Annotated in this window: 48 protein-coding genes (1 of these 48 cut by a window edge); 31 read left to right on the top strand and 17 right to left on the bottom strand. The window is 72.2% G+C overall.

Annotated elements, in window-relative coordinates; genetic code table 11:
• Nucleotides 1–49: 49 nt before the first annotated feature.
• Complete coding sequence (locus QEZ54_RS21715) at nt 50–1,456, bottom strand: aminopeptidase P family protein (protein ID WP_281306521.1); 1,407 nt, start codon at nt 1,454–1,456, stop codon at nt 50–52.
• 203 nt (nt 1,457–1,659) lie between these two features.
• On the opposite strand from QEZ54_RS21715, the gene QEZ54_RS21710 reads away from it, so the two are divergent.
• From QEZ54_RS21710 to QEZ54_RS21685, 6 genes are all read left to right on the top strand, one after another.
• Nucleotides 1,660–1,905: a hypothetical protein gene (locus tag QEZ54_RS21710; RefSeq protein WP_281306520.1), complete on the top strand. Its 246-nt coding sequence runs from the start codon at nt 1,660–1,662 to the stop codon at nt 1,903–1,905.
• A gap of 98 nt (nt 1,906–2,003) precedes the next feature.
• Nucleotides 2,004–2,330: a hypothetical protein gene (locus tag QEZ54_RS21705; protein WP_281306519.1), complete on the top strand. Its 327-nt coding sequence runs from the start codon at nt 2,004–2,006 to the stop codon at nt 2,328–2,330.
• Nucleotides 2,327–4,651: an Hsp70 family protein gene (locus tag QEZ54_RS21700; protein ID WP_281306518.1), complete on the top strand. Its 2,325-nt coding sequence runs from the start codon at nt 2,327–2,329 to the stop codon at nt 4,649–4,651. Before QEZ54_RS21705 ends, QEZ54_RS21700 begins: the two co-directional genes overlap by 4 nt.
• A 179-nt stretch (nt 4,652–4,830) precedes the next feature.
• On the top strand, nt 4,831–6,021 hold the full coding sequence (locus QEZ54_RS21695; RefSeq protein ID WP_281306517.1) for an acyl-CoA dehydrogenase family protein: 1,191 nt from the start codon (nt 4,831–4,833) through the stop codon (nt 6,019–6,021).
• A gap of 97 nt (nt 6,022–6,118) precedes the next feature.
• Nucleotides 6,119–7,702 carry a GMC family oxidoreductase N-terminal domain-containing protein gene (locus QEZ54_RS21690; RefSeq protein WP_281306516.1) on the top strand — a complete coding sequence of 528 codons (1,584 nt, stop codon included), beginning with the start codon at nt 6,119–6,121 and terminating at the stop codon, nt 7,700–7,702.
• Nucleotides 7,703–7,745: 43 nt separating this feature from the next.
• Complete coding sequence (locus tag QEZ54_RS21685; protein ID WP_348650560.1) at nt 7,746–9,113, top strand: aspartate aminotransferase family protein; 1,368 nt, start codon at nt 7,746–7,748, stop codon at nt 9,111–9,113.
• A gap of 91 nt (nt 9,114–9,204) precedes the next feature.
• Here the strand turns inward: QEZ54_RS21685 and QEZ54_RS21680 are convergent, their stop codons facing one another.
• The 3 genes from QEZ54_RS21680 to QEZ54_RS21670 form a co-directional block, all read right to left on the bottom strand.
• A complete protein-coding gene (locus QEZ54_RS21680) occupies nt 9,205–10,092 on the bottom strand; it encodes a carbohydrate ABC transporter permease (RefSeq protein WP_281306514.1) in 888 nt (295 codons plus the stop codon).
• A complete protein-coding gene (locus QEZ54_RS21675) occupies nt 10,089–10,985 on the bottom strand; it encodes a sugar ABC transporter permease (RefSeq protein WP_281306513.1) in 897 nt (298 codons plus the stop codon). The genes QEZ54_RS21680 and QEZ54_RS21675 overlap by 4 nt, the downstream gene beginning before the upstream one ends.
• Before the next feature lie 75 nt (nt 10,986–11,060).
• On the bottom strand, nt 11,061–12,284 hold the full coding sequence (locus tag QEZ54_RS21670; RefSeq protein WP_281306526.1) for an extracellular solute-binding protein: 1,224 nt from the start codon (nt 12,282–12,284) through the stop codon (nt 11,061–11,063).
• 325 nt (nt 12,285–12,609) lie between these two features.
• Here QEZ54_RS21670 and QEZ54_RS21665 point away from each other — a divergent pair, with 325 nt between their 5' ends.
• A complete protein-coding gene (locus QEZ54_RS21665) occupies nt 12,610–13,713 on the top strand; it encodes a DUF3103 family protein (RefSeq protein WP_281306512.1) in 1,104 nt (367 codons plus the stop codon).
• A 42-nt stretch (nt 13,714–13,755) separates the two neighbouring features.
• Here QEZ54_RS21665 and QEZ54_RS21660 read toward each other — a convergent pair whose 3' ends face one another.
• The 3 genes from QEZ54_RS21660 to QEZ54_RS21650 are packed head-to-tail and all read right to left on the bottom strand — an operon-like array spanning nt 13,756 to nt 16,132.
• Entirely contained in the window at nt 13,756–14,277 is a 522-nt protein-coding gene (locus QEZ54_RS21660; RefSeq protein ID WP_281306511.1) for a DUF4126 family protein, read from the bottom strand.
• Nucleotides 14,278–14,294: 17 nt separating this feature from the next.
• Entirely contained in the window at nt 14,295–15,548 is a 1,254-nt protein-coding gene (locus QEZ54_RS21655) for an MFS transporter (protein ID WP_281306510.1), read from the bottom strand.
• Nucleotides 15,545–16,132, bottom strand: coding sequence for a helix-turn-helix domain-containing protein (locus tag QEZ54_RS21650; RefSeq protein ID WP_281306509.1), 588 nt, complete (start codon nt 16,130–16,132; stop codon nt 15,545–15,547). Before QEZ54_RS21650 ends, QEZ54_RS21655 begins: the two co-directional genes overlap by 4 nt.
• A 287-nt stretch (nt 16,133–16,419) precedes the next feature.
• Here QEZ54_RS21650 and QEZ54_RS21645 point away from each other — a divergent pair, with 287 nt between their 5' ends.
• The 4 genes from QEZ54_RS21645 (at nt 16,420) to QEZ54_RS21630 (ending at nt 22,063) form a co-directional block, all read left to right on the top strand.
• Nucleotides 16,420–19,017: a M4 family metallopeptidase gene (locus tag QEZ54_RS21645; RefSeq protein WP_281306508.1), complete on the top strand. Its 2,598-nt coding sequence runs from the start codon at nt 16,420–16,422 to the stop codon at nt 19,015–19,017.
• Between the two features lie 124 nt (nt 19,018–19,141).
• On the top strand, nt 19,142–20,044 hold the full coding sequence (locus tag QEZ54_RS21640; RefSeq protein WP_281306507.1) for a 4'-phosphopantetheinyl transferase superfamily protein: 903 nt from the start codon (nt 19,142–19,144) through the stop codon (nt 20,042–20,044).
• A 67-nt stretch (nt 20,045–20,111) separates the two neighbouring features.
• Complete coding sequence (locus QEZ54_RS21635; RefSeq protein WP_281306506.1) at nt 20,112–21,077, top strand: thiamine pyrophosphate-dependent dehydrogenase E1 component subunit alpha; 966 nt, start codon at nt 20,112–20,114, stop codon at nt 21,075–21,077.
• Nucleotides 21,077–22,063, top strand: coding sequence for a transketolase C-terminal domain-containing protein (locus tag QEZ54_RS21630; RefSeq protein WP_281306505.1), 987 nt, complete (start codon nt 21,077–21,079; stop codon nt 22,061–22,063). The genes QEZ54_RS21635 and QEZ54_RS21630 overlap by 1 nt, the downstream gene beginning before the upstream one ends.
• Here the strand turns inward: QEZ54_RS21630 and QEZ54_RS21625 are convergent.
• Both QEZ54_RS21625 and QEZ54_RS21620 read right to left on the bottom strand, forming a co-directional pair.
• Entirely contained in the window at nt 22,042–22,806 is a 765-nt protein-coding gene (locus QEZ54_RS21625) for a methyltransferase domain-containing protein (protein WP_281306504.1), read from the bottom strand. The genes QEZ54_RS21630 and QEZ54_RS21625 overlap by 22 nt on opposite strands.
• Complete coding sequence (locus QEZ54_RS21620) at nt 22,803–24,431, bottom strand: class I adenylate-forming enzyme family protein (protein ID WP_281306503.1); 1,629 nt, start codon at nt 24,429–24,431, stop codon at nt 22,803–22,805. The genes QEZ54_RS21625 and QEZ54_RS21620 overlap by 4 nt, the downstream gene beginning before the upstream one ends.
• 203 nt (nt 24,432–24,634) lie before the next feature.
• Here QEZ54_RS21620 and QEZ54_RS21615 point away from each other — a divergent pair, with 203 nt between their 5' ends.
• Genes QEZ54_RS21615 through QEZ54_RS21585 form a run of 7 tightly spaced genes read left to right on the top strand, consistent with a single transcriptional unit; the run spans nt 24,635 to nt 31,466 of the window.
• Nucleotides 24,635–25,513: a methyltransferase domain-containing protein gene (locus tag QEZ54_RS21615; RefSeq protein WP_281306502.1), complete on the top strand. Its 879-nt coding sequence runs from the start codon at nt 24,635–24,637 to the stop codon at nt 25,511–25,513.
• Nucleotides 25,510–26,667, top strand: a complete 1,158-nt coding sequence (locus tag QEZ54_RS21610) for a nucleotide disphospho-sugar-binding domain-containing protein (protein ID WP_281306501.1) — start codon at nt 25,510–25,512, stop codon at nt 26,665–26,667. Before QEZ54_RS21615 ends, QEZ54_RS21610 begins: the two co-directional genes overlap by 4 nt.
• Nucleotide 26,668: 1 nt before the next feature.
• The gene (locus QEZ54_RS21605) at nt 26,669–28,015 is read left to right on the top strand and encodes a condensation domain-containing protein (RefSeq protein WP_281306500.1); all 1,347 of its coding nucleotides are present in this window, start codon (nt 26,669–26,671) and stop codon (nt 28,013–28,015) included.
• Between the two features lie 11 nt (nt 28,016–28,026).
• Nucleotides 28,027–29,391 carry a condensation domain-containing protein gene (locus QEZ54_RS21600; protein WP_281306499.1) on the top strand — a complete coding sequence of 455 codons (1,365 nt, stop codon included), beginning with the start codon at nt 28,027–28,029 and terminating at the stop codon, nt 29,389–29,391.
• A complete protein-coding gene (locus tag QEZ54_RS21595) occupies nt 29,388–30,308 on the top strand; it encodes a 3-oxoacyl-[acyl-carrier-protein] synthase III C-terminal domain-containing protein (protein WP_281306498.1) in 921 nt (306 codons plus the stop codon). The genes QEZ54_RS21600 and QEZ54_RS21595 overlap by 4 nt, the downstream gene beginning before the upstream one ends.
• A gap of 13 nt (nt 30,309–30,321) precedes the next feature.
• Complete coding sequence (locus tag QEZ54_RS21590; protein WP_281306497.1) at nt 30,322–30,591, top strand: acyl carrier protein; 270 nt, start codon at nt 30,322–30,324, stop codon at nt 30,589–30,591.
• Nucleotides 30,592–30,626: 35 nt separating this feature from the next.
• On the top strand, nt 30,627–31,466 hold the full coding sequence (locus QEZ54_RS21585) for a 2-hydroxy-acid oxidase (protein ID WP_281306496.1): 840 nt from the start codon (nt 30,627–30,629) through the stop codon (nt 31,464–31,466).
• Here the strand turns inward: QEZ54_RS21585 and QEZ54_RS21580 are convergent.
• A complete protein-coding gene (locus tag QEZ54_RS21580) occupies nt 31,459–32,223 on the bottom strand; it encodes an ABC transporter permease (protein ID WP_281306495.1) in 765 nt (254 codons plus the stop codon). The genes QEZ54_RS21585 and QEZ54_RS21580 overlap by 8 nt on opposite strands.
• Nucleotides 32,224–32,234: 11 nt before the next feature.
• Nucleotides 32,235–33,191: an ATP-binding cassette domain-containing protein gene (locus QEZ54_RS21575; RefSeq protein ID WP_281306494.1), complete on the bottom strand. Its 957-nt coding sequence runs from the start codon at nt 33,189–33,191 to the stop codon at nt 32,235–32,237.
• Nucleotides 33,192–33,490: 299 nt separating this feature from the next.
• Here QEZ54_RS21575 and QEZ54_RS21570 point away from each other — a divergent pair, with 299 nt between their 5' ends.
• The 8 genes from QEZ54_RS21570 (at nt 33,491) to QEZ54_RS21535 (ending at nt 39,890) form a co-directional block, all read left to right on the top strand.
• Nucleotides 33,491–33,748 (top strand): acyl carrier protein, encoded by a 258-nt coding sequence (locus QEZ54_RS21570; protein ID WP_281306493.1) that lies wholly within the window; start codon nt 33,491–33,493, stop codon nt 33,746–33,748.
• A 140-nt stretch (nt 33,749–33,888) separates the two neighbouring features.
• Complete coding sequence (locus tag QEZ54_RS21565) at nt 33,889–34,782, top strand: hypothetical protein (protein WP_281306492.1); 894 nt, start codon at nt 33,889–33,891, stop codon at nt 34,780–34,782.
• 26 nt (nt 34,783–34,808) lie between these two features.
• A complete protein-coding gene (locus QEZ54_RS21560) occupies nt 34,809–35,360 on the top strand; it encodes a GNAT family N-acetyltransferase (RefSeq protein WP_281306491.1) in 552 nt (183 codons plus the stop codon).
• Nucleotides 35,361–35,364: 4 nt separating this feature from the next.
• On the top strand, nt 35,365–36,600 hold the full coding sequence (locus QEZ54_RS21555; RefSeq protein ID WP_281306490.1) for an MFS transporter: 1,236 nt from the start codon (nt 35,365–35,367) through the stop codon (nt 36,598–36,600).
• A gap of 50 nt (nt 36,601–36,650) precedes the next feature.
• Nucleotides 36,651–37,829 carry a pyridoxal phosphate-dependent aminotransferase gene (locus QEZ54_RS21550; RefSeq protein WP_281306489.1) on the top strand — a complete coding sequence of 393 codons (1,179 nt, stop codon included), beginning with the start codon at nt 36,651–36,653 and terminating at the stop codon, nt 37,827–37,829.
• A 5-nt stretch (nt 37,830–37,834) separates the two neighbouring features.
• On the top strand, nt 37,835–38,392 hold the full coding sequence (locus QEZ54_RS21545) for a GNAT family N-acetyltransferase (protein ID WP_348650559.1): 558 nt from the start codon (nt 37,835–37,837) through the stop codon (nt 38,390–38,392).
• A gap of 108 nt (nt 38,393–38,500) precedes the next feature.
• On the top strand, nt 38,501–39,370 hold the full coding sequence (locus tag QEZ54_RS21540; protein WP_281306488.1) for a hypothetical protein: 870 nt from the start codon (nt 38,501–38,503) through the stop codon (nt 39,368–39,370).
• A 67-nt stretch (nt 39,371–39,437) separates the two neighbouring features.
• The gene (locus QEZ54_RS21535; RefSeq protein ID WP_281306487.1) at nt 39,438–39,890 is read left to right on the top strand and encodes a VOC family protein; all 453 of its coding nucleotides are present in this window, start codon (nt 39,438–39,440) and stop codon (nt 39,888–39,890) included.
• 21 nt (nt 39,891–39,911) lie between these two features.
• Here the strand turns inward: QEZ54_RS21535 and QEZ54_RS21530 are convergent, their stop codons facing one another.
• Entirely contained in the window at nt 39,912–41,024 is a 1,113-nt protein-coding gene (locus tag QEZ54_RS21530; RefSeq protein WP_281306486.1) for an ionic transporter y4hA, read from the bottom strand.
• Nucleotides 41,025–41,123: 99 nt separating this feature from the next.
• Between QEZ54_RS21530 and QEZ54_RS21525 the strand changes: the two genes are divergently transcribed.
• A complete protein-coding gene (locus QEZ54_RS21525; RefSeq protein ID WP_281306485.1) occupies nt 41,124–42,167 on the top strand; it encodes a hypothetical protein in 1,044 nt (347 codons plus the stop codon).
• A gap of 3 nt (nt 42,168–42,170) precedes the next feature.
• On the opposite strand, the gene QEZ54_RS21520 is transcribed toward QEZ54_RS21525, so the two are convergent.
• On the bottom strand, nt 42,171–43,256 hold the full coding sequence (locus QEZ54_RS21520) for a winged helix DNA-binding domain-containing protein (protein WP_281306484.1): 1,086 nt from the start codon (nt 43,254–43,256) through the stop codon (nt 42,171–42,173).
• Nucleotides 43,257–43,263: 7 nt separating this feature from the next.
• Between QEZ54_RS21520 and QEZ54_RS21515 the strand changes: the two genes are divergently transcribed.
• Nucleotides 43,264–44,442, top strand: a complete 1,179-nt coding sequence (locus tag QEZ54_RS21515; RefSeq protein WP_281306483.1) for a M20/M25/M40 family metallo-hydrolase — start codon at nt 43,264–43,266, stop codon at nt 44,440–44,442.
• A 14-nt stretch (nt 44,443–44,456) separates the two neighbouring features.
• Nucleotides 44,457–44,663 (top strand): RNA-binding S4 domain-containing protein, encoded by a 207-nt coding sequence (locus tag QEZ54_RS21510; protein WP_281306482.1) that lies wholly within the window; start codon nt 44,457–44,459, stop codon nt 44,661–44,663.
• A gap of 36 nt (nt 44,664–44,699) precedes the next feature.
• Here the strand turns inward: QEZ54_RS21510 and QEZ54_RS21505 are convergent, their stop codons facing one another.
• Complete coding sequence (locus QEZ54_RS21505; RefSeq protein WP_281306481.1) at nt 44,700–45,527, bottom strand: MOSC N-terminal beta barrel domain-containing protein; 828 nt, start codon at nt 45,525–45,527, stop codon at nt 44,700–44,702.
• Nucleotides 45,528–45,654: 127 nt separating this feature from the next.
• On the opposite strand from QEZ54_RS21505, the gene QEZ54_RS21500 reads away from it, so the two are divergent.
• The gene (locus QEZ54_RS21500; RefSeq protein ID WP_281306480.1) at nt 45,655–46,677 is read left to right on the top strand and encodes a GAF domain-containing protein; all 1,023 of its coding nucleotides are present in this window, start codon (nt 45,655–45,657) and stop codon (nt 46,675–46,677) included.
• Here the strand turns inward: QEZ54_RS21500 and QEZ54_RS21495 are convergent.
• The gene (locus QEZ54_RS21495) at nt 46,661–47,311 is read right to left on the bottom strand and encodes a hydrolase (RefSeq protein WP_281306479.1); all 651 of its coding nucleotides are present in this window, start codon (nt 47,309–47,311) and stop codon (nt 46,661–46,663) included. The genes QEZ54_RS21500 and QEZ54_RS21495 overlap by 17 nt on opposite strands.
• Before the next feature lie 158 nt (nt 47,312–47,469).
• On the opposite strand from QEZ54_RS21495, the gene QEZ54_RS21490 reads away from it, so the two are divergent.
• Nucleotides 47,470–49,770, top strand: a complete 2,301-nt coding sequence (locus QEZ54_RS21490) for an isoamylase (RefSeq protein WP_281306478.1) — start codon at nt 47,470–47,472, stop codon at nt 49,768–49,770.
• Nucleotides 49,771–49,841: 71 nt separating this feature from the next.
• On the opposite strand, the gene QEZ54_RS21485 is transcribed toward QEZ54_RS21490, so the two are convergent.
• Complete coding sequence (locus QEZ54_RS21485) at nt 49,842–51,620, bottom strand: ABC transporter ATP-binding protein (protein ID WP_281306477.1); 1,779 nt, start codon at nt 51,618–51,620, stop codon at nt 49,842–49,844.
• Nucleotides 51,621–51,623: 3 nt separating this feature from the next.
• Nucleotides 51,624–52,964 carry the 3' portion of an ABC transporter ATP-binding protein/permease gene (locus QEZ54_RS21480; protein ID WP_281306476.1) on the bottom strand. It continues 546 nt past the right edge of the window, so 1,341 of the gene's 1,887 nt are visible here — the last part of the coding sequence; its start codon lies off the right edge, out of view; its stop codon occupies nt 51,624–51,626.

Raw genomic sequence — 52,964 nt, 5'->3', positions numbered from 1 at the left:
GACTGGATTCCGGCAGTTTCCCCGAAACTGCAGGCCAGGCCGGGCCGGGTCACGAGGCGACGCGTTGCATCCAGGACTCGACGTCGTCGGCCGTGCGGGGCAGGTCGGCCGACAGCATCCGGTAGCCCGTCTCGGTGATGAGGAGGTCCTCCTCGATGCGGAAGCCGTACCCGCGCAGCTCCGCCGGGATGAGCGCGTCGTCGGGCTGGAAGTAGATGCCGGGTTCGACGGTGAGCACATGTCCGGGGGCCAGCGTGCCGTCGAGGTAGGTGTCGGCGCGGGCGGCGGCGCAGTCGTGCACGTCCAGCCCGAGCATGTGGCCCGAGCCGCACAGGGTCCAGCGGCGGTAGAGGCCGCTCTGCTCGTCCAGGGCCTCCTCGGCCGAGCAGGGCAGGATGCCGAGATCGGCCAGGCCGTCCGCGTAGACCCGCATCGCGGCCCGGTGGAAGTCCCGGTAGGCCGCGCCCGGCACCAGCGCGGCCAGCGCGGCGTCGTTGGCGGCGCGGCACAGCTCGTACAGGTCGCGCTGCAGCGGGCTGAACCGGCCGGAGATCGGCAGCACCCGGGTGATGTCGGCGGTGTACAGGTCGCGGGTCTCCACCCCGGCGTCGAGCAGCAGCAGCTCGCCGTCGCGGACCGGGCCGTCGTTGTCGATCCAGTGCAGCGTCGCGGCGTGGGCGCCGGCGGCCACGATCGAGTGGTAGCCGACCTCGTTGCCCTCCAGCCGGGCGCGCTGCCAGAACACGCCTTCGAGCAGGCGCTCGGAGGTCGCCTTCGCCTGCGGCAGGGCCCGCACCACGTCCTCGAAGCCGCGGGTCGTGATCGCCACCGCCTGCTCCAGCTGCCCGATCTCCCACGCGTCCTTGACCAGGCGCAGCTCGGCCAGGACCGCCCGGAGTTCGGCGTCGGCGGAGGCGGGCGCGACCAGCGCGTCGACCTCGGCGTCCAGGCCGCGCAGGACCAGCGTCGGGGTGTCGGGCTTGAGCGTGGCGGCCAGCTCGGCCAGGTGCCGGGTGGCCAGGCCCAGGCGGCGGGTGCTCTCCCCCAGGGTGGCCCGGCGCCCGGCCCACAGCTCCCCGTAGCGGCGGTCGCGGAAGAACTCGCCGTTGTCGCGGGCCGAGCGGGGCCGCAGGTAGAGGGTGCTGTCGCCGTCGGGTTCGAGCACGAACACGCCGTCGCTGGACTGGTCGCCGGTCAGCCACACGTACGCCGAGTGCGCGCGGAAGCGGTAGTCCTGGTCGTTGGAGCGGGACTTGAAGCCGCCCGCCGGGACCACGATCCGGTGGCCGGGGAACGCCTGGTGCAGCCGCTGCCGCCGGGCCGGGGTCCAGGCCGCGATCTCGGCGGCGGGCAGGTCGCGGTGCTCGGAGTCGAGCCAGCCGGTACGCATGAACTCTTCCAGCGCCGCCGACACCGGCAGGTCGTGACTGCCGGTGTGGAACTTCTGCTCCGCCATGCGCTGCTCCCCTAGCCTCTCGCCGTCGAGTCGTGCAGACATTACCGGAAGCAGCCACGGTCCTTACACCCCCGCCGACCGTCTCGTCACAGCGCCTACGCCTTCCTAGGAAGTCATCCCGGACGACCTGCGGCATCTTGCGCGCCCGACACTCGAATTCATAGACTTGATTGAATGTGTCGATTTTCGATCGAGGAGCACACATGCACCGTATGGCCCGCCGCGCCGCCCTGCTGACCGCAGCCGCGTGCGCCCTGGTCACCGTCACCATCACCACCCCGGCCGCGGCGATCCCGCCCGCCGGGCCGAACCAGAGCGTCACCTTCACCTACTTCTCCGACCGCGCCAAGACCAACGAGGTCGGCGGCTGGTCGTACGGCTCCTGCGGCGAACCGTTCCAGTACGGCGTCAAGACCGCCTACTACACCGTCAGGATCATCAACTGCTGAACCGGCGCGCGGCCCGGCCGTAGCGGCGGACCGGGCCGCCGCCCCGCCGCACCGGCGATGGCGGTCCGATCCGGACCGCGCGTAATACACTGCGCCGCATGAACCCCTCCCCCGGCGGCACGCTCTCGGTCATCACCGTCGACGGCACCCCCGCCGACGGCGAGAAGGGCCTCTTCTCCGCCGCCCGCAGGGCGGCCGCCCACGTCGGCGTCCTGGACGCCGGGGTGCTGGCCGGGAACCTGTCCGCGGTCTGCGACCAGCTCGGGCAGCTGGTGGCGGCCGCCGAGACCACTCGCGGCGGCTATGAGCTGGAGTCGTTCGAGGTGTCGCTGGACGTCTCGGCCACCGGCGAGGTGCGCATGATCGGGTCGGTGTCCAGCGAGATCCGGGGCGGCATCACGCTGACCTTCCGGCGACGCGGGTGAACACCGCGATCGTCGTCGGGTGCTCGTCGTACGAGGACCCGGACATCGCGCCGCTGCGGTTCGCCGCCCGCGACGCCCAGGCGGTCGCGCGGGTGCTGCGGGACAGCTGCGACGTGCCCGAGCAGCGCCTGGTGCTGATGCACGACGACGCCGCCGACCCGTGGCTGCGGCCGACCAAGTCCAACATCCTGCGCCAGCTGGTGCGGGCCCGCGACCTGAGCGCCGACGGCATCCTCTACTTCTTCTTCAGCGGCCACGGCATCCAGTCCCGCTCCGGTACCCAGTACCTGCTGCCGCTGGACTGCGTCTCCGACGAGATCGAGGACACCGCGCTGCCGTTCGACCGGATCGTGCAGCACCTGGGCCGCGCCGACGCGCCGCACACGGTGCTGATGCTCGACGCCTGCCGCAACGTGGTCGAGGGCGGCAAGTCCGCAGGCGGGGCCGGGCAGGTGGACATCGCCGCGCTGTGCCCGTCCGGGGTCGTCTCGCTGTGCTCCTGCCAACCGGGCCGGGTGTCGTACGAGGCGGAGGCGCTGCAGGCGGGCATCTTCTCCGCCGCGCTGTGCGAGGCGCTCAGCGACGTGGGCCGCTGCCGGACCGTGCACGAGCTCGACACGTACCTGGCCCGGCGGGTGCCGGAACTGGCCGTGGCGCACGGCAAGCCGCGCCAGACGCCGTTCTCGCGGGTGGAGCCACTGGGTGTGCAGCACTTGGAGCTGGTGTCGCCCGCCCTCGGCGGCGCCTGGGCGGCGGCCACCCCGCTGGGCGCCGAGGTCCGGTCCCGACGGGTGCCGCCGGTCGCGTCGGCCCGGCGCACCAGCCTGGTCGCGGTCGACTTCGGCACCTCGTACTCGCTGATCGCCGCGCTGGACACCGACGGCAAGCCGCTGGTGCTGCCCGGGCCCGACAACCGGCTGGTGGTCCCGTCGGTGGTGCACCTGCTTCCCGGATCGGACTACCTGGTCGGCGCGGCCGCCGTGGAGGCGGAGCGGTTCCGGCCGGAGGCGACCATCCGGCACGTCAAACGGCGCCTGGGCACCACCCGGGGGTACACCGTGGACGGCCGCTCGATCAGCCCCGAGCTGGCCGCCAGCCTGATCCTGCGGTCGCTGCGCCGCAACGCCGAGGAGGCGCTCGGCACCCCGGTCTCGCGCTGCGTGGCCTCGTACCCGGCCAATTTCAGCCGGGCGCAGCTGGCCGCGCTGCGGGAGGCGTTCCGGCTGGCGGAGTGGGACGTGGTCCGGTTCGTCGGTGAGCCGAACCTCGCCGCCCTGGTCACCGAAGCCGCGGACGAGCAGGAGATCCTCGTCGTCGACCTCGGCGGCGGCACCTTCGACGTGGCGCTGATGGAGTACATGCGCATCGACGACGAGAGCTCGCTCGCCGAGGTCAAGTCGTCGGTCGGCAGCCAGTTCATCGGCGGCCTGGACTTCGACGAGGCGCTGTTCGACTACGCCGTCGACCAGCTCCGGGGCCGCCACGGCTACCGCGACGAGCTGACACCGGAGATCGAGGCGCTGATCCGGCGGGAGGCCGAGCGGGCCAAACGCGAGCTCGGCCGGCAGGAGTCGGTGAGCATGCTGCTGACCGACCTGCCTGACGGCGGGCAGGGTTACCGCGACATCAGCATCACCCTCGACCGGCCGACGTTCCGCCTGCTGACGCAGCACATGACGGCGGGCGTCCGCACCACGCTGCGCGAGGCGCTGCGGTACGCCGCCCCGCAGTCCAAGCCGGCGGTCTTCCTGGCCGGCCAGGGCGGGCGCGTCTTCACCGTCCAGGAGGTCCTGGCCGAGTTCGGGCTGGTCCAGCTCGGCGGCGGAGCACCGGAGACGGCGGTGGTCCGGGGCGGGGCGGTGCAGGCCGGAGTCCTGGCGGGTGACGTCAAGGACGTGCTGATGCTGGACGTGCTGCACTACGGAATCGCCGTCGGCTGCGCCTACGTCGCCCACCCCGACAACGACGAGGACTTCACGGTCGTCGACGCGGACCCGGCCGGCAACCGCCGGCGGCTGACGGTCGTCGAGCCGCAGACCACGATCCCGAACAAGCGCGACCAGGCGCTGCGGCTGTCCGGCGGCCCCGGCTCCGTCCACACGCTCGAGGTGTACGAGCTGCTGTCGGGCGATCCGCAGCTGATCGAACGCCGCGAGGTCGCCTCCCGGACCGGATATGTCGAGGTGGTCGTCGACGTGGACGCCAACGCGTTCGTCCGGGTCGAGGTGGTCGAGGTCAGCCGGGCCGAGGTGGTCGCGTCGCGCAGGCGGATCCGCGAGCAGGCCCGCCAGGAGCTCGACCGCCGTCGCCGCGAACCCTGACCGGGTCGGCGACTCCCGCCATCGCATGTTCCGGCAGGTCGAAGGGCCTGCCGGAATGTCACTCATGCTCCAGATTGCGGTTTCGCACGCATTTTGGGAGATGCGACAGGCTCTGTCCGGTGGCACGTTCACCGGGAAAGGCCTTGCCGCTCCCACGGCGACAACCCATTGGAGGAACAGTGACCAGCAGTATCACCAGGATTCCCACCCGTGAAGAGCTGGTGCGGCGGGCGGCCGACCTGGTTCCGCTCCTACGCCGGCACGCCGGCTGGGCGGAGGAGAACCGGCGACTGCACGACGAGGTCATCGAAGGGCTCGCCGACGCCGGCATCCTGCGGATGCGCACCCCCGTCCGGTACGGCGGCTACGAGTCCGACATGCAGACGCAGAAGGACGTCATGGCCGAGCTGGGCCGGGGTGACGGGTCGACCGGCTGGGTGGCCACGGTGTTCACCATCCCCGGCTGGATGGTCGGCATGTTCCCGGACTCGGTCCAGGACGAGATCTACGCGACCCCCGATGTGCGCGTGTGCGGCACCCTCACCCCCAGCGCCGTGGGCACGCCGGCGCCCGGCGGCATGGTGCTCAACGGCAAGTGGGCCTTCGTCAGCGGTGCGCTGCACAGCCACTGGCAGGAGGTCCTCGCCATGGCGCCGTCGCCGGACGGGGTCACTCCGTGGCCGGTGATGGCGATGGTCCCGCTGAGCGACCTGCAGATCGTCGACGACTGGCACACCTCCGGCCTGGAGGGGTCGGGCAGCGTCACCACCGTCGCCAAGGACGTGTTCGTGCCGCAGGAGCGCATCCTGCCGCTGGCGACCGTGATCGCCTCGCAGTCGGCCTCGCCGCGCAACGCCGAACTGCCGCTGTACCGCACGCCGCTGGTCGCCGTGGGCAACGCCTCGGGCGTCGGGGTGATCGTCGGCCTGGCGCGGGCGGCCTGGGAGGTCTTCTTCGAGCACCTCGGCGACCGCAAGATCACGTACACGTCGTACGAGCACCAGGCGGACGCCCCCGTCACCCACATCAAGGTCGCCCAGGCGGCGCAGCTGATCGACCAGGCGGAGTTCCACGCCGACCGGCTCACCCGGCTCGTCGACGCCAAGGCCGCCAGCGGCGAGCCCTGGACCATGCTGGAGCGGGTCCGCAGCCGGGCCGACGTCGGCTCCGTGTGCGAGCTCGCCCGGTCCGCCGTGGATCTGCTGGCGATGGCCAGCGGCGGCTCGTCCATCTACCGCTCCCACCCGATCCAGCGGATCGCCCGCGACGTCCGCACGATCAACCTGCACGCGCTGAATGTGCCGGAGACGAACTACGAACTCTACGGACGCATTCTTTGCGGCCTCGAACCGAATTCGCTCTACGTCTGATTCCGTCGGTCGCCATACGTGCGCACGACGGAAGGCGCTATCACGGACAGCCGTGATTCATGCTTGGGTTTCATTCCACTTCTTGAGGGAGAAGCGAATGTATGACTACGTGATCGTCGGTGCCGGTACAGCCGGTTCCGTGCTGGCCGCGCGGCTGAGCGAAGACCCCGGTATCACCGTGTGCGTGGTGGAGGCGGGGCCGGTGGACGACGCTCAGAACATCCATATCCCGGCCGCATTCGGCACCCTGTTCCGCTCTCGGGTCGACTGGGACTACGACTCGCATGAGGAGCCGATGCTGCACCGCCGCCGCATCTATCTGCCCCGCGGAAAGACGCTCGGCGGCAGCAGCTCCATCAACGCGGGGCTCTATCTGCGCGGCAATCCGGCCGACTTCGACCTCTGGGGCCAGCCCGGCTGGACGTTCGACGAGCTCCTCCCGTACTTCAAGCGCTCCGAGGACAACGAGCGCGGCGAGTCGAAGTACCACGGCGTCGGCGGCCCGATGTCGGTGTCCGACGGCCGGTCGAACAACGTCATGGGCACGGCCTTCGTCGACGCCGCCCTTGAGGCCGGGCACTCCTTCAACGCCGACTTCAACGACGGCGCCAACCAGGACGGCTTCGGCCCGTTCCAGATGATGCAGCGCGACGGCCGGCGGTGGAGCAGCGCCGACGCGTACCTGCGCCCGGCGCTGAGCAGGCCGAACGTCACCCTCGAGACCAACCTGCAGATCCACCGGATCGTCATCGAGAACGGCCGCGCGGTGGGTGTCACCGGCTACCGGCTCGACGAGCAGATCACGCTGCGGGCCAACCGCGAGGTCATCCTCTCCAGCGGCTCGTACAACACGCCGTTCCTGCTGATGCACTCCGGCATCGGGCCGGCGAAGGTGCTGTCGGACGTGGACATCCCGGTGCTGCTGGACCACCCGGACGTCGGGCAGAACCTCAAGGACCAGCCGATCGTGCCCATGGTGTACCCGCACGACGTCCCGGTGAGCACCCTCATCGGCCACGAGCCGCAGTACGTCAAGGAGTTCCTGGAGCACGGCACCGGCCCGCTGACGTCCAACGGACCGGAGTCGGGCGGCTACCTGCGTACGCGCTCCGGGCTCGACGCCCCCGACGTGGTGTTCTACAACGGCCCGCTGATGTTCGCCGACAGCGGCCTGGGGCTGCCCACCGGCCACGGCATCACCTTCGGCCCGGTCGTGCTGATGGCCGAGAGCACCGGCGACGTGTCGCTGGACTCCGACGACCCCACCACCAAGCCGAAGATCGTGCACAACTACTTCACCAACGAGGACGACCTGCGGTCGGCGGTCGGCGGGGTCCAGGCCGGCATGGAGATCGCCCGGCAGAAGTCGCTGCGGCCCTACACCGGCACGATGCTGCGCGGACCGGCGTCGGACTCCGACAAGGACGTGCTGGAGTACGTCCGCCTGCACGCGCACTCCATCTTCCACGCCACCTCCACCTGCATGATCGGCAAGGTCGTGGACGCCGAGCTGCGCGTCAAGGGCATCGACGGCCTGCGCGTCGTGGACGCGTCGATCATGCCCCGCACCGGTCGCGGTGCCCCTAACGCCACCGTGCTCGCGATCGGCGAGAAGGCGGCAGACCTGATCCTGGGCCGGCCGGCGCCCCGCCCGCTGGTCGCCGCCGCGGCCAAGGAATAACCGCCGCGAGACCTCCGCGAGCGACTCACGAAGGGATTCATCCATGACACCGCGTCAGCGGGAGAAAACGCTCAGGGAATCCTTGGCCACCGAGCTGGAGACCCTCGACCGGCGCCACCTTCTCCGGTCCATGCACCGCGGCCACATCGACGACCGCGTCGTGATCGTTCGCGGAAAGGGCTGCACGGTCTGGGACGCCCGGGGCAACCAGCTGCTCGACGCGGCGGGTGGTGGCGTCTGGCTGTCACCGCTCGGTCACGGTCGCGAGGACCTCGCGGAGGTGGCAGCCCAGCAGATGGGTCAGCTGGAGTTCTTCACCAGCCTGCTGGAGTTCAGCAACGAGAAGGCCATCCGGCTCGCCGCCCGGCTGGCCGACCTCGCCCCGCCCGGCATCGAGCGGGTGTTCTTCACCAGCGGCGGCTCCGAGGCGGTCGAGACGGCTTTCAAGGCCGCCCGGCTCTTCCATCACCTCCGTGGTGAGCCGGACCGGACCTGGATCCTGTCCCGGCAGTACTCGTTCCACGGTTCCACCTACGGCTCGGGCACCGCGACGGGGTTCCCGCCCATGCAGTTCGGCGTGGGTCCCAACCTGCCCCACGTCGAGCAGCTGTCGCCGGCGTACCTCTACCGCGCGGACCAGCTGTACGGCGACGCCGATCCGGTCGACTTCCTGGTCCGCGAGCTGGAGGAGACGATCGCGCGGATCGGGGCGGGCAACATCGCGGCGATGATCGGGGAGCCGGTGATGGCCGGCGGCGGTGTCCTGGCGCCCCCGCCCGGCTACTGGCCGCGGATGCGCGAGGTGCTGCGGCGCAACGGCATCCTGCTGATCGCCGACGAGGTGGTCACCGCGTTCGGCCGGCTGGGTTCGTGGTTCGAGTCCGAGGCCCGGGGCATGGAACCGGACATGATCACCACGGCCAAGGGCATCGCCGGCGGGTACGCCGCCCTGGGCGCCACCCTGATGACCGACGAGATCGGTGACGTGCTGTTCGAAGCCGGGTTCTTCCACGGCTACACGTACCAGGGACACCCGGTGGCGTGCGCGCTGGGCCTGGCGACTCTCGACATCATCGAGAAGGAGGACCTGCTCAACAAGGCACTGACCATCGGTGACTGGCTGCGGTCGGGTCTCGCGCCCGCCGCGGCGCTACCGGCGGTCGGCGACCTGCGGGTGGAGGGTTCGCTGGCGGCCCTGGAACTGGTGACCGACCGGCAGACCCGCGTGCCGATGGACTGGACCGCGGTCGAGCAGCTGGCCTTCACGGCTCGCCGTGAGCACGGCGTGATCGTGCGGCCCTACGGTCACAACCTCGTGCTCGCACCTCCGTTGGTGATCGAGGAGCACGAGGTGCGCCGGGCCGCCGAGGCGGTCATCGAGGTGCTCTCCCGCCTCGACCCCACCCGCTGACCTCTGTCCGCCGCCGCCGGGCCCCGGCGGATGCCCGAGAAGGGCACCTCCTGCATCGGATCGCGACGCGAAGGTGCCCTTCCCGCCTCGGTCAGCTCTTGACCGAGCCGGCCATCAGGCCGCCGATGAACCAGCGGCCGAGCAGGATGTACACCAGCAGCGTCGGCAGCGACGTGATCAGCGCCCCGGCCATCGACGCGGCGTAGTCCGGCGACTGCGCGCCCGCCAGGGCGTTCAGTGCGATGGTGATCGGCCCGTTGCGCGTGTTCGACATGAAAATGGCGAACAGGTAGTCGTTCCACGCCGAGGTGAACTGCCAGATCACCGTGACCACGAAGCCCGGGATGGAGATCGGCAGGATCAGCGACCGGAACGTGCGCAGCAGCCCCGCGCCGTCCATCATGCCCGCCTCGATCAGCTCCTCCGGGACCACGGTCGCGTAGTAGTTGCGGAAGATCAGCGTGCAGATCGGAATGCCGTACACCGTGTGCACGAAGATCAGCGTCGGGATGCCGGGTGCGACGCCCAGCCACAGCACGACCTCGCGCAGCGGGATCATGACCGCCTGGTACGGGATGAACATGCCGAACAGGATCAGCGTGAACACCACGTCGGCGCCCGGGAACCGCCAGCGCGCCAGCACGAACCCGTTGGCCGCGCCGATGATCGACGACAGCAGCGCCACCGGGATAGCCAGCTGGAACGTCCGCCCGAAGGATGGCCCGAGCGACAGCCAGGCCTTCTCCCACGACGCGAACGTCCACGTCTCGGGCAGCGTCCACTGGCCGTTGACGCCGATCTCCCGACCGGACTTGAAACTGGTCACGACCAGCACGTACAGCGGCATCAGCACGATCAGCACGAAGAGCAGCAGTACGGCGTACCGGACGACGTTGGGCAGCCGCCGCCGGCGCGGCCCCGGCGCGGGCGCCGGGGCCTGGTCGGACCTCGGCGGGGCCGTCATGGTCTGCGTGGTCATGACCGCTTCTCCGACCGGTTGACGTGGATCAGGTACGGCACGACCACCACCGCGACGACCAGCAGCAGGAACACCGAGATCGCGGCGGCCTTGGCGTAGTCGCGGGTGAGCAGGGTCTGCCAGACGTAGACGGCCGGCACCTCGGTGAGCCACTGCGCCCCGGAGACCGACATGATCAGGTCGAACATCTTCATGGACATGTGCCCGGTGATGATGAGCGCCGACAGGATCGTCGGGGTCAGCTGCGGGAACAGCACCCGGCGGTAGAGCTGGAAGGTGGTCGCCCCGTCGACGACCGCGGCCTCGCGCAGCTCGTCGGGGATGCCGCGGAAGCCGGCCAGGAACAGCGCCATGACATACCCGGACAGCTGCCAGACGGCGGGCATCGCCATGGCGGCCATGCCCCAGTCCGGGTCGGTCCACCACGGGCCTTCCAGGAAGTGCAGCCCGAGGCCTTCGAAGATCGCGTTGATGCCGCCCGCGTTCTCGCCCTGGCCCGGGTTCATCAGCCAGCGCCACACGACGCCCGAGGCGACGAACGACACCGCCATGGGGAACAGGTAGACGGTGCGGAAGAAGCCCTCGGCGCGGGCACCGCGCTCCAGCAGCAGCGACCACAGCAGGCCGAGCACGATGGTGCCGACGATGAAGACGACCGTGAACACCAGCAGGTTCAGCAGCGAGTGCGTGAACCGGTCGTTGATGTCGTGGTTGAACAGCTTGTCGTAGTTGTCGAGGCCGACGAAGCCCTTCGACGGCCGCGCGTTGTGGCGATCCTGCATCGAGAGGTCGACGGTCCAGCCGATCAGGCCGTACACGAAGACGGCCAGCAGGATCAGCGAGGGGGAGATGAGCAGCAGACCGGGGATCCAGGTCCGCTTACGGTGGCGCAACGCGACCTCCTAGGGGTGGAGAAGGGCACCTTCCCGACAGGTTCCGGGAAGGTGCCCTTCCTGTCACGTACCGGACTACTTGGCCTTCGGGCCGAACTCCGCGGCCGCCGACGCGAGCGCCGCCTGCAGCGCCGCGACGTCACCGTCGGTGGAGAACTTGCCCTGGGCCGAGCCGACCGCGCCCTGCCAGGTCTGCGCGCAGGCCGAGCCGTGCGGGCAGCTGGGGACCTGGACGGCGGTCTTCCAGTCGTTCATGGCCGCCTGCTGGTAGGCCGGGAAGCCGTCGGCGGGCACGTCGGTGCGGGCCGGGATCGAGCCCTTCTTCTTGTTGAACTCGGCCTGGCCGGCGGCGCTGCCGACGGTCTTCAGCCAGCACTTGGTGCCGTCGGCGTTCTTGGCGCCCTTGGGCAGCACGAACGAGTCGGCCAGCCACTGGAAGACGTTGCCGTTGCCCGGGAACACCGAGTAGCTGTAGTCCTTGAAACCCTTGGCGTCGAGGTCGGCGGCCTCCCAGTCGCCCATCAGCTGGTAGGCGGCCTTGCCGTCCATCAGCATCTTCTCGGCGTCGGTCCAGTCGAAGGTGTCACGGTCGGAGTTGGTGTACGTGAGCAGCTTCTTGTAGTCGGTGATCGCGGCGGTCATGTCGGCGCCGGCCCAGTCACCGGTGCCGTTCCAGAGCGCGTTGAACTTCTCCGGGCCGAGCTTGCTGATGAGCAGGGCCTCGAACAGCATCTGCTGCGTCCAGTCCTTGCCCAGCGCCAGCGGCGTGGCCACCCCGGCGGCCTTCAGCTTGTCCAGGTCGGCGAAGAACCCCTCGAGGGTGGTCGCGTCCTTGGTGATGCCCGCCTTGGCCAGCACGGTTTTGTTGCCCCACAGCACGTTGGCGCGGTGGATGTTGGCCGGCACCGAGTAGATCTTGCCGTCCACGGTGAGGTTGTCGATCAGGCCCTTGGGGAAGGCGTTGCTCAGGCCCCACTCGCCGTACTGCGCCGACAGGTCCTCGATCTGGTCGTCGTTGATGTAGTCCGACAGCTCGGCACCGGCGTGCGCCTGGAACGTGTCCGGCGGGGTGCCCTGCTGCAGCCGGGAGGCCAGCACCTGCTTGGCATTGCTGCCCGCGCCGCCCGCGACGGCGCCGTTGACGAACTTGAAGTCCTTGCACTCGGTGCCGAACACGGTCTCCAGGCCGGTCAGACCGGCCTTCTCACCGCCGTCCGCCCACCACGTGAACACCTCGACCTCTTTGGTGCCCGTACCGGTGCCGGGCTCATCGGTGCTGGTGCAGGCCACTGTGGCCATCAGCGTTCCGAATGCGACGGCCGCGACGGCCATACGCCTCGAGAGACGCATGCTTCCTCCATCCTGAGATTTTGACATCGTTGTCTCATGCGCTGAGCAAGCCTCTACCGCAGGTCCACGGGGTGTCAATGCTGGTTACTGATTTGTTTCCGGACACCGCAGAACCGAGATCAAGTCGAGTCGGCCCGGCGGCGCCGGTTGTTCGCGCGGCGGTAAACGACAGCACCTTGCCTTGGTGGGACGAACCGGTTAAGACTACTCATCCATGTAGATATATGAGCGCGCCGCCACAAGCGAACGCGCCCCACCCCGAGGGAGCCCACCCGTGCAACTGATCGCAACGCGCCGGATCCTCCCGGTAGCGGCGGCCGTGCTGCTCGCACTGAGCCTGCCCGCCCCGGCCTCCGCCGCCCCCTCCTCCCCCGCCGCCGGCACATCCGCCACCGGCACGTCCGTCGCCGCCACGCTCGACGGCCTCGCGAGCCGCCTGGCCCGGTCCCTGGCCGACGGCCGCACCCGCGCCGCCGTCACCCAGGCGGTGCTGGCGGGCCCGCTCACCCTGGCCGCCATACCCGACGCGGCGCTGCGTACACATGCCACCGCCGCCGACCGGGCGGTGCTCGCCGCCAAGGGCCTGCCCGCCTCGCTCGGCGCGGTGACCACGGTGCGGCTGGCGCTGCCCCGGATGCGCGCCGCGCTCGCGCGGGGTCAGGCGCCGCTGGTCGCCGCCGCGAGCAGCGACGACACGGCCACCACCATCACCGCGTACGACCTCAGCGGCCGCGCCGTGGCCCTGGACCCCGACCGCGCCCCGCAGCGGCCGGTGCTCGTGGTCGAAGTGGACTCCGCCAAGACCGTCCCCGCCGGGCTCGACGTGGTGCGCCGGGAACTCGCCCGGCGCGGCGTCACCGGCGCCCCCGCCGCGGCCACCCTGGCCGGCGGCTACTGGGCCACGAAGATCAACGCGGTACGCCTGTCCGACGACGAGGAGCCCTGGATCAAGGGCGCGGCCGAGATCTACTGCGTGGTCGGCGGCTTCGGCCTCGACGGGCACCCGAAGGTCGACATCGTGCAGCTGCCGTACCTGGACAACGACGGCACCACCTACTACCCCAACCAGCTGCTGGTGCACTTCTCGGCGTACAAGTACAACCTGGCCGACGTGGTGATGATGGAGGACGACGGCGACACCAACTACCAGGCGCTGGCCCAGGCCATCGCGACGGTGCTGCTCACCATCACCGACCAGGGCGTCTACATCCCGCTGGTCAACGCGATCATCAACGCCATCCCGACCTCGTGGTGGACCGACGACCCCGACTACGTCGACTCCTGGTACACCCTGTCCACCGGCAGCAGCGGCCGCCTCAACGGCGCCGCCGCCAACGGCTGGCTGGACGTGAGCCCGTACTGGGTCGCGCCGCTGTGACCGCCCGGCCCGGTCGGGGCCCGCGCTCCGACCGGGCCGCGGTCAGTCCGGCTCGACCGGCTCGACGTCGGTGCCGGGCGAGCCGGCCGCCACGGCGAAGGCGGCCAGGCCGATCGCGGTGATGTCCTCGGCCACCGCCCAGTACTTGTCCGGCACGTTCGTGTGCCGGTCCAGCGCGGCCCGCAGGTGGTAGCCGCCGTACGCGCCGATGCCCGCGCCCATCGTGCCCAGCGCCGCGCCGGTCACCGCCGCGAGGACGGACTTCTCCTCGGCCAGCCCGAGCACCGCGCCCGCGACCCCGCCCAGCGCCAGCCGGGCCAGCAGCGGGCCGCGCTTGAGGCGGCTGGGCGTGGTCGGCAGCTTGTCGGCGACCAGCTCCCCGGCGGCGGTGGCCAGCAGCGTCCGCTTCAGCACCGGGCTGGCCAGCACCTGCTTGCGGACCAGGGTGTTCACGTCGCGGGGACCCTTGCGCATCGCCACGGCCAGGGCGGCCAGGCCGAGCTGCGAGCGCATGCCCGTGGCCACGCCCAGCGCGAGCGGTCGTGCGGCGGAGATCGCACTCATGCGTCCAGGCTAGGCGGTCACGGCGTGCGCATACGCGGGATCGGCGACGCCAGTAGCCACAGCACCCCGCCCAGCGCCCCGACCGTCGCCAGCCACAGGGTCGGCCGCACGCCCAGGTGCGCGCCGAGGACCCCGCCGAGCACCGCCCCGAGCGGGCGGATGCCGTAGTTGAGGGTGCGCTGGGCGCCGCCGACCCGGGCGCGCAGGTCGTCGGGGACGGCACCGGCCTGCAGCGCGCCGCCCGCGGTGTCGAGGATCATGAGCCCGATGCCGGACAGGAACTCGGCCGCGAACAGCATCGCCAGCACCACCGGGCGCGGCCCGTCGGCCAGCGGGATGAGCATCAGCGGTGCCGGGAAGAGGACGTAGCCGACGACGTACATCGGGCCGACGCCGAAGCGGGCGGCCAGGCGCCCGGCCAGCGCGGCGCCCAGCAGCGCGCCGCCCGCGGCCAGGCCGAGGCCCAGCCCCAGCAGCTCCGGCGGCACGCCCAGGTCGCGGGTCACGTAGAGGATGACCAGCGCGGAGTACATGTAGTTGAACAGGTTGAGGGTGGTCGCGCCGAGCACGCAGGCGCGCAGCACCGGGATGCTGAACAGTGCCGCCAGCCCGCGGCGCAGGCCCAGGCCAGGGGTGCCCGACGGGGCGGGTTCGGCCGGCCGGACCCGGGCCAGGGTCGCGGCGGAGAACAGGTACGACACCGCGTCGAGCACCAGCGCGCCGGGGGCGGAGAGCACCTTGACCAGCACCCCGGCCACGCTCGATCCGGCCGCGAACGAGAACGCGCGGGCGCCGTTGAGCAGGGCGCTGGCGGCGACGTACTGCTCGCGGGGCACCAGCGACACGAACAGGGTGGTGCGGCACACCTCGAACAGGACGCTGAACGTGCCGACGCTGAACGCCACCGCGTACAGCACGGGCATGGTGAGCGCGTCGAGCAGGTACAGCGCGGGGGCCAGCAGCAGCACGGCGGCCCGGCCGAGGTCGGCGACGATCATGAGCCGCCGCTTGTCCGGCCGCCGGTCGGCCCACGCCCCCAGCAGCAGCGAGAACAGCAGGTTCGGCAGCAGCGCGGCGGCGGTGAGGTAGCCCATCTCGGCCGGACCGGCTCCGGCGACCAGCACCGCGAACAGCGGCACGGCCAGCTCGCTGATCTGGTCGCCGAGCAGGGACACGCTCTGCCCGGTCCAGTAGCGCCGGAACGGGGTCTGGCGCAGCAGCGGCGGCAGCCAGGAGGGGCGCTGCCGCAGTTCGGGGATGGCGAGGGTCATGGCGCGGGGTGCTCCGGGGTGTCGAGGGTCAGCACGAACTGGAGGATGTCGACCGTGCGGGCGCCTTCGGGCCGGGCCGCCGGGTCGGCCTGCCTGGCCAGGTACGGCTCGACCAGCTCGTCGAAGCGGCGCTGCAGCTCGGTGAACTCGTCGAGGGTGACGTGCAGGACGGTGTCGCCCGGTCCGGTGACCCGGCGCCAGGCGGCCGGCTCCCGGTCGCGGGTGCGCAGCCAGTCGATGGCGCGGTCGTAGTAGCGGCGGGTGACGACGGCGTCGAGGTGGTCGACGGCGGCGCGCACCTCGGGGTCGTCGCTGTCGGTGCCCCACGACGTGAACAGCGCCGTGGCGCGCCAGGGCCGCTCCCGGGCGTCGGCGCCCTCCACCCGCTCAACCAGGCCGTACTTGGCGAGCTGGCGCAGGTGGAAGGAGCAGCCGGGCACGCTCTCCCCCAGCCGCTCGGCGGCCTGGGTGGCGGTGAGCGGCCCCTCCCGGCGCAGCAGGGCGACCAGGGACATGCGCAGCGGGTGGGCGAAGGCGCGCAGTGCGACGGGGTCGGTCAGCGGAACGGAGCGGGCGTCGGACACTTCCTAAAGATAGCTTTCTAAAGAAGTCTTTACCATCTGCGTACGGCCGATGCCTCCCTCATCCGAGTGGTCGGGCCGCGTCGGCTACCCGACAGCACCGCCGGGCGTGTCGCTACTGATCAGTCAGTCAGTGGGCGCCGACGCCGCAGAACGCGATCTAGCAGCATTCTCGAAACAATCTCATCGACGCATGATTATGAAGAGATACTTCCAAAGTTTCCCCGGTTTCTATATACATAGCTCTCAGTGGCTACCGCCACACTTTTCTACGGAGTCGGGGAGGACTCGTGAAAAGATCTCTAGCGGCCGGCAGCGTCGCCCTACTCGTGGGCGGTCTGCTGTCGGTGACCGCGACGTCGGGCAACGCGGCACCGGCCGGACCCACCGGCCTCGCGGCGGCACAGGCCGCGATCACCGCGCACCCGTCCGACGTGCGCGCCGCGGCGGGTGACAAGTACAGCGTCGACCGCACCATCAGCGACGCCACCGGCACCCACGTGCGCTACACCCGCACCTACCAGGGCCTGCGCGTGTACGGCGGCGACTTCGTCGTGCACACCGGCAAGGACGGTGCGTACCAGGGCAGCTCGGTCGGCCTCGTGAACCCGCTGAGCCTGTCCACCACCGCCAAGGTGACCTCGGCCAAGGCGCAGCAGGCCGCCAAGGCGCACTTCTCCGGCACGGTCACCAAGACCGTCGGCTCGGAGCTGTTCGTCGACGCGAGCTCCGGCAAGGGCCGCCTGGCCTGGGAGACCGTGCTGCACGGCTGGGCCGCCGACAAGCAGACCCCGTCGAAGCTGCACGTCATCAGCGATGCCGTCAGCGGCGCCTACATCGGGCAGTTCGACGAGATCGAGACGGTGACCGGCACCGGTAACGGCATCTTCACCGGCACGGTCTCGATCGACACCACGCTGTCGGGCTCGACCTACTCGATGATCGACCCGGTCCGCGGCAACGGCCGCACCTGCGACATGAACAACGGCACGTCGACCTGCACCAACTTCACCGACGCCGACAACATCTGGGGCTCGGGCAACAACTCCAACCGCCAGTCGGCCGGTGTCGACGCGCACTTCGGCGCCGCCAAGACGTTCGACTACTTCCTCAACATCCACGGCCGCAACGGCATCTTCGGCAACGGCGCGGGCGTGCCGAGCCGGGTGCACTACGGCAGCAACTACGTCAACGCCTTCTGGGACGGCGCCCAGATGACCTACGGCGACGGCTCGGGCAACGCCGCGCCCCTGGTCGCGCTGGACGTCGCGGGCCACGAGATGAGCCACGGCGTGACCGAGGCGCTGGTCTCCGGCGGCCTGACCTACTCCGGTGAGTCCGGCGGCCTCAACGAGGCCACCTCGGACATCTTCGGCAACATGGTCGAGTTCTACGCCAACGCCCCGTCGGACCCGGGCGACTACCAGGTCGGCGAGAAGATCGACATCAACGGCAACGGGACCCCGCTGCGCTACATGTACAACCCGACCCTGGACGGCTCGTCGCACGGCTGCTGGTCCACCAGCACCAAGAACATCGACGTGCACTACTCGTCCGGTGTCGCCAACCACTTCTACTTCAACCTGGCCGTCGGCACCGGCGCCACCGCGTACGGCACCAGCCCGGTCTGCGGCTCGGCCCCGGCCGTGGTCGGCATCGGCAACACCAAGGCCGAGAAGATCTGGTACCGCGCGCTGGACGTGTACTTCACCTCCAACACGTCGTACGTGAACACCAGCACCCCGGCCAACACGGCCCGCGCCTACACCCTGTCGGCCGCCACCGACCTGTACGGCCTGTGCTCCGCCGAGTACAAGACCGTCCAGGCCGCCTGGACCGCCGTCAACGTGGCCGGCAGCGACGCGTCCTGCCCCGCCGGCAACGACTTCTCGCTGGCGGCGGCCCCGTCGTCGGGTTCGACCGCCCCCGGCGGCTCGGTCAGCAGCACCATCACGGCCACGCTGACCAACGGTGCGGCCCAGACCGTGACGCTGTCCGCGTCCGGCCTGCCCACCGGCGCGAGCGCGGTGTTCAGCCCGACCGCGATCAACTCCGCCGGCGGCACCTCCACGCTGACCATCGCGACCTCGGCCGGCACCACGCCCGGCACGTACGCGGTGACGGTCACCGGCACCGGCCCCGGCAGCACCCGGACCACGACCTACACCCTGACGGTCAACGGCCCGCCCGGCTGCTCGGGCACGAACTCGACGGACGTGGCGATCGTCGACCTGGCCACGGTCGAGTCGTCGATCAACATCAACGGCTGCGCGGGCAACGCCGGTGCCACCAGCACCGTCGCGGTGAACATCCTGCACACCTACATCGGCGACCTGGTGGTCGACCTGGTGGCGCCGGACGGTTCGGTCTACAACCTGCACAACCGGACCGGCAGCAGCACCGACAACATCAGCCAGACCTACACGGTCAACCTGTCGAGCGAGGTCGCCAACGGCACCTGGAAGCTGCGCGTACAGGACGCCGCGTCGGCTGACACCGGCACCATCGACACCTGGACGCTGAACCTGGTCGGCGGCGGGACCCCGTCCTGCACCGGCACCAACGGCACCGACGTGACGATCCCGGACAACACCACGGTCAACAGCACCATCGCGCTGTCGGGCTGCTCGGGCAACGCCTCGTCGACCTCCAAGGTCGAGGTGCACATCGTGCACACCTACATCGGTGACCTGGTGGTCAGCCTGATCGCGCCGGACGGCAGCGCCTACGTGCTGTCCAACCGGGCGGGCGGCTCGACCGACAACATCGACACGACCTACACGGTCAACCTGTCGACCGAGGTGAAGAACGGCACCTGGACCCTGCGGGTGCAGGACGCCGCCACGGCCGACACCGGCTACATCAACAGCTGGACGCTCACCCTCTGACCCCACGCGTCCGGCACCACCCCCAACGGAGTCCCCGGCCCGCGGTCCCCCGCACGCCGGGGACTCCCCCTTTCCCTCGAAGATCACCTATGTTGAGCGGGAGCCCGGCCGGTACAGTCCGGCCGTGGGTGTGGTGGTGGTTTGGGTGGTGGAGACCGAGCTGCCTGCCGCGGCGCTCGGCCGGTTGGAGTCCGTGCTCGACCGGGGCGAGCGGTCCCGGGCCGACGCGCTGCTGCTGCCGGCGGACCGGCGCCGCTACGTCGTCGCGCACGGGGTGCTGCGGTGCGTCGCGGCGGAGCTGACGGGCGTCCACGCGGAGCGGATCCGGTGGGTACGCGGGCCGCACGGCAAGCCCGCGCTCGCCGACGGGCCGGAGCTGAACCTCTCCTCCTCGGGTCGGCTGGCCGTGGTGGCCGTCGGCGGCGGGCGGCCGGTCGGGGTGGACGTGCAGCGGCTGTCCGAGCAGGCCGACCCGGTGCGCATGGCGGACCGGTACTACTCCCCCGAGGAGGCGGCCCACGTCGCCGAGGCGGACTCCCCGGCGCGTTACACCCGGCTGTGGGCGCGCAAGGAGGCCTGTGCGAAGGCGGCCGGGGACCGGCTCACGCCGTACCTGTCGCTGCCGGTGCTGGAGGACGTGGTGCCCGGCCGGTTCGCGCTGGCCGACGTGGCCGTGCCCGGCGGCTACCGGGCGGCGGTCGCGGTGACCGGCGACAGTCCGTTCCGGACGGTCGTGCGGCGCTGGGCCGGTGCTACGATCCCGGCCGTGGAGACAGTCGCGAGCGAGCTGGCCGCGATGCTGGCCGAGGTCACGGGCGAGCAGGCGGAGATCACGGCGGCCACCCGCCTGGAGCAGGACCTGCGCCTGGAGAGCGTCGACGCGGTCGAGCTAGGTGAGCGGATGCGCGCACGCTGGGGTGACCGGGTCGACCTGGCCGCGTACTACGCCGAGCTGGACATCGACCAGATCATCGGGCTGACCGTCGGCGACCTGGCCCGGTACGTCCACGCCCGGGTCGGGGACTGAGTCGCCGGGCGCGTACATGGCCCGTTCGGCCCTTGATCGCCACGTGGAAATATCTAGTCTTGTGGACGTGTCCGACGAGCGCCTGTATCGATCTGTAAGGCTCATCCGCCGCTTCGAGGAGTGCGCGATCGAGCTGGTCCGCGCGGGCGTGATCGGGGGCGGCATCCACCCGTGCATCGGCCAGGAGGCCGTCGCGGCGGGGGTCTGCGCGGCGCTGGCCGACGCCGACGTGGTGCTGAGCAACCACCGCAACCACGGCCACGCCCTGGCCAAGGGCTCCGATCCGCGCCGGGTGATGGCGGAGCTGACCGGCCGGGCCACCGGGATCGCCCAGGGCCGGGCCGGATCGCTGCACGTGGCCGACTACGCGGTCGGGCTGTACGGCGCGACCATCACCGTCGGGCACGGCGCCGCCATCGCCACCGGGGTGGCCTGGGCCGCCTCGCGGGCGGGCGACGGCCGGGTGGTCGCGAGCTTCGTCGGCGACGGCGCGATGAACCAGGGTGCGCTGCTGGAGTCGCTCAACCTGGCCGCGCTGTGGCGGGTGCCCCAGATCTTCGTGTGCGAGAACAACGGCTACGCCACCACGCAGGCGACGGGCACGTTCATGGCCGGGTCGGTCACCGGCCGGGCGGCCGCGTTCGACATCCCGGCCGAGCAGGTGGACGGCATGGACCCCCGGGCGGTGCACGAGGCGGCCGCGCGGGCGGTCGACCGGGCCCGCTCCGGCGGCGGCCCGACCCTGCTGGACGTGGTGACGTACCGGTTCGACGCGCACCACACCTTCGAGCACCGGGTGCGGCTGCGCTACCGCGAGGCCGACGAGATCGCCCGCTGGCGCGAGCGCGATCCGGTGGCCGTGCAGGGCGCCCGGCTCGACGCGGCGGCGCGCGAGCGCATCGACCAGGAGATCGAGGAGCTGGTGGCCGAAGCCGTGCGGTTCGCGCAGGACAGCCCCAAGCCTGATCCCGCCGGAGCGCTGGACCACCTGTACGCGACCGGGATGCGGCCGCGAGCGGGAGTGGTGAACTGATGCCGAAGCTGTCCTACCTGAAGGCGCTCAACCGGGCGCTCGGCGACGAGATGGCCCGCGACGAGTCGGTGTTCGTGCTGGGCGAGGACGTCAACCACGCGATCACCTTCGTGACGGCCGGGCTGCTGGACCGGTTCGGCCCGGACCGCATCGTCGAGACGCCGCTGTCGGAGCAGGCCGTCGCCAACGTCGCCACGGGTGCGGCGCTGGCCGGGCGGCGGCCGGTGGTCGAGTTCGCGATCCCGTTCCTCCTGCAGCTGGTGCTGGAGCAGGTGGCCAACCAGGCGCACAAGTTCTCGGTGATGAGCGGCGGGCAGGCCCGGGTGCCGGTCACCTACCTGGTGTCCAGCGCCGGGTGGCGGCCCGGATGGGGCGGGCAGCACTCCGACCAGCCGCACGGGCTGTTCGTCCACTCCGGGGTGAAGACGGTCATGCCCGCCACCCCCACCGACGCGTACGGGCTGCTGCTGACCGCGATCCGCGACGACGACCCGGTCGTGTTCATCGCCCCGCGCATCGCGCTGGACGTGCGCGAGGACGTGGACTACGAGGACCTGGTGCCGGTGCCGCTGGGGTCGGCCCGCATCCACCGGCCCGGGACCGACGTGACCGTGGTGGCGATCGGCCACCACGTGTACGACGCGCTGGCCGTGGCCGAGACGCTGGCCGGCGAGGTGTCGATCGAGGTGTTCGACCCGCGCTCGCTGTACCCGTTCGACTGGGCCGCGCTGGCGGAGTCGCTGTCGCGGACCGGCCGGCTGGTGGTCGTCGACGACGCGAACCGCTCCTGCGGGGTGGCCGCCGAGATCATGGCCACGGCCGCGGAGGAGATGCGGCTGGTCGCGCCGCCGAGACGGATCACCCGTCCCGACGGCGCGGTGGTCGGCTGCAACCCGGAGCTGGACGTGGCGCTGCAGCCGAGCCGCGAGCAGCTCGCCGCCGTGGTCCGCCAGGTGGTCCGGGCTCAGACGTCGATCTCGACGTAGAGCGTCTCGTCGTTGCGGATCATCTGGTCGAGCAGCGCGACGTCCGGCCGTGCCCCGGTGCGGAAGCCGCACACGCGGATCGCGGCCGGGTCGAACCCGGCCCGGGTCAGCGCCTCGGTCAGCTCGTCCAGGTCGTAGATCCAGCGGTGGCCGTACAGGTAGAACAGCTGGTTGAACATGAACGCGCCGCGGGCGGGCATCGGTGGCGCGACCCCGCCGAGCGCCTTGGCCATGCGGCCGCGGTGCTTGGCGAAGAAGCCGTCCCCGCGCAGGTAGCTCTCGGCGTACTTGCGCAGGTCCGGGGTGGTCAGGCGGAGCACGCCGCCCGGGGCCAGGATCCGGCGCACCTCGGCCAGCCAGCCGATCGCGGCGGTCATCGACACGTGCTCGATCAGGTGCTCGGCGTAGACCCACTCGACGCAGGAGTCCTCGAACGGCAGCGGCTCGCAGATGTCGAGTTCGGTGAACCAGCACTCGCCGTCGACACGGTACAGCTCCTGCCGCCGGGTGGTGGCGTCACCGCAGCGCAGTCCGGTGAGGTCGGTGCCCAGGCCGGTGGGGTGCAGGGTCTTCAGCGCCGCGAACTCGATGCCGGTGATGCCGAGTTCGGCGAGCCGCTCCCGGCCGAAGACCGGCCCCGAGGCCACCACCTCCAGCTTCGCCACGGCGATGCGGCCCAGCATGAACTCGTCGGTGAGCGCCTCGACCCGGGCCGGGTCCTCCCAGTCCCAGCCGGCGCTCATGCCGCCCCCAGTTCGGCCAGGTGGCGCTGGCGCATCAAGAACTTGCGCACCTTGCCGGTCGGCCCGAAGATGATCTCCTCGTCGGCCACCACGATGACCTTGCGCAGGGTGGCGGCGACGGCTTCGGGCAGCGCGGCGCGCACCCGTTCGGTGAGGTCGACCGTGTCGCCGGCACCGGTGTGCAGCTGCAGCAGCACGTCGGTGACGACCTGCCCGGCGGTGGCCACCGCGACGACGGTGGCGTCGCGGACCTCGGGGCAGGCCGCCAGCACCCGCTCCTCCGACATGGCGGTGTAGAGCCGCTGCCCGCCGCCGAGGTCGACCGCGTCGACCGCCCGGTCCACGTGGTAGTAGTAGCCGTCGGCGTCGCGGTACATGAGGTCGCCGGTGAGGTAGCGGCCGCCGCTCCACTGCCGGTACCACTCGGCGTGGTTGTTCCAGTAGCCCACCGCGATGGTCGGCGACGTCAGCCCCAGGTGGCCGACCTCGCCGACGGGCACCTGCGCGCCGGTCTCCGGGTCGAGCAGCGCCACGTCGGCGAAGATGTGCGGTTTGCCGACGCAGCGGCCGTAGCGGTCGGTGTCGGCGCGGTGGGTGATGTAGAAGGCCGAGTGCCCCATCTCGGTGGAGCCGAGGCCGTCGATGAAGCTCGACCCGGGCACCCGGGTGACGCCGGCGCGGGTGACGACCTCGCGGCTGCCGACCGCGACCAGGCGCCGGATGTGCGGTTCGTGCGCGCAGTCGCCGGTGTTGAACCACAGCGACACCGAGTCCAGCCGGTATCGGCTGAGGTCGAACCGGGCCAGCTCCGACCAGGTGACCGCGAACCCGAACACGCCGTGCGGGCGCCACCGCTCGATCGCGTCGAGCACCACCTCGCCCTGGTCCTGGCGCGACAGCCAGAGCAGCTCGGCCCGGTTGCACAGGGCCTGGTTGATGGCGCCGATCCCGGCCGCGTGCGCGGCGGGCAGCGCCGACAGCACGCGCTGGGTGCCCTGGGCGACCGGGACCGACAGCCGGATCCGGCGGGTCGCGGCGAACAGGGTGCTGTGCGAGTGCACGACCGCGGTCGGCATCCGGGTGGTGCCCGAGGAGTGGGTGACCGCGATCGGATCGTTCGGGTGGTGCCGGTACGCCGCTGGTGCCCCCGCCGGGTCGGCCAGGCCGGTCTCGGCGACGTCGCCCAGGATCGGGGCGCCGAGGTCGTGCCCGGCCAGCGCCCGCAGGTGCGCCGCGTCCAGCAGCACGCCGGTGCAGCGCAGGCGGCGCAGGTACTCGGCGGCGATGTCGGGCGGCACGTGCGGGTTCAGGAACGCGGGGGTCGCGCCGAGCCAGCTCAGGGCCAGGAAGCTGAGGAACAGGTCGGCCGAGGAGCTGACGTGCACGGCGACCAGGTCGCGGGGTCTGACGCCGCGGCGGTGCAGCCAGGCGGCCCGGGCCAGGACCCGCTCGTGCAGTCCGCCGAGGGTGAGGTCCTGCCACGCGGGACGGCCGTCGACGTCCACGTCGAAGGTCAGGCCGGGCCCGTCCAGGTCGGCCCCGTGCTCGATCAGCTTCGCCAGGACGTTGCCGGCGCCGAGGTCGGGATCGGCCACGAGCGCGGCGCGGATGTTCTTGGTAGCCAACAGCGGATTCTCCTAGGTCAGGCCTCGGCGTCGGCCGGACATTAGCAACGTGGGATCGCTCCCACAATGACTCATCGATGTATTTATTCGAACCACTCGGCTGTCGCCGCCTCGGGTAGTTTGTTGATTGTCCAGCCTAAGTTTGCTGACGTAACGTGGCCCGACGCACCAACGGACCAATGTGGATGGTCAGGAGCTTTCGCGTGAGTGCCGGACAACTGGCTGAAGACCTGAACAAAGCGGTCGAGCAGTACTACGACAGTACGATCGACCTGTACGAAGGCCTGTGGGGCGAGCACGTCCACCACGGCTACTGGGCCCCGGGTGAGAGCCCCGCCACCGACGGCCCCGACCGGCACGCCGCCTCCGACCGCACGGTCACCGAGCTGGCCGCCTTCGCCGCCGTCCCGCGCGGCGCCCGGCTGCTCGACGCCGGCTGCGGCATCGGCGGCCCGGCGCTGTACCTGGCCCGGCAGCTGGACTGCCGGGTGGAGGGCATCACGCTCAGCTCCCAGCAGGTCGTGCGCGCCACCGACCGCGCCCGCGAGGCTGGCCTGGCCGACCTGGTGAGCTTCCGGCAGCAGGACGCGGTGCGCACCGACTACCCCGACGCGAGCTTCGACGTCGTATGGGCGCTGGAGAGCCTGGAGCACATGCCCGACCGGACCGCGTTCCTAGCCGAGGCGCTGCGCGTGCTGCGCCCCGGCGGCGTGCTGGCGATCAGCACCTGGTGCGTGCGCGACGGGGAACTCGACTCCGACGCCGAACAGCTGCTGAACGAGATCTACGAACGCCAGGCCATCCCGAGCCTGCCGCCGTTCGGGTCGTACGACCGGTGGTGCCGCGAGGCGGGCTTCGCCGACGTGCGGGTCCAGGACTGGACGCCCTTCGTCCGCAACACCTGGGACCCGGAGTTCGCCGGGGTCGAGCGGCTGGACCTGCACGACCACTCGTTCCTGCGCGACCTGGCCCGCCGCAAGGGCGTCGCCGCGCTGCGCTTCTTCTACGCCATCCCGCTGATGAAGCGGGCGTACGACGAGGGCGTCATGTTCTACGCGGCCGTCGCCGCCAGAAAACCGTGAGCCGGTTCCTGTTCCACTCCCTGCCCCTGGCCGGGCACCTGTACCCGATCGCCGCGGTCGCGCAGGAGCTGACCCGCCGCGGCCACGACGTGGCCTGGGCGGGGGTGGAGACGGTGCTGCGGCCGCTGCTGGGCGAGCAGGCCCGGATCTACCCGACCGGGCTGCCGCTCTACCGCGGCGAGCTGCGCGACCGGGGCATGACGGCGACGAAGTCGCGCTGGAAGGGCTACATCGTCCCGCACACCCGCTTCACCCTGCCCGCGGTGCAGCGGGCGGTCGAGGAGTTCGCACCCGACGCCATGGCCGTGGACCAGCACGCCGTCGCCGGGGCGCTGGCCGCGCACCGGGCCGGGGTGCGCTGGGCCACCCTGGCCCCGACGTCGATGGAGATCGCCCGGCCGTACGCGGGCCTGCCGAAGGTCGAGGCGTGGATCCGGGGGCTGCTCGGGTCGCTGTGGACCGGGGCGGGGCTGCCCGGTGAACCGCCGCACGACCTGCGGTTCTCGCCGTACACGGTGATCGCCTTCAGCGGTGCGGCGCTGGCCGGCGCGGACGTGGCGCGGGAGGTGGCGCTGGTCGGGCCCGCCCTGGCCGAGCGGCCGTCCGACGCGGACTTCCCGTGGGAGTGGCTGGACCCGGACCGGCAGCGGCTGCTGGTCACAGCGGGCACGCTGGCGCTGGGCACCGCCGACGGGTTCCACGCGCGGGTGCTGGCGGCGGTGGCGCCACTGCGCGACCGGCTCCAGGTCGTCCTGCTGGCACCCGACCAGCCGGAGGCGGCGTCGGACTCGCCGGACGTGCTGGTACGCCCGCGGGTGCCGATGCTGCGGCTGATGCCGCACCTGCACGCCGTGGTGACCCACGGCGGGCTGAACACGGTCTGCGAGGCGCTGGCCCACGGCGTGCCGCTGGTGATCGCGCCGATCACCAGCGACCAGCCCATCAACGCCGACCAGGTGGTGGCCGCGGGCGCGGGGGTGCGGGTGCGCTTCGACCGCGCCACCCCGGCGCAGCTGCGCGCGGCCCTGCTGACCGTGCTCGACGACCCGGCCTGCCGGGACGCCGCCGGGCGGGTCCAGGAGTCGTTCCGCCAGGCGGGCGGCGCGGCTGCCGCCGCCGACCACCTGGCCGCGCTCGCCGGGGCGGAGTGCTGAGATGGACCTGACCGTGGCGGAGCGGATCGCGGTGCCGTTCGCGGGCGAGGGCGCGGGCGAGGGCCCGCTGACCTGGACCCAGCAGTCCATGTGGCAGCAGATGGTGTGGGCGGACAACTCGCTGTCGCTGGTCGCGGTGCGCGACCTGGCGCCCGGCGCCGACACCGCCGAGTTCGTCGCGGAGTACGGCTTCTACCTGGACCGCTACCAGGCGATGCGCACCCTGCTGCGGTTCACCGCGGACGGCACCCCGCTGCAGGTGGTGCACAGCAGCGGCACTGCGGAGATCGAGGTCTACGACACCGGCGGGCACGACCCGGCGGCGGTGGCGGCCGAACTCAAGCAGCGGTTCATCTTCGCCAAGTTCGACTACGAGCGCGAATGGCCGATCCGCATGGCGCTGGTGCGCCGCGACGGCGCGCTCACCCATGCTGTGCTGGCCATCGCGCACCACGCCGCCGACGGCGACGCAGCCCTGGCCATGTTCGAGGACCTGCGCGACCGCGACCCCGCCACCGGCCTGCCCGGCCGCCCGCCCGGACTGCCGCCGCTGGCCCAGGCCAGGCTGCAGGCCTCGCCCGCCGGGCAGCGGCAGCACGCCGCCTCGCTGCGCTACTGGGAGCAGCAGCTGCGGCTCGTGCCGCCGACCGTGTTCCCCGCGTACGCCGGCACCGCCCCGCCCCGGCAGGGCCGCTACTGGTACGTCGAGTTCACCTCACCCGCGATGGCACCGGCGCTGCGCGCCGCCGCCGCCCGGCTCGACGTGTCCACCCAGCCGGTCCTGTTCGCCGCGTTCGCCGCCGCGCTGTCGCAGGTCACCGGGGTAGCCCCGGTCGCGGTGATGATCACCGTGAACAACCGGTTCCGGCCCGGCTTCGCCAACGCGGCCGGGCACCTGATCCAGCACGGGCTGTGCGTGCTCGACCCGGGCGACCTGCCCTTCGAGGACCTGGTGCGCCGGGCCCGGGGGCGCCTGCTCGCCGCCCAGAAGTACGGCTACTACCAGCAGGACGAGGTCGACGCGCTGGTGGCGCGGATCGGGGCGGAGCGCGGCGCCGAGCTGGACGTGCGCTGCCTGTACAACGACCGCCGCGGCCCGGACGAACCCGCACCCGCCCCGACCGGCGAACCGGGCCCGGCGGCGGAGTCGACCCTGGTCTGGCAGCACGTCGACGACCTGCACCACCACCTGATCTTCCACGCCAACGCCTCGGCCGCGGCGCTGACCGTGCAGGTGCAGGTCGACACGGCCTGCCTGAACCGCGCCGACGTCACGGCGCTGCTGGAACGGATGGAACAGCTCGTGCTCGCCGCGGCCCGCCCGGTCGACGCCGCGCGCGGACAGTGAGGTCACAGCGAATGGAGTCGCAGCGGATGGACATCAAGGTGGCCGAGCACGTCGTCGTGCCGTTCAGCGGCGACAGCGGCGGCAACGGCGAGCTGAGCTGGGGTCAGCAGTCGGTGTGGAAGGGCATGGTCGACTCGGGGGTGTCGCTGACCATGACCGCCGTCCGGGAACTGGCGCCCGGCGCCCAGATCGCGCAGTTCACCGCCGAGTACGGCTTCTACCTCAGCCGGTACGAGACGATGCGGACCCTGCTGCGCTTCGACGCCGACGGCCGGGCGACCCAGCTGGTGCCGACCTCGGGCACCGCCGTGATCGAGGTCTACGACGCCGACGGCGCCGATCCGGCGCGGGTCGCGGCGGAGGTCGGCGAGCGGTACACCGCGGTGAACTTCGACTACGAGCGCGAGTGGCCGATGCGGTGGGCGCTGGTGCGCCACCAGGGCGCGCTCACCCATGCCGTGGTGGCACTGGCGCACCACGTCGCCGACCCCACCAGCGCGCTGGCGATGTTCGAGGACCTGCGCGACCGCGACCCGGTGACCGGCGAACCGCCCCGGCCGCCGGGCATCCAGCCGCTGGAGCAGGCGCGGCTGCAGCAGACGCCGTCGGGGCGGCGGCAGAACGAGGCCGCGCTGCGCTACTGGGAGCAGCAGCTGCGGGCGATCCCGCCGACGATGTTCCCGGCCGCGGTGTTCCGCCACCACACCGACCGCTACCCGGGGCGCTTCTGGCAGGCGGAGTACACCTCCCCCGGCCTGCACCTGGCCCTGCGGGCCGTGGCCGCGCGACTGGGCACCAACACCGGCGCCGTGCTGTACGCCGCGTTCGCCCGCGCTCTGTCCGCGACGACCGGCGTCGGCCAGGTGGCCACCACGATCACGGTCAACAACCGGTTCCGTCCGGGCCTGGGCAACGCGGCCGGGCCGATGGCGCAGCTGGGGCTGTGCACGATCGAGGTGGGCGCCGACTTCGCGGAGCTGGTCCGCTCGGCCCGCCGGCGCCTGCTCACCGCGCAGAAGCACGCCTACTACTCGCCGTTCGAGGGCGACGAGGTGGTGGCCGCCGTCGCCGCCGACCGGGGCACCTCCATCGACCTGCGCTGCATGTTCAACGACCGCCGGGGCGACGAGGGCCCGATCGCCGACGTGCCGACCCGGGCCGGGATCAGCGATGCGCTGGCCGACACCCGGACCGTCTGGAAGGAGGTCGAGGGCCTGCACCAGATGTTCATGATCCACGTCAATCCGCATCCGACCGCCGTGGACGCGCTCATCCAGGTCGACACCAACTACCTGCCGCGGGCCGACGCGGTACGGCTGCTGGAGCTGATGGAGTCGACGGTGCTCGACGCGGCCCTCGACCCGGTGGTGCCGTGACCGCGCTGCTGGCGGTGGCCGCGTACCTGCCCGAGCGCCGCATCCCGATCGACGACCTGGCCGACGAGCTGGGCCTGGAGCCGATGCAGGTCAAGGTGTTCAAGCGGTACCACGGCCTGGCCGAGATCCGCGGCGACGACGGCACCCTGCTCGACCTGCTGCTGGCCGCCGCCGCCCGGCTGGAACCGCTGCGCGGCCGCGAACACCTCGTCCGGTACGTGATCTACGCCCGCGCCATCCCCGTCGGCGCGCCGTTCCCGCACAATCCGCTGCACGAGCTGTGCCGCCGACTGGGCCTGGACCGGGCGCTCGCCTTCACCGTCACCCAGCAGGCCTGCGCGTCCGGGCTGCAGGCCCTCGACATCGCGGGGCGGCTGCTCGCCGCCGACCCCGACCCGGACGCGCTGGCACTGGTCGTCGCGGGTGAGAAGACGTTCACCCGCGAGTCGCGGCTGCTGCCGGAGACGTCACTGTTCGGCGAGGGCAGCGCCGCCTGCCTGGTCGCCAGCGGCGGCCCGCGCGACCGGCTGCTCGCCTTCGCCAGCAGCACCCGCGGCGAGTTCGACGGCGAGCACGCGGAGGTGGCGCTGGACTTCCAGCGGCAGTACCCGGCCATCCTCGGGCAGGTGATCCTGGCCGCGGTCGAGCGGGCCGGGCTGCCCCTCGACGACGTGGCGCTGCTGCTGCCGCACAACGTCAACCTCATCTCGTGGCAGAAGGTGTGCCGCCGGATCGGCCTGCCGACCGGCCGGGTGGTGCTGGACAACATCGCCCGCTACGGGCACGTGTTCTGCGCCGACGCCTTCATCAACTACGAGACCGCCCGCGACCGGCTGCGCCCCAGTGACCGGTACGTCATCGCCGCCGCCGGCGCGGGCCGCGGCGCGACCTTCTCGGCGATGGTTTTCCAACACTGACACGGAGATCGACATGAGCACCCAGATCGACAGCGAGCTGCGCCGACGGGTCGTCGGCAGCATCTGCGCCCTGCTGCCGCAGGTCCTGCGGCACGAACTGCCCGGCGTCTCGGAGCAGACCGGCCTGATGGAACTGGACCTGACCTCGGCGTCGACCCTCGAACTGCTGCTGGCCGTCGAGGACGAACTCGAGATCCAGATCGACGTGGAGGAGTTCGACGAGGTGCACCTGCAGACGGTGGCGACCCTCGCGGACTACGTGGCCGGGCATGCGGTCGGCTGAGGCACGGGCGGTCCGGCGGGCGCGGGGAGCTGCCTGTGTTCACCGATAGCGCACCCAGCCGGCCCAGCCCGCCCGTGGACCTCTGCGTCACCCGGATGGCGCGGCGGACCTTCGACACGCCTGCGCTGCTGCCGCCCGAGCACGGCGACGCCCTGGACGCGTTCGTCGACGACCTGGTCCGCCCGTACGGCCTGGCGCCGGGCGGACGACCGGCGGGCCACAGCTACGGGGAGATGGCCGCCGAGGTCGTCGGCCTGGCGGTACGGCCGGACGAGCCGGTGGACCTGCTGGTGCTGGCGTTCGCGGTACCGGACCTGCGGCCGGGCCGGGCCACGGCGACGTACCTCAGCCATGTCTGTCCGGGCGGGCCGCAGGCGTTCGCGGTCTGCGACCAAGGCAGTGCGGCCGCGTTCACCGCCCTGCGGCTGGCCCGGGAGCACCTGCGCACCGAGGCGTGCGCGCGGGTACTGGTGCTGGTGGCGGAGCAGTCCGGACTCCCGTACCCCACGGCGGCGCCGGGGCTGGTGCCGCAGCGGCACGCGGCCGTGGGGCTGCTGTGCGAGCGGACCGGGCCGACCCGGCTGCGCGACCTCGGCCAGCATCCGGGCACCGACGCCGGGCAGGCGGCGAAGCTGCTGCTGGCGGCGGTCGAGGCCGCGGGCGGCGGGGCCTCGGTGGTGCTGGGGTCAGGGCTGGCCGACGCGGCCGACGCGGTGCCGCAGCAGCGGCTGCGCGTGGCACCGTCCGGGCAGCCGCTGACCGGCGTGTGGTGGGCGCTGGCGGGGCAGCAGGTCGGCCACGAGGTCCTCGTGGCCGACTACGATCCGCTGCTGGGCTACCTGTCCCTGGCGACCTTCGACGCCGGCGTCAGCTGACGTTGCGGGAGTACAGGCGGGTCGACAGGATCACGGTGATGACGGCGAGCACGGTCACCACGGCCGTGCCCTGCCACACCACCGGGTCGCTCAGGCTGCCCCAGAACAGGGCCCGGACGCTGTTGGTCGCCCAGGAGAACGGGTTCAGCAGCGCCAGCTTCTGGATCCACACCGGCGCGATCGCCAGCGGCAGCAGCACCCCGGCCAGCAGCGCAATCGGCTGGCCGATGGTGTTGAGCAGGGACCCGAGCGCGCCCTCGTTCTTGATGGTCAGCGCGATGTCGTACGAGATCGCCGTGGCCATCAGGCCGATGACGGTCAGCAGCACGTACGCGAAGAGCAGGTTGGGCAGCGGCACGGTCAGCCCGAACGGGAACGACATGACCGTGATCAGCGCGCACTGGACCAGCATCGAGGCGACGTCGCGGGCGGCCCGGCCCAGCAGCAGCGCCGACCGGCTGACCGGGGTGACCCGGGCGCGTTCGAGGATGCCCATGCGCACCTCGGCCAGCAGCCCGAACCCGGCGAACAGGCCGGTGTAGAAGCACATCACCACGAGCAGGCCGGGCACGTAGATGTTGTAGACGTCCTTCATGCTCGCGGCGCCCATCGGCACCAGCGCCTTCTGCAGGAACGGGGTGAACAGGAACAGGTAGGTCACCGGCTGGGCGATGGCGAAGAACAGCCACATCGGCGTACGCCACATCAGCAGGATCTGGCGCTGGAACAGCAGCCAGGTGTCGCGCAGCAGTTTCACTCGGGGTCTCCTCAGGACTCGCGCAGCGAGCGGCCGGTCTTGGTCAGGAACACGTCGTCGAGGCTGGGCCGGTGCAGCGCGATGGTCGACAGCGCCACGCCGCCGTCGGTCAGCTCGCGCATGACCTGCGGGATGGCGGTCTCACCGGCGTCGACGTAGAGGCGCAGCGCGTCCTCGCCCTCGGTCTCGAGCTTGAGCACGTACGGCTTGTCCTTGAGCAGGGTCTCGGCCTGCGCGGTGGGCCCGCCGAGGCCGACGACGACCACGTTTCCGCTGATCTGCTGCTTGAGCTGGTCGGGGGTGCCCTCGGCGACGATCCGGCCGTGGTCGATGATCGCGATCCGGTCGCAGAGCGAGTCGGCCTCGTCGAGGTAGTGCGTGGTGAGGAAGACGGTCATGCCCTCGGCGCGCAGGCGGCGCACCTCCTCCCACATGTGGGCGCGGCTCTGCGGGTCCAGGCCCGCGGTCGGCTCGTCCAGGAACAGCACCTTCGGGCGGTGGACCACGCCGAGCGCGATGTCGAGGCGGCGGCGCTGGCCGCCGGAGTAGGTCTTGCACCAGCGGTCGCCGTACTCGTCGAGCTGGAACGCGGCCAGGGCCTCGGCGGCGCGCTGCTGGGCCTCGGCCTTGGCCAGGCCGTGCATGCGGCCCTGCAGGACCAGCTCCTCGCGGGCGGTGACCTCGTCCCAGGTGCCGCCGCCCTGGGCCACGTAGCCGATGTGGCGGCGCACTCCGGCGGGGTCGGCCAGCAGGTCGACGCCCGCGATGCGGGCCTGGCCGCTGTCGGGGGCGAGCAGGGTGGCGAGCATGCGCAGGGTGGTGGTCTTGCCGGCGCCGTTCGGGCCGAGGAAGCCGAAGATCTCCCCTTCGGCGACGGACAGGTCCACTCCGTTGACCGCGTCGACGGTCGTGGTGCCGTTGCGGCGCTTGCTGCGATACGACTTGCGCAGCTCTTTTATCTCGATCATGTGTGCTCCCGTCGCTGCCGGTGACTGCGCGGAGGTCAGCGTAGGCAAGCGTGGGAGCGTGCGCAATGAGCGATCTAGATATTGAAACAGATGGCCTTACTTAGTTTGGACGTTCGACCGAAAAACTGGCCGAACGTCATGGTAGCGCTCCCACCGTCCAAGGTGTACGGTCACTGTCCGGATAGCGACGATCCTCAATCTGAACCAAGCTTTCTGTTCGTCTGCGCTGGTCAAGGGGGACCGGGGCGGCGTGCGGCCCGTCGCGCCGCGGTCATGTCATACGAGCGAGGAGCAGCCCCATGACCAACGAGATCCGCCAGTTCGTCCTCGACTCGCTGTCCGAGATGAAGTACGACGTCACGGGCATCGACGACGACACCACCCTCGGGCCGGCCGGAGCGGACCTCGAGTCTCTTGCCCTCGCCGAGCTGACCGTGCGGGTCGAGGAGCGCTACGGCGTGCGCTTCGACGACGACGAGGCCGAAGCCCTGGCCACCTCGACCGTCGGCGAGCTGTGCGCGGCCGTCGCCGCCCGCCTGGAGACCGCCACCGCCTGACCGGTCGGCGGATGGACGCCCTTCCCGGACGGAGCCCCCGGCGTGCCCCTCACGGCCGGGGGCTCCTCACGACCGCGCCCCGACCTCACTGATCTCCACCAGCACCTGCACGCGTGACGACGCCGACTAGTCTGTGGCGAATGAACCCCGCCATGATCGACTACACCCCCTTGCGCACGACCCCCGCGACCTCGGACCAGGCCGCCGTGCTCGAGGCCGCACGCCGCGGCGACCTCGGCCAGGAGACCGCCCGGTACCTCGCCAGAGCCGGGGCACGCAGCTCCGCGCTGGGCTGCCTCGTGGGCGGCGTCCTGGCCGCGATCACCACCATCGCCATGGTCGCGCAGGGCGATTCCGAAAGCGTGGTCGTGGGCGGGGTCTTCCTCGCCGGGGCGGTGCTCGTGGGGCTGGCGGTCAAGGCCCTCGTCGCGGCGGGCGAGCGGCGCAACCGCGAGCGGCTGGTCCGCCTGGTCGCGTTCGCCAGGGCCAACGGTCTCCCGGTCGAGCCGGAGGCGGAGGTCCGGCTGCTGCCGGGCTGCATCTTCGCGTCGAGCCTGAACGTACGCACGATGCACCGGGTGCAGTGGCAGGCCGGCGGCCTGTCCTTCGAGGCGGCCACCCATTCCCGCTGGCAGGAGGGCAAACAGGGGACCCTGCTGGTCCGCTTTCTCGCCGTGCGGCTGGACGTCCGGCCTCCCCGGCTGACCTTCCACCCCGGCCGGGGCGGCGGTGTGCGGCCCGCCGCCATCCTCGGCACCGACGCCTTCGAGGGCGAGAAGTTCGACCTGATCGCCCGTACCCACGACCACGCCGGTGCCCGCGTGTTCCTCACCGACGAGCTGCGCACGCTGCTCACCGAGCATGACCGGCCGGTCAGCGCCGAGGTCGTCGACGGCTGGTTCTTCGCCTACTTCCGCCACCACGACGAGCTCGACGAGCAGGGGTGGCGGCAGGCCTTCGCGGTCGCGGAGGCGGTGGTACGCGCCCGCGACGCGTTCCTGGCCTGGCAGGGATCCCGCCTGCCCAGCGCCTGAGCACCCCGGCGTGCCATCCTGTCCGGATGCCCGACCAAGACCGGATGACGCTGCGCCGCGCAGCCACCGCCGACCTGTCCCCCGGCGAGCTCGCCGAACTGCGCCACCTGCTCGACCACGCCTACCCCGACGGGTTCGACGACCACGACTGGCAGCACGCCCTCGGCGGCACCCACGTCCTCGGCCGCCTCGGCGGCGACCTCGTCGCCCACGCGGCGGTCCGGCCGCGCACCCTGTGGCTGGACGGCACCCCCCGGCACACCGGCTACGTCGAGGCGGTCGCGGTGGTCGCGCCGCTGCGCGGGCAGGGCCTGGGCACCGCGCTGATGGCCGAGGTCGCTGACGTCATCGCCGCGGACTACGAGCTGGGCGGCCTCTGCGCCTCCGCGAAGGCGATCCCGCTGTACCGGCGCCTGGGCTGGCGCGAGTGGCCCGGCCCCAGCCACGTGCGCACCGACCACGGCCCGGTCCCCACCCCCGAGGAGGACGGCGCCGTGTTCGTGCTGCTGCCGACCGGGCTGGACGCGGTCCCGGGCACCGGCCTGGGCTGCGACTGGCGCACCGGCGACGTGTGGTGACCCGGTGATCGGCGCGTACCTGGTGGACCGGCGGCCCCTGCGGATACCGGCGTTCCGGCGGCTGTGGACCGGCTCGGCCGTGTCGGCCGTCGGCGGCTCGTTCAGCCTGGTCGCCGTACCGACGCAGCTGTTCACGCTGACCGGCTCGTCGGCGACGGTCGGGATCTCGGCGACGGTGTCGCTGTGCGTGCTGGTCGCCTCGGCGCTGTGGTCCGGTGCCCTGGCCGACGCGATGGACCGCCGCGTCCTGCTGCTGGCCGGCAACGCCGCGCTCGGACTGGCCTACCTCGGGCTGTGGCTGAACACCGCGCTCGGCCTGGACTCGGTGCCGCTGCTGCTGGCGCTGGTCGCCGTGCAGGGGCTCGGCTACGGCGTCACCATGACCACGATGGGCGCCGCCGTGCCCCGGGTGGTGCCGCCGGAGCAGCTGGTGGCGGCCAACAGCCTCAGCTCCCTGACCCGCTACGCCGGGGCGGTGCTGGGTCCGCTGCTGGCCGGGGTCCTCATCCCGGTGCTCGGCCTGGGCACGCTGTACCTGCTGGACACCGTGGCCCTGCTGGTCGTGCTGTGGGCGGTCACCGGGCTGCCGCCGCTGCCGCCGACCGGGGCGCCCGCCACCGGCGGCACCCTGCGGCGGCTCGGGGACGGGTTCGCCTACCTGTCCCGGCAGCGGGTGCTGGTCGCGGTGCTGGCCGTCGACCTGGCCGCGATGGTGTTCGCGATGCCGGTCGCGCTCTACCCCGAGCTGGCCGAGCGCTCCTTCGGCGGCCCGCCGGGCGGCGGCACGCAACTGGGCCTGCTGTACGCGGCGTACCCCGCCGGCGTCTTCGCCGCCGGGCTGCTGTCGGGGGCCTACAGCCGCCAGACCCGCCACGGCGCCCTGATGGCGAGCGCCGCCATGGCCTGGGGCTGCTGCGTCGTCGCGCTGGCCCTCGCCCCGGACCTGCGGTTCGCGCTGGTCGCGCTGCTGTGCGGAGGTGCGGTGAACTTCGCGCTGAGCACGTTCCGCAACGCGATCTCGCAGGCGTACACGCGGGACGAGATGCGGGGACGCATCCAGGGGTCGCTGACGGTGGTGCTGATCGGCGGGCCGCAGTTGGCCAACCTGCTGCACGGGTTCGCCGGGGCGGCGGTCGGGACCCGGTGGACCATCGGCGTGGGCGGTGCGCTGACGGTGGTCGCGGTCGCGGCGCTGGTGCGGGCGGTGCCGCGGCTGTGGCGGTACGACGCGGCCGGCTGAACCGCCGGGCCGGGGCGACATCCGGCGGTCGTACCGGCGAAGATGGTCGCATGACGACGCCTGCCGACCCGCTGGTCGCCCGGATGCGCCCCTTCGGCACGACGATCTTCGCGACGATGTCCGCGCTCGCGGTCCAGACCGGCGCGGTCAACCTCGGCCAGGGCTTCCCCGACACCGACGGCCCCGCCGAGATGCTGGACGCGGCGCAGGCGGCGCTGCGCGGCGGGCTCAACCAGTACCCGCCGGGCCCCGGCATGCCGGTGCTGCGCCAGGCCGTCAGCGCGCACCAGCGCCGCTTCTGGGGGCTGGAGTACGACCCCGACGGCGAGGTCGTGATCACCGCGGGGGTCACCGAGGCGATCGCGGCGGCGATCCTCGGGCTGTGCGAGCCCGGCGACGAGGTGGTGTGCTTCGAGCCGTACTACGACTCGTACGCGGCGAGCATCGCCCTGGCGCAGGCGGTGCGCCGGCCGGTGACGCTGCGGCCCGGGGCCGACGGCCGGTTCCGCTTCGACCCCGACGAGCTGCGCGCCGCCTTCGGGCCGCGTACCAGGCTGCTGCTGCTCAACTCGCCGCACAACCCGACCGGCAAGGTGTTCGACGCCGAGGAGCTGCGGCTGCTGGCCGACCTGTGCCGCGAGCACGACGTGTACGCGGTCACCGACGAGGTGTACGAGCACCTGGTCTTCGACGACGCGGCCGGGCCGCACACCCCGCTGGCGAGCCTGCCCGGCATGCGCGAGCGCACCCTGCGCATCTCGTCGGCGGGCAAGACGTTCTCCTGCACCGGCTGGAAGGTCGGCTGGGCCAGCGGCCCGGCCCCGCTGGTCTCCGCGGTGCTGCGGGTCAAGCAGTTCCTGACCTTCGTCAACGCGGGCCCGTTCCAGCCCGCCGTCGCGGTGGCGCTGGGTCTGGGCGACGACTACTTCACCGGCTTCACCAGCAGCCTGCAGTCGCGCCGCGACCAGCTGCGCGCCGGGCTGGCCGAGGCCGGGTTCACGGTGCTGCGCGCGGAGGGCACGTACTTCGTCAACGTCGACATCACCTCCGTCGGCGGCACCGACGGCGTCGAGTTCTGCCTGGCCATGCCCCAGCGGTACGGCGTCGTGGCGGTGCCGTCGCAGGTGTTCTACGACGACGTCGACGCGGGCCGGCACCTGGTCCGGTTCGCGTTCTGCAAACGGGCCGAGGTCATCGACGAGGCCATCATCCGGCTGCGGAAGGGCTGATCGGCGTGCTCACCACCGACCGGCTGCTGCTGCGGCGCTGGCTGCCCGCCGACCGCGCGCCGTTCGCGGCGCTGAACGCCGACCCCGAGGTCATGGCGCATTTCCCGGCGCTGATGAGCCGCGCGGACAGCGATGGTCTGATCGACCGGATCGAGGCCGGGTTCGACGAGCGCGGCTTCGGGCTGTGGGCGGTGGAGGTCGCCGCGACCGGGCAGTTCATCGGGTTCACCGGCCTGTCGGTGCCCCGGTTCGAGGCGCCGTTCCTGCCGGGCGTGGAGATCGGGTGGCGGCTGGCCCGCCCGTTCTGGGGCCACGGGTACGCCACCGAGGCCGCCCGCCGCGCGCTGGCATTCGCCTTCGACGAGGTCCGGCTGGACGAGGTCCTGTCCTTCACCGCCACGACGAACCTCCGGTCGCAGGCGGTGATGGCCCGGATCGGGATGACCTGCGATCCGGCCGACGGCTTCGACCACCCTTCGGTGCCCGAGGGCAGCCCCCTGCGCCGCCACGTCCTGTGGCGCGTCACCGCCGACCGGTGGCACGCGCTGACCGGCGCGCACTGACCGCAGGTGTCGGTTTGGCGCGCAACGGGTGCGCTCGGCGCTTGGAGTTCCTAGCGTCGGCGGTCGATGCCCCGCACTGCCGGGGCGCCGAACCCTGAGAGGTGGCGCGTGCACGCATTCCATCGGTCGAAGCTGCTGACCGCATTGGCCGCGGTCGTCCTCGGCGCGTCGGTGTCGCTGGCAGCCGCCTCGCCCGCCCAGGCCGTGTCCGGCCAGATCGTGACGGTCGGCTGGAGCACGCTGACCGGGTCGGAGCCGATCAAGACGGCCAATGCGCTGTGCCCGGCGGGCAAGGTGGTCCTGGGCGGCGGCGCCGACATCGTCGACGGCGGCAACGAGGTACGGCTCACCTCGATCGAGCCGACCTGGGCCGTGTACCCCACGCACTCCTACTACGCCGTGGCGATGGAGGACGGCGGCTACGCCGGGAACTGGACGGTCTACGCGTGGGCGATCTGCGGGAACCCGGTTCCCGGCTGGGAGGTCGTCTCGACGTACAAGGCGGCCGCCAGCACCACCTCCGACACCGTCCAGGCGGTCGCGGTGTGCCCGGCGGGGAAGAAGGTGATCGGCACCGGCGGCGTCACGATCGGCGGCTACCGGTTCCGGCTGGTCGCCGTCCACCCCACCTACGACCATGTGCTGGTCGGGGTCTCGCCTGACGAGACCGCGTCGGGCAGCTTCGGCGCCCGCGCGTACGCGATCTGCACCGACCCGATCGGGCAGGTGCTGGTCGACGTGGACAGCGGCTACTCGTCGAGCAACAAGGCGGTGACCGCGGCCTGCCCGGCGGGGACGACCGTCCACGGGGCCGGTGCGTTCATCAACGGCGGCACCGTCTGGCGGCAGGTGCACCTCAACCGGATCGGCTTCTGGGGACCGGGGGCGCTGTCCGGTGCCGACCTGGCCGCTCACGAGGACGAGACCGGCTACGCCGGGAACTGGCACGTGATGCTGACCGCCATCTGCGCACCCTGACCGCTCGGCGCCCACCGCCTCGGCCTCGGCGCGCGCGGTGGGCGCCGGTGGCCATAGACTCGGCCGCATGCCCGTACGCTTCCAGCTGACCATCGACTGCGCCGACCCCGACGCCCAGGCCGTGTTCTGGGCCCAGGCCCTCGGCTACCGGCTCGCTCCCCCGCCCGACGGCCACCAGACCTGGCGCGACTTCTACGCCTCGGTCGGGGTCGACGAGGAGGAACTGGCCGAGATGGGCGAGGGCGTCGACCGCATCGTCGACCCTGACGGCGCGGGTCCCCGGATCTGGTTCCAGCAGGTGCCCGAGCACAAGTCGGTCAAGAACCGGCTGCATCTGGACCTAGACGCCGGAGGCGGCCGCAGCGTGCCGCTGGAGGTCCGACGCGAGCGGGTGGACGCGGAGGTCGAGCGGCTGACGGCCCTAGGCGCGCGGGTCCTCAGGGTCGCCTCGCCCGAGGGCATGGACCATTACGGAGTCACCCTGCACGACCCCGAGGGCAACGAGTTCTGCCTGCACTGACGCTCGGCCGGCTCCGCCTGGTCACGGCACCAGGGACAGGAACAGGAACACGCCGAACAGGGTCAGGTGCACCGCGCCCTGCATCAGGGTGGCGCGACCGGGTGCGACGGTCAGCGTGGTGATCGTGATGGTGAGGGCCAGCAGCACCATGTCCTTCGGGCTCAGGCCCAGGACCAGCGTGTTCTTGAGCCAGATCGAGGCCAGCGCGAGCACCGGGATGGTGAGGCCGATGCTGGCCAGTGCCGAGCCCAGCGCCAGGTTGAAGCTGGTCTGGATGTGGTTGCGGCGGGCCGCCCGTACGGCGGCGACGGTCTCGGGGGCGAGCACCAGCAGCGCGATCGCGACCCCGACGACGGCGCGCGGGGCGCCCGCGGCGACGACGGCGTGCTCGATGGCCGGTGCGGCCGACTTGGCCAGCCCGACCACCACGACCAGGCACAGGAACAGCAGGCCGAGGCTGATCGCGGTGGCCCGCGTCGTCGGCCGGTCGCCGTGCTCCTCCTCGTCGTCGTCCGATAGCGGCGCGGTGCGGTCCTCCCGGGTCTTCAGCGGCAGGAAGTACTGGCGGTGCCGTCGGGTCTGGATGAACACGAACGAGCCGTACAGCACCAGCGAGGCGACGCCGTCGAAGGCCAGCTGCGCCCCGGTGAACGTCGGCCCGGGGCTGCTGGTGGTGAAGAACGGCAGCACCAGCGCCAGGGTCGCCACGGCGGCGAGGGTGGCCAGGGCTGCGGTGACGCCCTCCACCCGGAATTCGACCTCGCCGTGGCGCAGTGCGCCGAGCAGCAGGCACAGGCCCATCACACCGTTGCAGACGATCATGATGGCGGCGAAGACGGTGTCGCGGGCCAGGCTGGACGGCCCCTCCCCCGCCGAGGTCATCAGCATGATGATCAGTCCGACCTCGATGACGGTCACCGCGACCGCCAGGATCAGCGTGCCGAACGGCTCGCCGACCCTGTGCGCGACGATCTCGGCGTGGTGCACGGCGGTGAGGACCGCGGCGATCAGCGCCGCGGCGACGACGATCAGGGCGGCGATGCCGAGCTCACGGTGCCAGGTGCCGATCAGGACCAGTGCGGTGACGGGCGGGATCACCAGGTACCACGGCACCGACCTGGCGAGGTTGACCATGTTTCGAGGCTACGTGGACGAAACGGGTCGTATGGTCGATACCGGATACGGCGGGGCACTCGAAGTGTGGGCCCACCGCCACTCCACTACATTGCCCGGGTGCCCCACCGCCCGATCGCCCTCGCCGCCGCGGCGCTGATCGCCGCCGCCCTGCTCGGCGCCTGCGACACCGCCCCGGACCCGCGACCGTCGTTCGTGGCCGCCCCGACCCCGTCGGCGGTGGCCGCCACCGGCGCCTCGCCGACCCCGGCCGGTTCGCCCAGCCCGTCGGCGACAGCGGCGTGCGGGGTCTTCCCCGCCGACAGCGTCTGGCGCCTGGACGTGTCGAAGCTGCCCGTGCACCGCTCGTCGGCCGCCTACGTCGGCAGCATCGGCACCGACGCGCGCATGCACCCCGACTTCGGCTCCGGCCTGTGGGAGGGCGCCCCGATCGGCATCCCGGTCACCACGGTCAAGCCGAACCAGGCCAAGGTGAAGGTGTCGTTCGAGTACGCCGACGAGAGCGACAAGGGGCCGTACCCGATCCCCGCCGACGTGAAGGTCGAGGGCGGGCGCGGCGGCGACGGCGACCGGCACGTCATCCTGTACGACCCCGCCGCGTGCAAGGTCTACGAGCTGTACGCCGCCCACCCGAACGGCGCGACCTGGCGCGCCGGGTCGGGGGCGGTCTTCGACCTGCGCTCCAACCGCCTTCGCCCGGCCGGCTGGACCTCGGCCGACGCGGCCGGGCTGTCGGTCTTCGCCGGGCTGGTCCGCTACGAGGAGGTCGCCAGGGGCCGCATCGACCACGCGCTGCGGATCACCGTGCCGCGCTCGCGGGACACGTACCTGTGGCCCGCCCGCCACGCCGCCTCCGACCGCTCCGACGCGTCGCTGCCGCCGATGGGGCTGCGGCTGCGGCTCAAGGCGGGCGTAGACGTGTCGAAGTTCCCGAAGCAGGCACGGATCGTCGCCGAGGCGATGCAGCGCTACGGCGTGATCGTGGCCGACAACGGCTCGCCCTGGTACCTGTCCGGCGCCCCGGACGAGCGCTGGTCCAACGACGCGCTGCGCGCGCTGAAGAACCTGCGGGGCGCCGACTTCGAGGCGGTCGACGTGTCGAAGCTGATCGGCGACCGCGACTCCGGCGCGGTCGCCGGGTGAGGCTCAGCGCGGCGCGACGCTGACCCGCGCGGGCAGGCCGAGGAACCGGCCGTGCCGGTCGGCGGTCGCTTGCAGGGCCGCGTGCTCGGCGGGGCCGAGTTCGGCGTACACCTCCAGGTCGAAGGCGACGTCGCGGCGGGTCACGGTGCGGCGCCAGTGGCCGGTGAACTGGCCGTCGACCAGCAGCACCCCGTTGGCGGCGGGCCGGTCCAGGCGCGAGCCGCCCCGTTTGGCCAGGTCCAGCAGGAACTTGCTCTCGCTGTAGCCCACGATGTACTCGTCGTAGCCCTGCAGCAGATGCACCACCGGCCGGTCCGGGACCGCCTCGGGCGGCGACCCGGCGAACCAGTACGTCAGCCCGTCGGCGGTCAGGCTGTGCAGCCGGTCGCCGACCAGGTCCAGGCCGCGCCGGATGTCGGCCAGGGTGAGGCTGGACCACCAGCGGAAGTCCTTGGCGGTGGCCGGGCCGTGGCTGGTGAAGTAGCGCAGCGTCAGCTCCGCCAGCGCCTGGTCGGCGTCGAGCACCCAGGCGTCGGGGGCGCGGTCGGCCAGCAGCGCGTACGTCTGCTGCTTGCCCTGCGGGGCGCCGCTGCAGATAAGCCCTTCCAGCTCGGCGTGCATGGCCAGGTGCGTGACGGCGAGGTTGCCCGTCGGCAGGCCGGCGGCGGCCAGGTGCGGCACCAGGTCTTTGCGGGTCAGCTGCGGCCCGCCGGACAGCGCCGCGACCAGCACCTCGTCGCCGCGCGCCAGGACGGCCTCGTCGAGTCCCTGCTGGCGGTAGTAGTAGCCGAGGAACTGGTGCACGCGCGGGCCGGTCAGCGCCAGCAGCCACCGGATGTCGTCGGGTGCGACGAAGTGCCAGGTCGGCCGCAGCACATGGGTGCGCAGGAACTCGCCGCGCGCGAACGCGGCGTCCAGGTGCGCGTCGGTCGCGTCGCCGTCGCGGTCGCCCAGCGACCACTTCGCCGGGCCGAAGTCCTGCGACTGCACCGCGACCAGCCCGCCGACCGTCGCGACGGCGTCGGTCGCAGGCGGGTCGAGCAGGCCGAGGTTGCGCATGCGCCAGAAGGCGAGGCTGCGAGCGTCCACCCGCCGGATGCTAACCGCACCGGCCGACATCGGCGCCGCGCTGGCCCGGGTGGCGGCGCGCTGCCAGGATGGGTCCGTGGACCTGGAGACCTTCCTCGGTACGGCCGCCCGCCTGATCGCCGTGCCGTCGACCGCCGACCGCCCCGATGAGCTGCACCGCGCCCTGGACCTGGTGCTCGAACAGGTGCTCGACCGGGTCGGCCCCGGGTTCACCGTGGAGCGGTTCGCCTCGCGGGGCAAGCCGAGCGCGCTGGTCTACCGCGACGCGGGCGGGGTCCGGCCGGAGTTCCGGGTCATCCTCAACGGCCATGTCGACGTGGTCCCGGCCGAGCCGCACCAGTTCACCGCCCGCCGCGAGGGCGACCGGCTGTACGGGCGCGGCACCCACGACATGAAGGTCGCGGCGCTGGTCGAGGCGCTGGTCTTCGCCGAGCTGGCGCCGACGCTGCCCTTCCCGGTGGCGCTGCAGCTGGTCACCGACGAGGAGGTCGGCGGCCGGGACGGCACCGGTCACCAGGTCGGGCAGGGCGTCACGGGGCAGTTCGTGGTCATCGGCGAGCAGAGCGGGCTGGAGCTGGTCACCGACTCCAAGGGCATCGCGCAGGTGCGGCTGTCGGCGACCGGGCGCACCGGGCACAGCGCGTACCCATGGCAGGGCGACAACGCGCTGGTCACCGTGGTGCGGGCGGTGGACAAGCTGCTCGCGGCGTATCCGCTGCCGACCGGTGAGGCGTGGGTGACCACGGTCAACGTGGCCCGGATCGAGACCGACAACCGGGCGTTCAACCAGGTGCCCGCCACCGCGCAGGCGTGGCTGGACATCCGGTTCCCGCCCGGCGCGACCGGCTTCGACGGGCGCGACGCCGAGCAGGTCGGGGCGCATCTGCTGGAGGTGTGCGGCCCGGGGGTGGAGGTCGCGGTCGCGCAGGCCGACGCGCCGCACTGGGCCGACCGGACGCTGCCCGACGTGCTGGCGCTGCGGGCCGCGGCGCAGGCCCAGGGCTTCCCGGCCGGGTTCCTGCGCAAGCACGGCGCGGCCGACGGACGGTACTACTCCCAGCGCGGCATCCCGGCGGTGATCTTCGGGATCGGCGGCGGCGGCCTGCACGGCCCGCAGGAGTACGTCGACGTCACCACCATCGAGCCCTACTACCGGGCACTGCGGCAGTTCCTGCTCGCCCTGTAGGTAAGAATGGCCTCGTGAGAGACGTGGCGATCAGTGACGACATGATCCGGCTCGGCCAGTTCCTGAAGCTCGCCGGAGTGATCGAGACCGGCGGTGAGGCGAAGCTGCGGGTTACGGCGGGCGACGTGACGGTCAACGGCGAGGTCGACACCCGGCGCGGACGCCAGCTGTTCCGCGGCGACGTCGTCGGCATCGACGGCCAGCAGGTCCGCGTGGCCTGAGGCTTCGGCCTCGCGGCAGGGCCTCGGCGGACCGGTTCAGGCGGCGGTGACCGGGTCGCCGACGCGGACGACGGCCGGGTCGCCGATCGGCACCAGGCGGATCGCGAACCACGTCTTGCCGTCGCGGCGGCGGTGCCGGGACAGGGTCCGGATAGGCTCCCGGCCGCTGACCAGCGTTTCGGTGTCGATGAGGGTCAGCGCGCACCGGTCGCACTGCTCGGTGCACCGGAACCGCGCCGCGCCGATAGTGACCTGGCGCCAGCCGTCCTCGGCGAACGGCTCGGCGACGCCGTCGATGACCACGTTGGGCCGGAACCGGGCCATCGGCAGCGGCTCGGGCAGGTCCTCCCCGCGCTCGACCGCGCCCTCGGCGATCCAGTCGTTCAGCCGCCGCAGCGACGCGGTCGTGGCCAGCAGCAGCGGCCCGGCGTCGGACAGGTTGAGCAGGTCGCCGGGCTCGCCGCCGTGGTCGAGGGCGACCGTGCGGCGGCGCGGGTCGTCCAGCCAGGCCAGCCGCAGCGGCTGCCCCAGCCGGGCCGACAGCCAGTCGTGTGCCTGCTGCCCGGCGAGCACTACCTTGTCCAACCGGGTCATGGTCGTCATGGCCGGTTCGCCGCCGTGCGGCGGGTCGACCAGCAGGGTGGCGCCGTCGCGGTCGGTCAGCTCCAGACCGCCGTCGGGGCGCGGGGCGGCGGTGATGCCCAGCATGCGGTGGGCGGTGCGGGCGGTCAGGTAGGTCCCGTCGGGGTTGAGCGCGAGCCAGCGGCGGTCACCCCGCAGCCCCCAGGGCTCCACCGTCGCCTCGGCCACGTCCACGCCGCCCAGCGACTTGACCGGATACAGGTGGATGCTCGCCAAACGCATACCGCGAGCCTAACGGCGACGGTCGCGGGCGGCTGTCCCGCCGGGCCGCCGCGGCCGCCGGACCAGGCGGTTACATACAGGGCATAATGGGCTTGAGCGTATGGAGCGGTCGACTGAGGCGCGTGCGATGGATCGAGCTCAGGTGCTGCTGCGGGCGAACCTGGAGGTGGCCCGGGGCGTCGATCTCGACCAGGTGCTGCATCACCTGGTGGACGCCGCGCGGGCGCTGGTGGGGGCGGGCTACGCGGCACTCACCGTCACCCCGGACGGGCAGCCCGAGCGGCTGGTCCAGTCGGCCGGCGACGAGCGGCTGCTGGCCCGGATGGCCGGTGCGGCCGCCCTGTTCCGGCAGGTCGAGTGGGGCGGCGGCCCGGTGCGCGTGCCCGACTTCGGCGCCCTGCCGGCCGCCACCCGGCTGCTGGACGGGCACGCGCTGCGCGGACCCCTGCTGAGCGTGCCGATCGTGCTGGGCGGCCGTACGCTCGGCCACCTGGACCTGACCGGCCGCCCCGATGGGGTCGAGTTCACCGAGCAGGACGAGCGGATGGCGGTGACCCTGGCGGCCACGGCCGCGGTCGCGATCGACAACGCCAGCCTGTTCGCCGAGGTGCGCCGCCGCCACGCCTGGCAGGAGGCCATGATCGGGGTGACCACGCGGGCGCTGGCGGGCGTGCACACTCCGGCGCTGCTGCGGGAGCTGGTCTACCACACCTGGCGCGCCAGCGGCGCCGACGGCGCGAGCCTGTCGCTGCTGAGCCGCCGGGGCCGCCACGTGCGGGTCGCCGTGGCGATGGGGGTGCTGGCCCCGTTCGAGCAGCTGTCGACGCCGCTGGAGGGTTCGTTCGCGCAGCGGGCGATCCGGGTCGGCCAGCCGTTCCAGTTCGACCCGCACCAGCATCCGACCAGCGCGCCCCTGGTCCTCGGTACGGACGTGGGCCGGGTGCTGATCGCACCGGTGCTCGGCGCGCAGCGGGCGTTCGGGGCGCTCACCATCGCCCGCCGGTGCGCCGCGGACCCGTTCGAGCCCATCGACCAGGAGATGGTCGGCGCCTTCGCCGCGCAGGCGGGCCTGGCGCTGGAGTACGACGGCGTGCCCACCGACAAGCGGCGGCGCCCGGCGCACCACACCGGCGTCAGCCTGTGGGACTGAGGTGGCGCAGCAGCCAGTCGCGGGCGAGCTCGCCCGCGTGGTGCAGGGTGCCGGGCTCCTCGAACAGGTGCGTGGCCCCGGGCACGACCGCCACCGCGTGCTCGCCGCCGAGTTCCGCGGCGGCCTCCTGGTTGAGCGCGAGCACCGCCGTGTCGAGGCCGCCGACGATGAGCAGCGTGGCCGCGCGCACCCCGGGCAGCAGGGCCGCAGCGAGGTCGGGACGGCCGCCCCGGCTGACCACGGCGCGTACGCCCAGGTCGCCGTCGGCGGCGGCCCACAGCGCGGCGGCGGCGCCGGTGCTGGCGCCGAACAGGCCCAGCGGCAGGTCGGCGAGCTCGGGGCGGGTCCGCCGCCAGGTGAGCACCTCGGCCAGCCGCCCGGCGAGCAGCTCGATGTCGAAGACGTTGCCCCGTTCGCTCTCCTCGTCCTCGGTGAGCAGGTCGAACAGCAGGGTGGCCAGGCCCGCGTGGTGCAGCAGTCCGGCGACGTACCGGTTGCGGGGGCTGGTCCGGCTGCTGCCGCTGCCGTGGGCGAACACGACCAGCCCGACGGGCTGCTCGGGGACGGCGAGCGTGCCGGGCAGGGCGCGGCCGGTCACCGGCAGGGTCAACTCGGTGATCGTCGGCGGGTGCACGACTCCATCGTGCGCCGTGAGCTGCCGCCGCGCGGACGGTTTGCCGGGGTGCGCGGACAGGCCTTTACGCTTCTGAAACTTGCTCGTAATCTGGGTCAACTCCTGCAAGAACTTGCAGATGCTTCGTCCCCGCGCGCACGTTCCGGGAAGGACTCCCCATGCGCAGCTTCTGGAGAGTGACGCTGGCGGCCGCACTGGTCACCGCCGGTCTCACCCTCGTCTCCCCCGCCGCCCGAGCAGGCATCGACACCCAGGCCCTGGGCGGCCGCTACGACGCCACCGCGTCCAACGTCACCTTCCGCGTCTACTCCTCCCGCGCCACCCGCATCGCCGTGTACGTCTACGCCGCCGCCACCGGCGCGCAGGAGAAGGCCAGCTATGTGCTGACCAAGGGCACCGGCGACGTCTGGGCCGCCACGGTCGGCACGGCCACCCTCCAGGCGGCCGGGGTCACCGGCACCGTCTACTACGGCTACCGCGCCTGGGGTCCGAACTGGCCCTACAGCGCGAGCTGGACCAAGGGGTCGTCGACCGGGTTCGTCGCCGACGTCGACGCCGCCGGCAACCGCTTCAACCCCAACAAGCTGCTGCTCGACCCGTACGCCCGCGAGGTCAGCCACGACACCGCCTTCACCGACGGCGTCGCCTCCGACTACTCCTCCGGCCCGGCCAGACGCGCCGTCGACACGGGCACCATCGCGCCCAAGGGACTCGTGCTGGCCGCCGACGCCACCAGCACCGGCACCAAGCCGACCCGCGCCTTCAAGGACGAGGTGGTGTACGAGGTGCACCCGCGCGGCCTGACCAAGTCCGACACCTCGATCGCGGCCGCCTACCGGGGCACGTACAAGGGTGCCGGGCTCAAGGCCGCCGCGCTGGCCTCGCTCGGGGTGACCGCGGTGGAGTTCCTGCCGGTGCAGGAGACCCAGAACGACGCCAACGACACCAACCCGACCAGCACCAGCGGCGACAACTACTGGGGCTACATGACCGAGAACTACTTCGCCCCGGACCGCCGCTACTCCTCCGACAAGACCGCGGGCGGGCCGACGCGCGAGTTCAAGGCCATGGTCAAGGCCTACCACGACGCCGGGATCAAGGTGTACATCGACGTCGTCTACAACCACACCGCCGAGGGCGGCACGCTCGGCGACAAGAACACGTACAACATCTTCTCCTGGCGCGGCCTGGACAACCCGACCTACTACTCGCTGACCAGCGACATGCAGGGGTCCATGGACAACACCGGGTTGCTGCACAACTACAACACCCGCAACACCGTCGCGCAGAACCTCATCGTCGACTCCGTCGCGTACTGGAAGAACACGCTCGGGGTGGACGGGTTCCGGTTCGACCTGGCCCCGGTGCTGGGCAACACCTGCCAGCACGGCTGCTTCAGCTACAGCAGGACGGATCCGAACACCGCGCTCAACCGGCTCACCACCGAGATGCCCGGGCGCCCGGCGGGCGGCGGCTCCGGCGTGGACTGGATCGCCGAGCCGTGGGCGCTGGGCGCCGGGACGTACCAGGTCGGCAACTTCCCGGCCGCCTGGGCCGAGTGGAACGGCATCTACCGCGACACGGTCCGGCGCGACCAGAACAAGATGGGCGTGGACGCGGTCACCCCGAGCGACCTGGCCACCCGGTTCGCCGGCTCGTCCGACCTGTACGGCGACGACGGCCGCAGGCCCTTCCACTCGATCGACTTCATGGTGGTCCACGACGGGTTCACCCTCAAGGACCTGTACTCGTGCAACGCCAAGAACAACGGTCAGGCCTGGCCGTACGGACCGTCGGACGGCGGCAGCGACGACAACATCTCCTGGGACCAGGGCGGGATCGCCGCCGACCAGCGCAAGGCCGCCCGCAACGGGATGGCGCTGGTGCTGCTGTCGGGCGGGGTGCCGATGTTCACCGGCGGCGACGAGACGCTGCGGTCGGTGAACTGCAACAACAACCCGTACAACCTCGACTCCAGCGCCAACTGGCTGGACTGGTCGCTGACCACCGACGAGTCGAACTTCCAGACGTTCACTGCTCGGATGGTCGCCTTCCGCAAGGCGCACCCGGCGCTGCGCCCGGCGAACTTCTACACCGCTGCCGACGGCAACGGCAACGGGCTGGGGCAGCTGGAGTGGTTCACCCCGGCCGGGACGGCGCCGGACGGGGCGTACTGGGGCAACGCGAACAACCACGCGCTGGCCTGGCGCCTGGACGGCACCGAGTTCGGCGACTCCGCAGCCGCGCTCTACACGGCGTACAACGGCTGGTCGGGGGACGTGACGTTCACGCTGCCCGCTCCCCCGGCGGGCAAGAGCTGGTACCGGGTGACCGACACCTCCACCTGGGCCGAGGGCTCGGGCCAGGTGGCCACGCCCGGCACCGAGGCCCTGCTCGGCGGCGGCGGGACGGCGTACGTCCTGCACGGCCGGGCGGTCCTGCTGCTGCTCGCGAAGTGAACTCCGCCCCTGGTCGGACCCGGTCTTTCCGGCCGGGTCCGACCAGGGGCGGCAGGGTGGCCGCGCATGTCTCAGCGGTAGGCCGCCGCCTGCGTGCCGTACAGGGCGGCGTAGACGCCGTCCGACCGGATCAGCTCGTCGTGGGTGCCCATCTCGCGGACTCCTCCGTCGCCGATGACGATGATCAGGTCGGCGTCGCGGACGGTGGAGAACCGGTGCGACACGAACACCGTGACGCCGCCGCTGTCGGCGGCGACCCGCGCCGCGCCGTCGGCGTACCGCTGGAACAGCCGGTGCTCAGCCTCGGCGTCCAGCGCCGACGCCGGTTCGTCGAGCACCATCAGCAGCGGGGCGTCGCGCATCATCGCCCGGCCGAGCGCGAGCTGCTGCCACTGCCCGCCGGAGGCGTCGACGCCCCCGTCGGCGTGGCTGCGGCCCAGCCGGGTGTCCAGTCCGTACGGCAGCCGGTCGACGACGGTGGCATGCGCCCTGGCCAGACCGGCGCGCACCGCGTCGTCGTCGTGCGCGCGGGGCAGGTCGCCGACGCCGACGGCCAGCCGGGCCGTCAGCTCCGGGCGGGCGTAGTCCTGGAACGCGGCCGTGGTCCGGGCCCGCCACGCGGCCAGGTCGAAGTCGCGCAGGTCGACTCCGTCGACGAGGATCGCGCCGCGGTCGGGTTCGTAGAACCGGTTGAGGAGCTTGACCAGGGTCGTCTTGCCCGCACCGTTCTCGCCCACGACCGCCACCGTGCTCCCGGCGGGCAGCAGCAGGTCCACGTCGCGCAGCACGGGCCCGTCCGCGCCGGGGTAGGTGAACGTGACGTGCCGCAGGCGGATGCCCTCCAGCAGTCGCGACGGCGGGGTGAGCGGCGCGGCCGGTCCGGCGGGCGGCTGCGGCACTAGGGCCCTCAGTTCGTCGAGGCGGCGCAGTGAGCGGCCGCTGCGCGCGAGCTGCTGCGTGATCGTCACGGCGGCGGCGACCTGCTGGTTGAGCTGCGAGGCCAGGATGATCGAGAGGACGACGTCGCCGACGCCCGCGTCGCCGCGTACCGCCTCGCGCACGACCAGGACCAGGGCCGCGACGTAGCCGAGGGCGAACACGGCCTGTCCGGCCGCGCGCCACAGCCCGGCGGTCAGCTCGCCGCGCCAGATCCGGTCGGTGGCGGCCCGCCAGTGTCCGGCGTAGCGCCGTTGCAGGTGGTCGACCAGGCCGAGCAGGCGCAGTTCCTTCGCCGACGCCGCGTCGGTGGTCAGCTCGAACAGGTGCCGGCCCTGCCGGGTGTCCACGGTGCTGTCCTCGCGGGCCCGGTCGACCGCGGCCTGGGCCCGGCGTCCGGCCAGCAGCGGCAGCGCGGCCAGCAGCGGCAGCACCACCAGCGCCGGGTGGGCCATGGTGAGCAGCACGGTCGTCAGCAGCAGGCTGACGGCCAGCGACCCGCCCGTCAGCAGCGCCTGCAGTCCCTCACCGATGCGCTGCAGTTCGTCCTGGGCCAGGGCCATCCGGTCGGCGTGGTCGGGCCGCTCGTGGTGGTCGAGGTACGGTGTGCCGTTGCTGATCTCGATGAGCTGCTCGTCGGTGCTCAGGACGTTGAGTTCGGACACTTCGAAGTAGGCGATGTGCGCGAAGTGCGCGCAGGTCAGCGCCCCGATCGCGGCGACCGCGACGGCGAGGGCGGACCAGGCGGCCGCGGTGGTGTCGGCGGCCGCCGCCGCGTCGGTGAGGTGTTTGAGCGCCAGCGCCCCCAGCGGCACTGCGACGGCGTTGGCGCCCATCAGCGCGAGTGCCACGGACATCTTGCGGCGGTCCTGCCGCCAGGACAGCCGCAGCAGCCCAGTGATCGCTTCGAGCATCGCTCATCCCACCTTCCCCGCCACCGGATCGCCGCCGGCGTCGGCGGCGGCGAAGCGTTCGGCCTGCAGCGTGAACATCGCGGCGTACCGGCCGTTAGCGGCCATGAGTTCGTCGTGGCTGCCCTGCTCGACGACCTGCCCGTGTTCGAGCAGGACGATCCGGTCGGCCAGGCGCACGCTGGACAGCCGGTGCGAGATCAGGACGGTGGTACGGCCGCGGGTCAGCTCGGCGAACCGGGCGAAGAACTCGGCTTCGGCGCGTACGTCCAGGGCGGCGGTCGGCTCGTCCAGCACGAGCACGGTGCTGCCGTGGTACAGGGCGAACAGGGCCCGGGCGATGGCGATGCGCTGCCACTGGCCGCCGGACAGGTCGACCCCGCCGTCGTAGCCGCGCGACAGGAGCGTGTCCAGACCGGCGGGCAGCCGGTCGAGGCTGTCCAGCAGCCCCGCCGCCTGCGCCGCGCGGCGGATGCCGGCCCGGTCGTCGAGGTGCTCGACGGCGCCGAACCCGATGTTGGCCGCCGCGGACAGTTCGTAGCGGACGAAGTCCTGGAACACCACGGCGATGCGGCGCTGCCAGTCGCGGGCAGGCAGGTCGGCCACGTCGACGCCGTCGGCCCGCACCGTCCCGGCGCCGGGCGAGTAGAGCCGGGCCAGGAGCTTGACCAGGGTGGTCTTGCCCGCGCCGTTGACGCCGACCAGGGCGGTGCACTGCCCGGCGGGAATGTGCAGATCAAGCCCGTCGAACACCGGATCGGCGGCGCCGGGGTAGGCGAAGCGCACCCCGGCGAAGTCGATGGCCGGGGCGGCGGTGGCGGCCGGGGCGACCCGGCCGGAGTCGGCGGGTTCGGTGTAGCCGGCCATGGCCGTCTCGAACGCGGTGATGGCGGTCTCGGCGTTCATGCCGTACTGCGTCTGGGTGTCGGAGTCTGGGTAGAACTCGCCCAGCCGGATCAGCGCCATCACCGCCTGCAGCACCAGTGCGAGGGCGGCCAGGTCCAGCGCTCCGGCGGCGGCGCGCGTCGCGGCCAGCGCCAGGACGGCGGCGACGCCGACGAGCCCGGCAGCCGTGTACGCCAGGTAGGGCCGCAGGTAGATGCGGCGGCGTTCAGACCATACGGGGGCCAGTGCCCGCTGGTAGACCTGCCGGTAGCGTTCGGTGAGCCAGCCGGTGAGGCCGAAGACCCGCAGCTCCTTGGCCGCGGCCGGGCCCATCGCCAGCCCGCGCAGGTAGCGGCTCTCCCGGCGGATGGCGGCGACGCCGCGGATGACGCGGGCGTAGCGGCGCAGGCCGCCGCGCTGACCGTGGCGGAACAGCAGCACCACCGCCAGCATCGCCAGCGC

This window comes from Catellatospora sp. KI3 (assembly GCF_029948125.1).
Lineage (GTDB): Bacteria > Actinomycetota > Actinomycetes > Mycobacteriales > Micromonosporaceae > Catellatospora.
The sequence above is the reverse complement of the archived record's forward strand: the minus strand, read 5'-3'. Positions and strand labels throughout refer to the sequence as shown.

Coding starts and splice junctions, on each gene's coding strand:
- QEZ54_RS21715 (WP_281306521.1), bottom strand. CDS start 1,456: ATGGCGGAGCAGAAGTTCCACACCGGCAGTCACGACCTGCCGGTGTCG.
- QEZ54_RS21710 (WP_281306520.1), top strand. CDS start 1,660: ATGCACCGTATGGCCCGCCGCGCCGCCCTGCTGACCGCAGCCGCGTGC.
- QEZ54_RS21705 (WP_281306519.1), top strand. CDS start 2,004: ATGAACCCCTCCCCCGGCGGCACGCTCTCGGTCATCACCGTCGACGGC.
- QEZ54_RS21690 (WP_281306516.1), top strand. CDS start 6,119: ATGTATGACTACGTGATCGTCGGTGCCGGTACAGCCGGTTCCGTGCTG.
- QEZ54_RS21685 (WP_348650560.1), top strand. CDS start 7,746: ATGACACCGCGTCAGCGGGAGAAAACGCTCAGGGAATCCTTGGCCACC.
- QEZ54_RS21680 (WP_281306514.1), bottom strand. CDS start 10,092: ATGACCACGCAGACCATGACGGCCCCGCCGAGGTCCGACCAGGCCCCG.
- QEZ54_RS21670 (WP_281306526.1), bottom strand. CDS start 12,284: ATGGCCACAGTGGCCTGCACCAGCACCGATGAGCCCGGCACCGGTACG.
- QEZ54_RS21660 (WP_281306511.1), bottom strand. CDS start 14,277: ATGAGTGCGATCTCCGCCGCACGACCGCTCGCGCTGGGCGTGGCCACG.
- QEZ54_RS21655 (WP_281306510.1), bottom strand. CDS start 15,548: ATGACCCTCGCCATCCCCGAACTGCGGCAGCGCCCCTCCTGGCTGCCG.
- QEZ54_RS21630 (WP_281306505.1), top strand. CDS start 21,077: ATGCCGAAGCTGTCCTACCTGAAGGCGCTCAACCGGGCGCTCGGCGAC.
- QEZ54_RS21625 (WP_281306504.1), bottom strand. CDS start 22,806: ATGAGCGCCGGCTGGGACTGGGAGGACCCGGCCCGGGTCGAGGCGCTC.
- QEZ54_RS21605 (WP_281306500.1), top strand. CDS start 26,669: ATGGACCTGACCGTGGCGGAGCGGATCGCGGTGCCGTTCGCGGGCGAG.
- QEZ54_RS21600 (WP_281306499.1), top strand. CDS start 28,027: ATGGAGTCGCAGCGGATGGACATCAAGGTGGCCGAGCACGTCGTCGTG.
- QEZ54_RS21590 (WP_281306497.1), top strand. CDS start 30,322: ATGAGCACCCAGATCGACAGCGAGCTGCGCCGACGGGTCGTCGGCAGC.
- QEZ54_RS21575 (WP_281306494.1), bottom strand. CDS start 33,191: ATGATCGAGATAAAAGAGCTGCGCAAGTCGTATCGCAGCAAGCGCCGC.
- QEZ54_RS21570 (WP_281306493.1), top strand. CDS start 33,491: ATGACCAACGAGATCCGCCAGTTCGTCCTCGACTCGCTGTCCGAGATG.
- QEZ54_RS21565 (WP_281306492.1), top strand. CDS start 33,889: ATGAACCCCGCCATGATCGACTACACCCCCTTGCGCACGACCCCCGCG.
- QEZ54_RS21560 (WP_281306491.1), top strand. CDS start 34,809: ATGCCCGACCAAGACCGGATGACGCTGCGCCGCGCAGCCACCGCCGAC.
- QEZ54_RS21550 (WP_281306489.1), top strand. CDS start 36,651: ATGACGACGCCTGCCGACCCGCTGGTCGCCCGGATGCGCCCCTTCGGC.
- QEZ54_RS21535 (WP_281306487.1), top strand. CDS start 39,438: ATGCCCGTACGCTTCCAGCTGACCATCGACTGCGCCGACCCCGACGCC.
- QEZ54_RS21530 (WP_281306486.1), bottom strand. CDS start 41,024: ATGGTCAACCTCGCCAGGTCGGTGCCGTGGTACCTGGTGATCCCGCCC.
- QEZ54_RS21515 (WP_281306483.1), top strand. CDS start 43,264: ATGCTAACCGCACCGGCCGACATCGGCGCCGCGCTGGCCCGGGTGGCG.
- QEZ54_RS21505 (WP_281306481.1), bottom strand. CDS start 45,527: ATGCGTTTGGCGAGCATCCACCTGTATCCGGTCAAGTCGCTGGGCGGC.
- QEZ54_RS21500 (WP_281306480.1), top strand. CDS start 45,655: ATGGATCGAGCTCAGGTGCTGCTGCGGGCGAACCTGGAGGTGGCCCGG.
- QEZ54_RS21490 (WP_281306478.1), top strand. CDS start 47,470: ATGCGCAGCTTCTGGAGAGTGACGCTGGCGGCCGCACTGGTCACCGCC.
- QEZ54_RS21485 (WP_281306477.1), bottom strand. CDS start 51,620: ATGCTCGAAGCGATCACTGGGCTGCTGCGGCTGTCCTGGCGGCAGGAC.